This is a genomic window from Nonomuraea sp. NPDC049758 (genome assembly GCF_040674635.1).
GTDB lineage: Bacteria > Actinomycetota > Actinomycetes > Streptosporangiales > Streptosporangiaceae > Nonomuraea.
In genome coordinates this window covers 112250-169920 of record NZ_JBFAMZ010000018.1, presented here as the reverse complement: position 1 = coordinate 169920, position 57671 = coordinate 112250, and the positions used below count along the sequence as shown (strand labels likewise).

The window sequence follows — 57671 nt, the reverse complement described above, 5'->3', positions numbered from 1 at the left end:
GCCATGGCTCCGTCGGGGCAGGGGGACCTGGGTGAGGTGTCCTCACCCAGAGCCTCAGGAGGGCCGGCCTCAAGCGGAGGCGGAGCGACGGAGGTGCCGAGCATGCGGCTGCACAAGATCAGTTACACAGCGATGAGCGCCGTCATGTGCGCGAACCTCGGCTTGGGAGGAGCCGCGTTGGGTGCGGCGGTCACGCCACGTCAGCAGCCTGCGTGCACTGCGCCACCGCTTCAAGGGCATGTGGTGGATGTGTCCCTCGCGGAGATGGGATCAGGCATGGTGGGCCCTGGCCCTCACCCTGGCCCTCGTGGTCCCGGATCGTACGGGACTCCTGGTCCGGGTGGCATGATGCCCGGCACCCAAGGCCCGGACGGCTCAGGGCCGCATGGCACGCGGATGAGACTGACGGCCACGCCTTCAAGCGTTCCAGCCGGCAAGGTTTCGCTGCGTGCGTACAACGAGGGGGTCCTCGCCCACGAGGTCGTCGTGCTGCCGCTCCCGGCGGGGCACGCGCCGGGACAGCGGGTGACCGGTTCGGACGGGCGCGTCAGCGAGGCGGGTAGCCTCGGCGAGGCGTCCCGTACGTGTGGGGCGGGCGCCGGGAACGGCATAGCTCCTGGATCCACGAGCTGGACCACGTTGACACTGCGACCGGGCCGATACGAACTGCTGTGCAACTTCCCGGGCCACTATTCGGCCGGCATGTACGCCGAACTCGACGTCACTGGTTAGGCCATGGGCCTGATCAGACTGAGGTCCGGGCGGCCAGCAGCCCTACGGCGGCGACCAGCAGCCTCGCCGCCGCCATGAGTGTGTCCGGTTCGACGCGGTCGGGGGTTTCGGCGGGGGTCTGGTAGCCGGGCATGCCCATGCCGATGCCGATCGCGGCCAGGCCGGCGGTGGCGTAGCGGCGGTTGTCGGAGGCCATCGCGCCCGCTCGGAGGGGCACGCCGGTCAGGCGGGCGGCCTGGTCCAGGGTGGCCAGCAGGGCGTGGGCGGGTCCCCCGGCCTCGACCGAGGCGGCGTGGTGCAGGTGTGCGGCGCCGTCGAGGTTGATCACCAGTGTGTCGGACGGCAGCGCGGGCGCGTGGTGGGCCGAGCCCCATGCCCCGGCCTCCTCGGCGTCCAGGAAGACCACCGACAACTCGGCCCGGACGGCCGGGCCCGCCGTCAGGACGCGGGCGGCCTCCAGGACGGCGGCCACACCGGAGGCGTTGTCGGCGGCCGCGGGCAGCCGCATGCCGGGGTCGTCGCCGACGCCGTCGTAGTGCGCGGCCAGCAGGACGCGCGGCCCGCTCCCTTCTCCCCCGGCGTGGGAGAAGCGGGCGTGGACGTTGTGGCCGTCCGTGGAGATCTGCCGGAGCGGCATCGACGCGGTCACCTGCACCTTGGCGGCGGCCAGGGCGTCGGCAAGGTGGGCGTGCCGGTCGGCGCGAAGGGCGATGATCGGGACGGCGCGCGGGGCCGGTCCGGCGATCATCTTGGGCATCCACCCCTCGGCGTCGGCGCCGCGCGCGGTCAGCACTCCGGCCGCGCCGTGGGCCTCGGCTCGTTCGCACGCCTGCGCCCAGTCCCCGTCCTCGGCCAGGACCCACCGGCCGTGCAGGTCGGCCTCGGAGGCGGCGGCCAGCGGCGCGGTGTGCGGGGTCGGCAGGTCGGCGGTGGCGAGGTGCTCGACGAAGTCGCGGCGGTGCTCCAGGCGCAGCACCTCGCTGCCTGCGCTCCATTCGAGCACCGGGGTGGCATACAGCTCCCGCACGTCGGCAACGGGGAAGGAGTCGAGTTCGACCTCGGCGCCCAGCTCGCGCAGCCGCTCGGCGAGCCATGCGGCGGCGGCGCGACCTCCGGGCGTGTCCACGCGCCGCCCGGCGTAGTGGTCGCGAGCCAGCTCGCGCACCGTGGCGAGCATCCGCGCCGCCGACACCCGCTCCACGGCGGTGGCCAGGCCGGGCGCCTGAGGGAGGTCCGGCATGGTGGAGGTCATCCGCAGCAGCCGGTGGCGGCTGGGGTGGCGGCTGGGGCCTGACCGCAGCAACCGGCCTGAGCGGCCTGCTGGGCGGCGGCCGTGCTGCCACAGCAGGCGTTGGCGGCTGCTTCCGCCTGCTCGGCCGTGCCCCTGGCCGCGGAGGCGGCGGGAGCTCCGCAGCAGCCACCGGCGGCGGGCGGCGCGAAAGCCTCTGCCAGGTCGCCGATGAAGCCGCCACTGGTCTGGTCCGTCGTCATGATGGTTTCCCTTCTGCCGGTGTGAGGTCGAGACCGTCAACACTTCGACCTATGTCGAATCAGGCATGACGATCTCACGCTACTTAGATGTTCGTCAAGATAGACAGGGGTCGAAATAAAGGGTGCCTGATAGACACATGCCCATGAACGCATCCACCGCCCAGCATCTCAGCATCATGTCTCCCGCTTTCGCCGTCGAGCATCTGCCGCACGAAGGGGTGCCCGAGGACGATTGGCTGGTGCTCGTCCGCGCCCCGGAAGGGCTGACCGTGGTCCGCGAGGCCAGAGGCGTGGACGCGGCGGAGCAGTGGATCGGCTTCTACGGAGGCGCCACAGCACATGGCCTGGACATTCCCGGAATGCTGTCCGCGATCGTCAAGCCGCTGGCGGAGGCGGCGATCCCGGTATTCGTAGCCTCGACTTTCCATGCCGACCTTGTCCTGGTTCCCAAGCCGAGGAAACAACAGGCCATCAGCGTCCTCGAGGAAGCGGGGCACCAGGTGATGAGCCGGGACGGTGAAGCCGGTGAACGCTCCGGCAACAGCACGGGAGCTGGGCAGTGATTTCCGCAGCCAGTTACCGGGCGGCGCGGCCGGCGGCGGATGACCGGGTCGAACAGGGCCCGGCCGTCGATCTCGCAGGGTTCGGTGCGGAAGCCCTTAGCTGTCACCCCTGCGCCGGAGAGTCAGATAGGCTCCAATAACTCGAACATACATGTTCGAGTTATTGGGAAGGTGGTGGGGCGTGGCACCGCGAGAAGCGCTGAGAGAGGGACGAGCATCGGCAACGGCCGGTTCGCCCGGAGACCCGCAGGGGGTGCGTCTGCGCCTGCATCAGACGATCCGCCCCAAGGGCGTGGCACACCCGGCGCAGTGGTCAGCTGCCGGCCAGAAGGGGCAGCGCTTCGCCGACGCACCCTTCCCTCTCCCGGCAGAGAATGAGGAACGCCACCTGCCGGTCCGTCTCATCGGACGGTACAGAGCACGGTCGGCCAGAACGGTCACACCGGTCGCCTCAGGCGGCGGACTCGCCGTTTCTCACGACGGGTCAGAGCCGGCCTCGCCACCGAGCCTCTTCCCGGAGGCCCGTCATGCGTAGCGCCGTGCCTCTGGGGGACGACACCATCGTCGTGCTGCTGCTGGCAGGACTGATCTTCATGGCGGCCCTGGTGCTGGGCGTATGGAAATACCGGCAGATGATCCACTCGGAGCGCCACAGGGCTCACCCCTATGTGGACATCGCACATCGTGCCGCATTGCTGTATTCGTTCGCGACCCTGCTGATCGCTGTCTTCGTCGAGCTGAGCGGCTGGCCTGAGGCAGTTGATCTCGTCGCGGCGGGAGTCGTCGTGGTGTTCTTCGTCGCGGCGATCGTGAGCTATGTCCTGCACGGTTGGCGCCGGGACACCGGCAATCAGTTCCGCCATCCCGTCCGCGGCACAACGGCGTTCATGGCGGCGCTCATCGTGGGCGAAATCGGCGGCTTCGCTGTGCTGCTCGCCGGATTCGTGCAAGCACAACTGCTCTGAATCTTGCCCAGGCCACGCATGCGGTGAGTCCGCCACCTCACCCCGGAACCAGGCTCCCGCCTCAGGCGGCCAGTACCGACTGGATGGACTTCGTGACCGTGTCGGCGGCATCGTCACGGGCCAGGCGTCCTTGGCGTACCTCGTTCGCCGCGCCGTGCAGGATGTAGTGGGTGAGGCTGACCAGCCAGGCGGCGGGCAGGTCGGTACGGAAGACGCCTTGATCCTGGCCACGGTGGACGAGGTCGGCCATGCGCTGGGCGGGTTCAGCGTGCAGGTCTCGGACCCGTCCCGCGGGAAGGACTCCTTCGGCCGCGGCCAGCAGGGCCGCTGATTCGGCCACCAGTTCCCAGCTGGACGCCAGCAGGCGGCCCATGGCTTCGCGCGCGTCGCCCGTCAGGTCGACGGAGGCCAGGAGCTCGTCACCGTCTCGCAGTGCCTCGACGAGTGCCGCCTCGATGAGGTCGGCCCGGGTCCGGAAGTGCCCGTACAGGGTCATCCGCCCGACGCCGGCAGCGCGGGCGATGTCGTCGGTGGTCGCATGCGGGTCCGAGCGCATCAGTTCGCGTGCCGCGGACACGATGCGGGCGATGCTGCGCTCGGCATCGGCACGGCGCCTGGAGCGCGCAGGAGGTGCAGCCATGCCCCCAGCCTATCTCGTATGCGCGTATACGGCTTATAGTGACCAGCAGAACTCGTATATCGACATACGAGTTATCGGCTGGAGGATCTGATGACCCGTCCTGCATTGCACCAGGCAGAGCTCCGCGAGCCGCTCCCGGCCCGGTGGCGCATCCTCGGCTTCCTCGGCGTGGCCCAGCTCATGCTGATCCTTGACGTCACCGTCGTCGCCATCGCGCTGCCTCACATGGAGACGGACCTCGCCCTCGGTCGCGAGGCCCTGACCTGGACGGTCAGCGCGTACACGCTCACCTTCGGCGGCCTCATGCTGCTCGGCGGCCGCATCACGGACCTGCTGGGCGCCAAGCGGATCGTGATCACCGGCCTGTTGCTGTTCACCGTGGCATCGCTGGTCACAGGGTTGGCCGGGTCGGCGGGCATGCTGCTCGCCGGTCGGGTGGCCCAGGGCGTCGGGGCCGCGCTGCTGTCGCCCGCGGCGCTGTCGCTGGTGGTCGCCCTGTTCGACGGAGAGGAGCGGAACAAGGCCCTGGGGGTCTGGTCCGCGCTCGGCGGCGGCGGCGCCGCGCTCGGTGTGCTCCTCGGCGGCCTGCTCACCGCCGGTCCGGGATGGTCGTGGGTGTTCCACGTCAACGTGCCCATCGGCCTGGTGATCGCCGTGGTCCTCGCCGTACTCCTCCCGGCGCGTACGCCTTCGCCCGCGTCCCGGCCCCGGCTCGACGTACTTGGTGCGATCCTGGCGACGTCCGCCGGCGCGTCGTTGATCTACGCCCTCATCGCCGCCGGTGAGCGAGGGTGGCTCAGCGCCCTCACCGGGGTGCTCGTGCTCGTGGCTGCCGTGGGCTACCTGCTGTTCGCGCTGTGGCAGAGGCGGGCGCGTTCACCCCTGATGGACGTGCGACTGCTCGCCCGGCGTCCCGTGGCGGTCGGGGCCTTCCTCATCCTGATGGCCACGGCGCTGATGATCGCGGTGTTCTTCCTGGGAACCTTCTACTTCCAGCACGCCCTGGGCTACGGCGCGCTGCAGGCCGGGCTGCTGTTCCTGCCGGTCGCGCCGGCGACGATGCTCGGCGCCAACCTGACCGGGCGTCTGCTCGGCCGGTGGGGCGGGCGCGCCCTGGCCGTCGCGGGTCTGACGGTCGCGGCGATCGGCATGGCCGTACCGGCCTTCTCGACGAACGTCGTCAGCGTCGTGGCGGGCGTGGCCGTCGCGGCGGCGGGCACCGGCGCGATGTTCGTCATCGCCTCGGCGACCGCGCTCGGTCAAGTGGCGCCCCACGAGGCCGGGATCGCCTCCGGCATCGTGAGCACCTTCCACGAGTTCGGCGCGTCCATCGGAGCCGCCGTCATCTCCAGCGTCGCAGCCGCGAGCCTGGCCGGGACCACGTTGAACGGCTTCACCAGCGGATTCACCGTGGCCGCGATCGCATCGGCGGGCGGCGCGGTCGTCGCAGCGCTGGTAACGCCCGGCCGCCCGTCACCCACGGCGCAAACCGGCTCTCAGTGAGCGAGGACCGCCCGCTCGCCGGCGCTACGGCTTGTCAACACGCCGGCAACTCCCCCGCCCACGACGAAGCTCGCCCAGCAGTCGGCGAGCGGCCTGAAACACACCGCCCCGCCGCAACACCCGACCGGAAAGGATCACTGTGACGACGATCCGTCGTGCCACGCCCGAAGACGCCGCCATCGTGCACGACCTCATTCGCGGTCTGGCCGAACACCAGGGCCAGTCCTCGGCCATCACCGTAGGCGTCGAGGATCTGGAGCGGATGCTCGCCCGCCCGGAGGTCACCTACCTGCTCGCCGAGCGGAGCGGCCGGGCCGTCGGCTACGTCTCCTGGCTGGAGCGCATCAGCTTCTGGTCCGGCCAGGACTACCTCGCCCTGGACGACCTGTACGTGACCGGCGCCGAACGCGGCGACGGCGTGGGCAAACGGCTGATGCAAGCCGCGGCTGAAGCCGCCGACGGCAAGGTGATCCGCTGGGAGGTGACCGAAGCCAACGTCGCCGCGCAACGCTTCTACGCCCGCATCGGCGCGACGCTCACCTCCAAGAAGATCTGTCGCCGGCAACCGGCGCGGACTCGCCCGGAACCGTCGAACACCTGGTGAACGGCGTGGCATCCCCTTCTTTGCCCGGGCTCGCCCGCATACTGGGGATACTCCCCTCCCATCGTCAATCGCTTCACGTGCCCGTCGAGAGGGAGATCATGAGGGTTGTGGCGACATTCGGCCTGCTCGCGGCCCTTGTCGCAAGTCCCTGCACGATCGCGGCCGCCGCGCCCGTCCTGCCGATGCCCGACCCTCCGGTGGAGGAGGGCGACAGTGCCGATGACCAGACCAACCCGGAGGGAGCGGCGGGCCGGCCCGCGGCGCCGGCGGGGATCGGCAATTGGACGGGGGTCAAGATCAGGCCGCGTCGCCCGCGTCAGGACAGTTACGTTCGCGTGCTCGTACGCTGCCCCGCCGAGGCCACCGACGCGATCGTGGCCGCCAAACCGTTCAACCCGCCGGGATCGAGGACGTTCCGCACACAGCTGGGCGTCGGGATGAGGAACAACCGGGGCTTCGACAAGATGTACCTCTCCTACGACGCGCTCCTCGGCCGGCGCAGGGTCACGCTGAAATGCGTGAAGGTCACCATGCTGGAGCACCCGCGCAGAAGAGTGATAGAGCTGGTCAGCCGATCCGACACCTACGTCTTCGTCCGAAGGTTCGAGCCCGGCAAGTTCTGACCGGTCGTCCTCCCCACCGACTCGAACGCGTCCTCACCGGCAACGCCTGGAGCTACCGCAAAGCCGCCGCCCGGCGCCAGGCCCTGGCCGGCACATGCCGTAACGGCGTCCGGTGACAGCGATCAGTGTGATCGAAGGGCATCCCCGTCCCCTGCCACAGCGCATACTTGCGCACAGGCATGCGCCGCGCCCGTCATCGTGAGCGTGGCGACCGGTCAGGCCGTCCCCGAGCTGATCTCGTCGACGGGTGGCCTGGGCACGAACATCCTCAGCGCGCTGATCGTCCGCCTCGCCGACGGGACGCGCTCGCCCAGCAGGGAGCTCGCCGAGAGCGAACTGCTCGCCGAACTCCGCACGCAGCTGGAAGCCGACGACGAGCGTGCCGCCGCCCTGAGCCGCGAGCTGGCCGGGCTCCTGCGCGGCGTCGGCGCCACCGAGATCTTCGCCGAGTCGTCCGGCTGCGCCGAGGCCGCGGACACGCTGGACCTGCTCGGTTCGAGCTTCGGCCCACTTCAGCGCAAGGCCGCCCTGACCGGCGACAACGCCCTCCGGACCTCGCAACGCAGCCCTTCCACGACGTGGCCGACCTCAGCGTCCCTGGTTTGACGCGTACACTTGCACCTGTAAGACTGAACTAACAGGTGCAAGACAGACCCTCCCCGAGGACGACATGCCGACCAGCGAAGAGTTGCTCCGCCTGCTCGGCGCGGTCGGGCATCCACTCAGGTTGCAGATCCTCGCCGAGCTCGCCGGCGGCCGGATCCACGTCAGCGAGCTGGCCCGCCGGATCAAGGTGTCCCGTGCGCTGCTCTACATGCATCTGGAGCGGCTGGAGAAGGCGGGGCTGATCGAAGGGCGGCTGGAGCTGTCGGCCGACGGCAAGGCGATGAAGTACATCGAGCTGCTGCCCTTCGAGCTCACCCTGACGATCGACACCGTCCTCGCGGCTCTGCGCGCGGACGACGAGGAAGGACCCCATCAGGTGCAGGAGACCCCGCAGTGATCGACATCGGTTCCATCGTGATCCCCATCGTGGTCGTGCTGATTCTGTTCGGCGCGATCTCGGCCTGCATGGCGTTCTACTTCCGGTTCGAACGGCACCGCACCGACGTGCTGGCAGCCGAGATGGCCAGATATCGCGAGCTGGCCGAGCAGGCCGTGCAGCGGCAGGGTGAGGTGCAGGCCAGGCTGGGCGAGCTGACGGAGAAGGTCGCGGCGATGGAGAGGATCCTGCTCAGCGTCGACTGACGAGCCTGTGACACAGGTCCGGGGGCGAGCGGCAACTCACCCCCGGACGGCGGAACCGCACGACCACGCCGTGACGGCGTGCCTTTGACGCGTACGTGCTCCCACAGAAAGGAGAGCAGCTCATGCTGCTCGAACGCAAATCATCCCGCTGGCGTGCCCTCATGTGCTCGCTGATGGTCGCGGCGCCGCTGCTGGCAGTGAGCGCCCCGGCCGCCGCGACCGCGGCCGATCCGGCACGGTCGGCACGGCAGTTCGCCGACGCCTATGTGCCCCGCCAGCTCAAGGAGCACCACATCCCCGGGGCGGCGATCGCCGTCGTGGCGGGCGGCCGTCGGGTCTTCGCCCAGGGGTACGGCGTCGCCGAGGTGGAGACCGGCCGTCCCGTGGACGCCGAGCGGACCGTCTTCGCCCCCGCGTCGGTGGCCAAGCTGATCACCGCCACCGCCGTCATGCAGCTCGTCGAACGGGGCCGGATCGACCTGAACGCCGACGTCAACCAATACCTCACCACGTTCAAGATCGACGACGCCTACCCGGGCCGGCCGGTCACCATGGCGAACCTGCTGACCCACACCGCCGGGTTCGCCGGCGGTGACTTCGGCACCGGCGCGGCCACCGCCCGTGATGTGCACCCGCTCGGCGCCCACCTCGCCGACCACCAGCCGCCCCGGATCCGGCCGCCCGGCGCCAGGGCCGTCTACTCCAACTACGGGATGGGCCTGGCCGGCTACCTGGTCGAGGTGCGCTCGGGCCTGCCCTTCCACCAGTACGTGCAGGAGAACATCTTCCGCCCGCTCGGCATGACGCACTCCAGCATGGCCCAGCCCGAACCCGGCCCCGTCGCCCCGGCGCTGGCCCCCGGTTACCGCCTCCAGGACGGCCACCAGGTCCGGGCAGAAGGGGCCAAATACGGGCACATGCCGCCGCACGGAGCCGGCTTCCGCTCCACCGCCACCGACATGGCCGCGTTCATGCTGGCCCAGCTGACCGGCGGCGGGGGGATACTCAGGCCGGACAGCGTGCGGCTCATGCAGAGCCGCCACTTCGGCAACGCCGAGGGCACCGCCGGCATGGGGTACGGCTTCCAGGAGTACACCAGGAACGGCCGGCGCCTGCTGGTGCACCGGGGCAACATTCCCGGCTACTTCGCGATCATGGCGCTGATCCCCGACCGGGGCATCGGCGTCTACGCCTCCTACAACGGCATCGGCAAGCGCGGCCCCGACTCCGCCTGGTCCCTGGTCGACGCCTTCGCCGACCGCTTCGCCCCGGCCCCCGCCCCGGCGGACGGCACGCCGGGGCCGCTGCCCGACGTCGCCCAGTACACCGGCACCTACCGTACGGCCCTGGCCGCCGACATGACCGACCTGGGCAAGCTCAGCTCGCTCACCAGCACCGTGACGGTCAGCGCGGCCGGCGACGACCTCCTGACCACCACCGGCGCGGTCGCGCTCGGCCCCGCTGAGAGCCGCCAGTGGACCCAGATCGCCCCCGCCCTGTTCCGCGAGAAGAACGGCTACCGCACCATCCGGTTCCGTCCTGACGGCCTGCTGGCCACGGAGAACCCGGCGGGGCCGCTGGAGCGCCTGGCCTGGTACCAGTCGCCCACCTTTCATCTCGGCGTGCTCGGCGTGAGCCTGACCGTGCTGCTGCTGTCGGCTGTGGGCGGACCCCTCGCGCATGCCGTCCGCCTCGCGCGACGCCGCAGGTCCGGCAGGTCCGGCAGGTCCGGCGGGGCCGGCGGGGCCGGCGGCGGATCCGCACCCGCGGGTGCTTTCGGGGTTGCCGCCGGAGGCGGGCGGACGGCGCGCCGGCGGCCGGTTCGCGGGCCACGCCTGGCCGGGCTGCCCGCGTGGATCACGGCGGTGCTCGTCACGGCCTCCGCCGGATCGCTCGTGGCGATGTTCGCCGACTTCGACGCCAACCAGGCCGAGTTCTTCCTGGGCGGCAGCCCGTTGTTCACGACCATCACCACACTGCCCGTCCTGGCCGCGGCCGGGGCCGGCGTGACGCTGGTCACCGCCGGGCTGGCCTGGGTCAAGGGCTGGTGGACCCTGGCCGGGCGGGTTCACTGCACCGTCGTGGTCCTCGCCGCGCTCGCCTACCTGAGTGTGGCCGCCGCCTACAACCTGATCGGCTGAGAGCCTCCGGCGGCTCCGCCACCGAACGGTTTCGCAGGAACGCTACGCCGTGAGTGCCGCCACTACCTGCTCATCCCTGTCGAGCGGCACCTGCGCAAGGTCCTGACCGAAGAGCAGCCTGATCGCTCTACGAACGCCCAGGTCAGCAACGGTATTCGCGTCTTGGCACCGCACAGGCCCGCCGGGTCGGGTCAGTCGGCCGACCTGCGCTTGCGGTAGGCGCGTTGTTGGCAGGCCCGCGAGCAGTAGACGCGAGGGCGGCCCGAGGGGGCGGTTTGCAGGAGTGTGCCGCACTCAGGGCATCTTTCGTCACGGCTTTCGTCACGCTCTCGGATCAGCATCTCGACGCCGTCCAGGAGGCGGCGCAGGCCGAACGTGAAGGAGTCCTCCGGATCGTCCCAGCCGCCCGTCTCCCACAGGCGCGAGAGGGCGGGATAGCGGTCGAGGCGTTCGTACAGGGAGCCGCGGGCGCCCCACCACTCCTCCTCCGACACGCCGCTGCGGCGTTCCTCGCGCCGGGTCTCGGCCAGGAGCAGCGCCTCGGCGTCCACGAACCGGCCTAGCAGGCCGACCACCGCGACCACCTCGGACGGCCGCAGCGCGGTGCCGGTCAGCGCGCCGAGCATGTGGTCGTAATGGGCGACCGCGTTCGGGCCCGGCAGGTGGCGGGAGCCGCGCACCTCGGCCAGCCACGGGTGCCGCATGCGGAGCTCCCACGCCCGCCGGGCCGCCTCCTCCAGCCGCCCCCGCCAGCCACCATCGGCGTCCGAGGCGGCGTCCGGGCCGTCCGAGGCGGCGTCCGGGCCGTCCGAGGCGGCGTCCGGGCCGTCCGAGGCGGCGTCCGGGCCGTCCGAGGCGGTGACGAGGGCTTCGCCCAGCACCTCGTCGCGCATCAGGTCCACGAGCTGGTCGCGGCCGGGCACGTGGCGGTAGAGGGACATGGTCGTGAAGCCCAACCGGTCGGCGACCTTGCGCATCGACAACCCTTCCAGGCCCTCGGCGTCGGCCAGCTCGACCGCGGCCCGCACGATCCGGCCCAGGCTGAGGCCGGGCCGCGGCTCACGTTCCGCGTCCCGCCACAGCAGCTCGACCCCGTGGTCCGGGTCCCCCGCCACACCTCGCGTCATTGGCACCTCCCTCGTTTATGGTGTATTACTCCGTGTACACCATAAACAGCAAAGGGGATACCTGTGTTCCACTTCCATGTCGCACCCGGCGGGGACGACTCCTGGCCCGGCTCCCTCGAACGCCCCTTCGCCACCCTGGAACGCGCCCGGGAGGCCGCCGGGGAGTCCGGCGGGGAGTCCGTGGTCCACCTCAGGCGCGGCGTCCACGTGCTGGGCGAGCCTCTGGAGCTCACCGAGGCCGACTCGGGCACCGTCTACCAGGCGTACGGCCACGGCACCCCCGACCAGGAGGAGGCCGTCCTGAGCGGTGGCCGGACGATCACCGGCTGGCAGGTGCGCGACGGCGTCTGGCTGGCCGACGTCGGCGACCTGGAGACCCGCCAGCTCTACGTGGACGGCCGCCGCGCCGCCCGGGCCGGGATCGAGGGACTGCCCGGTTCGTCCCCGGCCGCGACCGCCACCGGCTACGTCACCGACAGCGCCGCGCCGCTGGCCTGGACCAGCCCGCGCGACGTGGAGTTCGTCCACCGCGGCGTGTACCCGTGGACCGAGGGCCGCCTGCCCGTCGCGGACGTCGCCCAGGACGGCGACCGGACCGTGATCACCATGGCGACGCCCGCCTTCGGATGGGCCGCCGAGCTGTACAACTCCACCTGGGAGGGCACCACCTCCGCGGGCCCCGGCCTGCCCACCAGGATCGAGAACGACCCGAGCTTCCTGCGCGAGCCGGGCACTTTCGTGCTCGACCGCTCACGTCCGGGCCACCACGTGCTGCGCTACCTGCCGCGTCCCGGCGAGGACCCGGCCCGTACGCGGGTGGTCGCCCCCGCGCTGGAGACCCTGGTACGCGGGTCCGGCGCGCGGCGGGTGACCTTCCGCGGGCTGACGTTCGCCGAGGCGACCTGGCTGCGCCCGAGCCGTCCCGAGGGCTTCGTGCACTATCACGGCAGCGGCTTCTACGAGGGCGGCGGCGTCGGCGTGGCGGAGCTGGGCGAGGGGGCGTCCGTGACGTATCCCACGGCTTCCGTGACGATTCCCGCCTGCGTCACGTTCGAGGACTGCTCGGACGTGGTGATCGAGGGGTGCCGGTTCACCAGGCTGGGGGCGTCCGGGCTGGGGGTGTCCGGCGGCGAGGGGCACGTCGTGCGCGGCTGTGACTTCGACACGCTCTCGGCGGGGGCCGTCGTGGTGACGGGCAGCCGGGGCACGCTGATCGAGGACAACCTGGTGCGCGGCGTCGGACTCGAATATCCGGGATCGCCGGGCATCGCGGTGATGGGGACGTCCGGGTGCGTCGTCGCGCACAACGAGGTCAGGGACGTGCCGCACTGCGGGATCACCGCCGGGCCCGGCGAGGGCACCCGGATCGTCCGCAACAGGACCGTCGACACCATGCAGGTGCTGGCCGACGGCGGCGGCGTGTACGTGTCGGGGCCGCAGGGCGGTTCCCATGACGACGGGGCGCTGGTGCTGGGCAACGTCATCGAGGACACCCGCACGCCGTACAACTTCGGGCTCTACACCGACTACGGCGCCTCCTGGGTGCGGGTGGAGGAGAACGTCGTCGCGCGCGCCGACAACACGGCGGTGCTGCACGTGGGCCCGCCGCTGGAGAACGTCGTCTACCGGGGCAACTTCTGGGACGCCGACCCGCTCGGCCACGACGCCCCGCCACCCGGGGTCACGTACGAGGAGAACCGCACCATCAAGGACGAGCAGGAACTGAACGCCGCGACCACCGCCATCCGCGCCCAGGCGGGCCCGCGCCGCGCCCTCTGACGAACGCACGCCCGAGCCGGGACCACTCGTCCCGGCCGGGCCGGTCGCGAGCGATGAGCCACTCGATCAACAGGTGGACCGGCGCCTCGGCCGGATGGCGAAACTGCCGGCGCAGTCATCGAGCACGCCATACGGGCTGCCGGGCCCCGTTCCTGATTCGAGACCGTGACGGCAAGTTCACCGCACTCATGGACGAGATCCTCGCCAAAGTCGGTATCCAGACCGTACTCACCGGCATCCAGATGCCGCGCATGAACTCCATCATGGAACGGTGGGTGCAGACACTGGACCGCGATCATCAAGCCCTCGACCGGTCCCACAGGCCGCCGCCGCTAGGCTCCGACGTGTTGGGATGCAGCCGGGAAGGGATCCGATCATCAGCAGCGACTTTGCCTCTCCGCCGGAGGACCGGCCACAGCCGGCGCGCCGCCGCGTCACCGAAGCGGCCGTCCTGAGCGCCCACGACCAGAGCCCGGCCGAGATCGCCCAATGGACTTGCCCGCATGGGCGGCATGCCGGCCATGGCTGCGTCGCCTGTTATCACGCCTGTGCCGACGCCGATCCGGCACATCCGCAATGGGAGGTCGCGGCGTGGTTCACCACCGAGCGGCCGATCCCCATCAGGGCGTTGCAGGACGTGCACCGCCACGACCGCGGGCTCACTCTGACCCAGCCGTCGACGCCGCTGGTCTACCTTCTGAGCGCACGGGTGACAGCCGCTCTGGGCGTGGAGGCGGTGGCGGGAGTGGTGGGGTTCCTGGTGCAGAACCGGCACATCGTCGACGCGTTCACCGTGACGGAGATCCGCGCCGTCCACTCCTGAACGCCCCTGCCGGGCGCGCGTGGTGTTCCTGAGCGCCACACGGGCCGGAGCCGCTCCGTGATGCTCGACCCGGCACGGGCCGGCCGCGACCTGGATCGCCATGGGCCGGGCGCCGCGGGCCGTGCGGCACCCGGCCTTGCGCACTGCGGACCTTGGAGGACTGCGGCCCGGGGTGCACGACGTCGAGGGCGGGCCGACCTGCTCGACGTCCTCGTCCCGGAAGAGCACCCAGCCGATGTGTTCGGCGTTCCGGTCGAGGCCACGGCCGAGCAGGCCGCCGTCGCCGCCTGCAGGACTTTCATGGCAATCCGCCGCCAGCCCTCGCTCGCCGCACGCCTGGCGGCGTTGGAGGAACAGGTCGCCGAGAGCCGCGACCGGCAGCAGGTGAGCTCGGCGCCGGCCAAGATCCGGCAGCTCACCGACCACACCCGCCGTGACGCCGCCGATGAGTGACGCCTGGAGCCGGGAGTACGGCCCCGACGAAGAACACGTCGCCTCCGGGCTCCCGCCGACTGTCGCTGCGGAGGTGGAACAGCTGGCCGGCGGGCTCGTCATCCTCGGCCGCAACGCCACGAGCGCAGGCCGCGGGCCGCTGCGCGGCGGCGTCCTGCACCTCCCTCGACCTGTTCGGCGGTCACGGCCCCGAAGGTAGGGGTCAGACAGAGCGTTCGGGCTCTCCATCGATTGCGGGCGGCGAGTTGACGCGCTGTTGGTCTTGCGGCCAGGGCCAGGCTTGTGGACCCTTGGACGGTGGCCGACAGCGTAGACGCGGTGTGCGATCACCCGTACCGGAGTTCCTGGATCCACCGCACGGTCAGACCGAGCCCGGTGGTCTCTCTGTCCACCGACGCGATCCCGAAGAAGGATCGCCTGGAGTGGTGGGCGCACATCGCCGCGCACGAGGTCGTCCCCACAGCGCTGTCCAGCGAGCACGCCGAGGACTTCCACGGCCGGGTGCGGTCCATCGACCTGTCGCATGTGCGGGTGGGCGACTTCACGATGTCGCCGCTGAAGGGCCGGCGCACCCCGGCCCACATCAGCCGGCACGATCCCGAAGGCTACGAGCTCTTTCTGCTGCACAACAACGCGAACCGGCTGCGACAGCACGGCAACGAATCCTTGTTGCAAGCCGGTGACATGGGCTTGTTCGACACCTCCTCCCCGTACGTGACCGAGTTCCTCGGCACGGACCGGCCGACCCGGGTGACGCTGCTGTTCCTGCCACGCGATGCGCTGCCGCTGACCAGCGGCCAGATGGAGCGGCTGCTGGCCACCAGGCTCCGGGCGGCCACCGGCTCAGGGGCGTTGCTTTCCCGCTACCTCACCGGCCTGCTGGAGCACGCCGACGGTTGCCACCCTGCCGAGTTGCCCCGTCTCGGCACCATCGGCGTGGACCTGGCCGCCGCCTTCCTGGCCGCGCGGATCGACGCCGGCCGCCAACTGCCGGTCGAGAGCCGGCAGCGGATCCTGGCCGCGCGGATCGACGCCTTCATCGACCAGCATCTTGGCGACGCCGATCTGGGGCCGTCGAGCATCGCCGCGCACCACCACATCTCCGTACGCACCCTGCACGCGCTGTTCGAGCAGCAGCGCGAAACCGTCAGCGCCACCATCCGCCGGCGCCGGCTCGAACGGTGCCACGCCGACCTCGCCGACCCGCGGCTGGGCGACCAGCCGATCGGCGAGATCGGCACCCGCTGGGGCTTCAGGAACGGGGCCGAGTTCAGCCGCGCGTTCCGCACCGCGTACGGCCTCAGCCCCAGGGACCACCGCCGCCGGTCGCTCGCCGGGCACGAGGATCAGCCGCCGCCCGCGGAGCAGGACACGCCCTGACCGCCGCGGCGGGCACGGGTCTCAGCGGGCGGCGAGGTCGCGGTAGGTGTCGCGGACGACCGTCAGCCGGTCGCGGCGGAACCGCGGCGGCTCGGCGGCGCGCACCTCCCGCCCGCGCGCGGACCAGAACGCGCCGGCCGGGACGTCTTCCTGCCCCTCGGGGATGAACTTGAGCACTTCCTCCACGGCCGCGCGGGCCATCGACAGCGCCCTGCGGCCGTCCTCCGGGTCGTCGGGGACGTTGCCGGCCGTGAGGTCGGCGAGCCACATCCACTCCCCCGCGTCGAGCAGCTCGGACGGCTCCGGCCCGCCGAACGTCGGCCAGCCGACCGGCAGGACCTCCCGCGCGGGCAGCGAGAACAGGTGCTCCCGCTCGGCGCCGCAGCCTTCGCAGACGCCCGAGTAACACGTGGCCAGCGCGCCTTGGACGCTGACCACGCCGCTGTCCCACTCGGTCTCCATCGAGCCGCACGCGCAGGGGTTCAGGTCGAGGTACACGAGAGCCTCGTCGCGGGTGCGGGCAATCGGCCGATCCGTCACACGCGCAACCTACAGGGAAGTGGATCAACCCACTAGGGTGTCGCCATGCAGGCACCGACCGCGTTCGAGGAGCGGCTCCAGGAGGCGCACGGGCGGCACGATCTCACCACCTGCCTCGCGCTGCTGCGCCACGCCGACTTCGCCTGCCCGGTCAGCGACGCCGCCGCCCGGGGCGAGGAGGCCGTGGCCTGGCCGACGTACGCGGGGGCCGACCGGGTCTGGGTGACCGTGTTCACCTCCGAGGAGGCGATGCGGGAGGCCACGGGCGGCGCGGCCCGGCATTTCCGGGTGTTGTCGCTGGTCGAGCTGGCGGCCGGCTGGCCCGACCCGCGCTGGGGGCTGGCGGTCAACCCGGGGCTCGAACCGGCGTTCCTGCTGGAGTCGGGCACGGTCGCGCGGCTGGCGGTGCCCACGCTGGAGCAGGACCTGGTGGCCGAGCCCGGCCACGGCGTCCCGATCGTGCAGAAGCTGCTGCAGGTGGCGCAGATCCAGGAGTTGCTGGACAACGAACGGCCGCGCGTGTCCGGCTACTGCCACCACGCGCTCGACGTCGAGCACATCGCGACCCCTTCGGTGCTCGCCGACGCGCTGCTCCAGGAGGACGCGCTGACCGCGGAGGGTGCGGTCAACCTGTTGCGCTGGCCGGCCGTCGGGGTGGAGCTCTACCGCACCCCGTACGGCGGCGTCGACGAGCGGGGCCGGACGGCGATGGCCGGCTGGGTGATCGAGGAGCCGCCGTTCGCCGGCATGGGCCTGGTGCCGAACGCCGCCGAGACCATCAGGGAGTACAAGATCGACGGCGTCGGCCTGCCGCACGGCGCCGAGATCGTGGAGCTGGGGTCCGACGGCGAGGAGCGCGTCCAGGCGAGGTACGACGCCGACCTGGGCCGCTGGCTGATGGTGGCGGACCGGTGAACGGGGAGTCGTACCGCGCCCGCTGGGACGGGACGGACTACGAGGCTTCGCCGGACCTCGTCGACGGCCGGCTGTTCATGCGCCTGTACGCCCCGGCCCCAGCGGACGGTTTCGAGGAGGTGGCGCCCGGCCGGTTCGTACGCGCGGTTCCCGCGGCCGGCTGCGCGGCCGTCTGGCACGTGACGACCGTCTGCGAGTGGCGCGGCGCCCCCTTCCTGGTGCACGCGGAACGGGAGGCGGAGCTGCTCGTCGAGTACACCGGCGGGAACGCGCCGCACGCGGCCGGGCTCGGCCTGGAACGGATCGAGCGCGGCGTGTACCGCGCCTGGGTGCGGCGGGAGGAGGTCTCAGCGCTCGGCGAGCAGGCTGTGATGATCGGGGCGCCCGGTGAACAACATCCTTGATGATCTCTTTCGAGCCAGATGATGTTGTTGTTATATTCACCCCAGTTAGGGGGTGGGGCCTTGACCGAAGACGCTGACATAGTAGGACTCCAGGCCTACGCCGACGAGTTACGCGAGACCTTCATGCGCATGCAGCGCGACGCGAGCGAGCTCAACGCCCGCGCCCAGGCGATCCGGGTCACGGAGAGATCCGCTGACGGGCTCGTCTCGGCCACGGTGAGCGTCCGCGGCGAGCTGATCAGGCTCGATCTCGACCCCCGGCTGTACCGTCGGCCCAACGCCAGGGGGCTGGCCGACGCGATCACCGACACCATCCGGCGGGCCACCGCCAAAGCGCTGGAGGAGCTGGTCGACCTCTTCGAGCCCGTGGTGCCGCCCGAGCAGTTACGCGCCCATCTGGAGGGCGACCTGGAGACCGTGCTCGATCAGCTCTCCGGCCCGCTGCCGGGAGAAAGACGCCGCCGATGAGCACCGACGACCGGGCGGACGTGCACATCCGCGAACCGATCAGCCACAGCCTGAATCAGTGGGACGCCATGGCGACCGACCTCGGCACCGCCTGGCCCGCCATCGCGGCGCGGATCCGGGCGTTGAACGCCGCCCGTCCCCAGGGCGACGGGCCGGACGGCGTGTCCTTCAGCAGGCAGTACCTGGCGGGCGGGGGCCCTGAGAGATTCCTGCGCGACACCGATGATCTGATCAAGGAGATCTCCGGCTCCGGGCCGCTGCTGCGCGCGACGGTCTCCAACACCCTCACCACCGAGCAGGCGATCGACCTGGGCCTGTCGAACGCCCACCGAAAGGCATGATGGCGGGCAAGGGCGACGTCACCACTGCCACCGACGAGGCGCGGAAGCCGGCCGGCGGCACCGGCGCGTTCGACGGCGGGATCGCCACCAAGGACGTGGAGCCCGTCTGGCAGACCGAGGCGTTGCCCGGCTGGGTGGTCCACCACCTGATCCCGTTGCTCACGGCGGGCCAGAGCTGGCCCGAGGGAAGCGAGAGCAAGCTCTGGGAGTTACGCGTCGAGTACGTCAAGCTGATGAACCTGCTCATCAGCACCCTCGATCCGACCGCCGCCACGGTGCAGACCCTCAACGGCAGCCTCCAGTCACCCGCCAAGCCCGCCATCTTCAAGCGCCTCGCCAAGCTCTACGACGACAAGGCCGGCGTGGTCGCCAAGGCCCAGGAGTCCTTCTCCTACGCGAAGATGGTCGACAACTTCGCCCGCGAGACGCAGTACACCAAGCTCTCGATCAACGTCGCCTTCTGGATCGCGGTGATCGCCGCGTTCATCGCCCTGATCGCCGCGGGCTTCTTCCCGCTCGCCAGCCTGATCCTGCGCAGTGTCGGCACCGCCGGAGGCACCAGGATCGCCATGATCATGCAGCGCCTGGCGCTGGTGGCGTCGAGGTCGGGCGCGGTCACCGCGAGCGGCCAGGTCAGCAAGCTCGCCGGAGCCGGCGCGGGGTCGTTCTTCAACAAGGCGCTGGCGTACGAGCTGTTCGAGGAGATCTCCGAAGAGCTCCTGATCGACCTCACCACCCAGTACCAGCAGATCAAGATGGGCACCCGCGACTCGCTGGACTGGAAGAAGGTCAAGGCGGCGGCGATCGGCGCGGGCGCCGGCGCGATCGCGGGCACCAGGCTCGGCGATCCGATGTCGCGCTTCGCCAACGACCTGCCCGGCATCTCACGGCTGAACCGGATGGCGGGCGACAACCGCGGCGTCGGCAACGCCTTCCTGCGTTTCCCCGGACGCGCGCTGAACACCGGCCTGAACAACATGGTCGCCTCGCCCGCCGGCAGCATCGTCGCCAACTACGCCGTCTACGACCAGTTCGCGCTGCCGGGCGCGGAAGGCTTCTACGGCGGCTTCCTCGGCGGCGCGGGGCGTACGAACACCCTCAGCCCGACCAATCTGGAGGTCCTGCACGCGGCCGTCACCCCCGTGACCTCGCTGAGCAACGTGTTCAACGAGGCGATGGCGGCCCAGCAGAACGGGTCCGCCGCCACGGCGGGTCCTTCTCTCGGTGACCTCTCGTCCACGGCCGGTCCCCAAGCCAGCCCGTCCGACTCCGGCGCGACCCCGATGGTGCCGCAGAACTACGGGGCACGAGGAGGCCGGGGCGCACAGACGCCCGACCTCGCCGTCCCCGACGCGCCCCAGACGCTCAAATCGCAACCGTCCCACCACACGAAAGCCCAGCAGGCCCCCCAGGCCCAGCCCGAGCCCCAGCCCCAGCCCCAGAGCCAGCCTCAGGACCAGGACCAGAGCCAGGCTCAGGACCAGCGGCCGGCTGTACAGGACCCTGCGCCCGACCAGCCCTCGGCCGTTGCCCAGGACACCCCCGCCACCGTCGAGAAGACCGGCGCCCCCGACTCCCAGCCGACCACCCCGGACCCGGCCGGCGCTCCTGACCCGACCGGCGACCCGGGAGCGGCGAACGCGTCGGACTCGACCAGCGCGCCGGTCGAGTCCGACGCCACCCCGCAGGCCCCCACCGCTGCGGCCCCCGACCACACCGCCGCCCCCCAGAACCTCGACCTCGTGAGCACGCCGGATTCCGTGAACGCGGCGGAATCGTCCACCACGCCGGAGACCGCGAGGACGTCCGAGACCGTGATCACCGGCATGGCGTCGCAGGCGGCCGGATCCCCCATGACGGGACAGCAGGGTCCTGCCCCGCAGCAGGCGGCGCCCGTGCCGGTGGTCCAGCAGGCGGTCACCGGTGAGCGGGCGCGGACGCTGGTTTCCCGGCTGATCGGGGCGGCTCGGCTGGTCAAGAGCTCGCACGCGGTCGTGGGCGGCCGTCCCCTCGGGGAGTCCTTCGTCGCCAACGGCCGCGAGAGCGGCGTGCCGCCCCTCACGGTGGAGGAGGCGCGGGCGGCGTTCCAGGCCGAGGTGCGCGCGTCGGACATCGGCGAGAACGTCACCGCCCTGCGCTGGACCGGGCCCGGCACACTGGTGGTCGAGTTCAGCGACCGCCCCGACCAGACGTTCGTCTTCGAGGTGGGCCACGTCTCCCGTAGACGGCTCGGGCGTACCGTGGCGTACGCAGGCAACGTCAACAAAGGCCGGCTCGCTCCCGGCGTGGCCCCCGGCCAGGTGGCCAGGCTGGTGCTGCACGAGATCGCCGACACGCTGCACGCCCGCGCCCACCCTCGCCAGAACCTGCTCCGCCGCCTGATCAGCCGGCCGAACGGCCGGGACGAGTGCCTGGCGGCGCGCGTACGTGAGGAGGTGTTCCTGACCCGCCGGATCGGCGCGGTGACCGGGACACAGCGGGACGTGCTCATGGCCGAGCGCGCCGTCGTACGCGACTTTCTTCAGGCTCGTGGCATGTGGCCGCCGTCCTCCTCGGCCCAGCAACCGGCTCCGGCACCCGCCACGCCGTCGATCACCGGCCTCGTGGCCAGGATGAACGAGCAGGGCCGGGCGATCGAGTACGCCGTACTCGATCTCGACCTGGCGCTGACCGCGCAGATCGACCGGCTCCTGCGCATCGAGGCGGACCTGCAGCTCCAGGCGATGGTCACGACGGCCGGGCGCGGGAACAAGCTACTGGAGGCGGTCTCCGAGGCGAGGGCCGCGTACGAGGACGCCCGGGCGCTGGTGCACCTGGCGGGCAGCTCCGAGACGCGGATCACCGAATTCGGCACGGCGCTGCACCGGGCCCGCCTGCTCCAGCAGCACTTCGAGGCGGAGGTGAACACCCTCGCCCTGGTCCCCGCACTGCCCGACGCCGCCCTGCCAGAGGAAGACGTGCTCCGCGGGCACGTCCGCGCGCTGCGCGCCGCGGCCGGCGAGCTCACCGCGGCGGCGCGGCGCTCCCCCGCGACGGCGGCGGACAGGAACGCGGCGGCGGACTCGGCCCTGCGTGCCGCCGAGTCGTACCAGTTGCTCTTCGACCGGATGGAGCAGGATCGCCGCTACCTGCTCACCCCGCCGCCCGCGCTCGTCTCGCAGCTGCTCAGGCTCGCGAGCAGCTACGAGCAGCACTACCGCCAGGTCGCCGTGCAGGAGGAGGCGGAGAGCGCGCGTGCCGCCAGGGACATCGACGCGCTGCACACCGCCCTGCGCGGGAGCGTGGCGGAACGCCAGGCCACGGTCGCGGCGCTGCGCTCGGCCGCCGATGAGGCCGTGGAGGCGGCGGGCGAGGCCGTCAAGGCCCAGCGTGACGTGGTACGGGCCTACGAGCAGGCGACGAGCAGGGCGTACGAGCAGGCGGCGAACGCCCTGGCCGGCAAGAAGGTGGAGGCCGCGCGCGCATGGCGGGCCGAGGCGGCCGACCTCGGCGCGCTCGGCGCTCGGCACGAGCGCGCCGAGGCGCTGGCGATCGAGGCCCGCGAGGCCCAACGGGAGCTCCGTGTCCTGCTGGACGAGGGGAACGCGGTCGACCACACTCTGCTGAGCGCCCGTATCGAGGCGGCGGCCGAGGCGCTGGCGAGGTACCGGGCGATGCTCGCCGAGCTGCGGGCGGAGGCGCCCTCTCCCGCGTCGCCCGCACCGCCCGGGACGGACGGCCGGCCGAACACCGAAGTGAGGCGGCTCTGGAGGCACGTCCAGGACCGGGCGCGGGCGATCGAGGCCGCCAGGGAGCACGCCCTCGCGCTCGCCCGGCGGCACCGCCGCGCGGCATGGGACGCCGAGCAGGACGCCCGGACCGCGCGGCGGAATGCGACCCGCCCCGACCACGCCGGGGCCAGGCGCACGCGTGTGGCCAGGGACGACGGCGCGGCCGAGCGCAGGCGCAAGGCCGAGCAGGACGCCAGGTCGGCGTCGGCCACCGCCGACTTCCATGCCGGCGTGGCACGCCGGTACAAAGCCGCCGCTGAGGCCGCCGCGCACGCCCTCGAAGCCGTCGACGCCGCGCTGACCGCCCTGATCGAGACGAGCGGCACGGAATCCCCCACCGCCGGACGGGTTGAGTCGGCGTTGGCGGATTTGGAGAGCCGGTGGACTGCGTACGAGGCGGCGCGGGAGGCGACCCTGCCGTCGCCGCTCGCCCTGCTGGGCGTCTTCCCGGCGGGCCCCGTCGCCGAGCTGACCAAGCTGACCAAGCTGGTCAACGATCTGCTCGCCCGTCAGGGCGTGGCCGCGCGCTTCACCGAGGAGGAGCTGGAACGCCAGATTTACCAGGCGTTCCGTGCCGCGGTCTCGCCGGACGGCATGATCCTGCGTCTGAACGCGGCGGGCGCGACGGTGCGGATCCGCCTGAAGCTGACCGACCTGGAGGAGGTGGCGAAGCCGCTCCGCCGCTCCTCCGAGACGATTCTCGGCCGCATGCGGCAGGGCGGCGGCCAGTCGAGCCGCACCGACCGCAGGACCAGTGGGTTCGACTTCAACAAGGACCTGGTGCAGCTGCTCAGATGGCTGAGGAGGCTACCGGCTGAGCACGTCCGGCAGATCCTCATGTACGCCGTGGTGCGCGCCCACTTCGGCTGGGGCGACGCGCACGCCGTCTCCACCTCCTCGCAGGAGAACTGGCAGGGCGGCAACGTCGAGGACTACCGCGGCAAATCCTCCCAGTTCGCGGCGAAGGCGAGCTGGGAGGTGGAAGTCCGCACGTCATCCGGGCCGCCGGTCGGCGACACGATGCCTGCCGGGGACACCAAGCAGCGTCAGAGCCTCTGGATCCCGCACACCTATCTCCTCGACTCACCCGCGAACCCCCTCCAGCTTCCGGAGAACGAGCGGCAGCGCATCCCCTTCCCCGAACATGTCGTCACCGCCATGACCGGGCTGGGCCAGCTGGCGGACCGGGCGGCCGAGCAGATCGACGGGCTCGACCTCAGTCCCGTCGCCCGCCAGCAGATCCTCACCACGATCACCGAGGACCTGCCCAGCTATCTGGGCCAGGCCGTCAACGATCCGTCGGGGCTGCGTCGTACCATCACGGTGGACGGCGTGGCCCGTGCCGTGGTGACGGTGCGCACCACCGTGCTCCCCGGTGCCCTGCCCGTCGGCGGCACCAGCTTCGAGCATCCTCAGGAAGCGCTGCGCAACGCGTCCTCGCACGCTGGCCGGCAACGCTCCAGCAACAAGCACCACGGCTTGGGGGGCGGCGTGGGCGCCAACCTCAATCCCAAGGACCCGGACGCGGACCACCCGATCGGGATCGACGAGGACGAGCAGTTCACGCCGCAGATCGTCCCGTATTTCGACTGGGGCCAGGCGTCCTCGGCCTCGGCCGGCGTCACCACGGTCAGCATGCGCGCGGGCGTGCACAAGTCGGTGGGCCACACCGCCGGCTTCCTGCTCGGCATGACGCACACGGTGACGATCCAGGTGGACGGCCACCCGCCGATCCGGCTCACCGAAGGCGGCACCGGGCTGTTCCGCATGGCCGAATCGGCGGCCTACCGCTACGGCCTGCCGGTCGACCCCGCCGCGGAGGTCGCACGCGACGCGGACGGGAACGTCGTCCTCAGGGACGACCCGGTCAAGATGAACCCGCCCGGCAGGGAGGGCAGGCTGCCCACCTGGCTCGGCCCCCCTCCGGACCACACCCGGGGCGCGGGTCCCGCCCTGGTCCAGCAGGTCACCGGCATGAACGAGGTCCGCGCCCAGGTCGAGGAGTACCTGCGCGGAAGGGGCGTGCTGCCCAAGCTCGTCGATGGCGTGCCCGTCTACTCCCGCATCCCCTGGGTCAGGGCGGGCCAGATGGCCAACGAGCAGCTCGTCGCCGAACAGTTCTCCGCCGAACGCCTGGAGACGGGCTACGACCAGGCGGCCCAGGAGGGCCTGTTCATCAACCTCGTCCATCACCGGCAGGGCCTCGCCGCCGAGCACTACACCCTGCGCATCACGCTGAGGCAGGACTTCGGCGCCGTCGACTACGAGGGGGTGACGAGCGCCGAACGGATGACGAACCTGGACATCGGCTCCGACACCCACTCCTCTGCCCTCACCAGGGACAGCTCCAGAAAAGGGGGAGTCCGGTTGGGGGCCGGGTTCCAGGACGACCCCGGCCTCGACGTCGGCAATGCCAGCGGCTCCGTCGGCCTCGGCCTGGCCAACACCAGCGAGTCCGGGACGAGCAGCACCGTCAACCAGGTGAAGCTCGTCGAGGGCAACGGGCTGAGCGCGGTCTTCCGCGTCCCGCACACGATCCAGGTGGACCGGATGATCGGCCCGAACCTCAGCCAGCCGGTGGTCAAGGGCCAGGCGGGCCAGGCGCGGATCGTGCTCCCCGCCGACCTGCTGCCCTTCGCGCGGGCGCAGGACGGGCACCCGCGCCCGGAGGGCCCGCGGTTCCGCACCGGGTCCGCGGTGCTCCGGCGGGCCACGGTCGCCCATCTGGACGTGGGCGACGTGGCGACGGCCGCCGCGAACGCGCTCGACACGTCGCTCCACCGCGACTCGCCGCAGTTCCAGCATTTGGCGGCGTTCTTCAACGTACGCGCCCTGATCAGCCACGGCGAGGTGTTCCCCGACGTACGCGGCAAGCCCAGAGGCGACAAGGCACTCTCCAGCGGTCACCGTACGGGGGTGGACACCCGGACGACGGAGGGGACGCGGCACGAGCCGGTCACGCTGCGCCTGGAGCCGGGGGAGTCCCGTTTCCTGTCCGTCACCGACATGGTGGTCGGTGACATCAACCTCACGCTCGCCGCCCACAACGGCGTCCAGCGGACGTCCAAGCCGCGCGAGGTGACGGGCGGCCTGGGCGTGCCGCTCTCCTGGAAGGTGGAGCCCGGCAGCGGAGGGGCCGCCGTCTCCTGGGGAGGCACGACCACCGAGGAGCAGAAGGCGATCTCGGGGCCCGAACGCCTGGGCATCGACACGGGCAAGCAGTACGTGTTCGCGATGAACGTCACCCCCCAGCTGACCGCGGGCGCGCGGGAGAGCCGGCTCCACGACGGGACCGTCGTCTACCTGCTGGCCGAACGCGACGCGCTCGAACTGTACGTCAGCGGGGAGGTGCGCCTGCCGCTGCACCAGCTGGCCGACGCGGCCGAACGCCTGATGAACGGCGACCTGGAGCTCGGGCGCCGGGTCGCGATCCCGTTCATGGCCCGATACCTCGAGGAGCTCGAGGCGGCCAGGGAGAACCACCCGTCGGGTGTCGCGGGCCTGACCACCCTGCCCGGCATCCCGCTCACCTCGGGCCACAGCGTCGGCCGGGCGCTCGCCGCGCTCCTTGAGCTGTTCGACGCCGACCGGCTGGCCGAGTTCATGCCGCCCGGCATCCCCGAGGAACGTCCGGGCGAGCCGGCCGGCGACACCATCGACCGCATGCTGAGCAGGCCGGAGCTCCATACTCAGATCCTGACGAGCCTGTTGGCCGCCGCCGCGCGGCTGGCGAACGGCGAGGTGTCCGCCCAGCTCGCGCCGACCTACCAGCACGCCGTCGGCATGAGCACGGTCAAGGGGGTGAGCCTCCACCCGACCGGCGAACCGGACACCGAGGTGGAGCTGCTGGCCGAGATCATGGCCGCGGTGGAGAAGGTGGCCCCGGGCGCGCTCGCCGAGGACACCCTGCTGTGGCGGGCGCTGACGGCCGACTTCTCCGGCGAGACGTGGCTCGGGAAGATCGACGACATGCTCGACCCGGACCACCCAGGCGGCGAGTACACCGTCCAGATCGACGGGGACACCGAGCCGCTGGAGATCGTCGTACGGGCCGAGCTGGGTGACGACGTGCAGTACCGGGGCGAGGTCTTCGACTACGGGCAGATCCTCCAGCTCTACACGATGTCCGAGGAGAACATCTCGGAATCGTCGTCGCTGACCGGGTCCCCCAGCTCCAAGGGAGCGGCAGGCGAGACGTCGCTCACGGGGACCACCGACTGGGGGCGCAGCGGCACGGGCGCGAGCAACTCGCAGCAGACCCAGCTGCGGCGGGCGGCGTCGTTCGACGGAGCCAGGGCCGAGGTGCGGCAGGGCATCACGCTCTCCATCAAGGTGCGGCGGCCCTCCCGGAACGTGCGGCCTGCCCGCACCCGGTTGTCCGGCACCATCGACCGGCTCATCCCGCCCGGCATGACCGCGGGCAAGGGAGAGGTGCCGGCGCCGGTCGCCGTCCCGGACCCGCGGCCCCTTCCCGTGCCCGTGAGCTTCACCCCCGAAAGCACGCGGGCGGACGGGCTCGCCAGGGCCGTCGAGCGGCAGCTCGAAGCCGAGCACAGCGTGAAGCTCTCCCGGGAGGACTCCAGGAAGCTCGCCCGGCTTCTGTCGGGCAGCTCCAGGAACGTCAGCTTCCCGTACATGCTGGCCAAGGACGGGCACATGGTGCTCAAGGTGCCGGGGCTGCACGGCAAGGAGGTGGCGATCCATGTCGGAGCGGTTCTGTCCGAGCCCGCGACGATCGCCGCGGGTCTCGCGGGCCTGGAGATCGGCCAGGTCGACCGACGCCAGTGGACCACCAAGGCCGACGCGAGCGACACCAGGCTGCGCCCGCTCTCGCTCTCCGGCTCCTCCAGCGAGAACGACGGGTCGTTCATCTCCGACTTGCTGAGCCGGCTCACGATGAGCCTCACGGACTGGTTCGGCGTGACCGCAGGCGTCCGGGACCAGTCCAGCGACGGCTCGTCGGTCAGCGGCGGGAACCGGGACGAGACCAGCGTCTTCGAGAAGGGCGAGAGCGGCAGCGCCGTTCGCTTCCGCGTCGACTACACCGTGCGCTTCGAGGTCACGCCGGACTCCGGCGCCGCCCCTGACGACGGGGGCGGGATGCGGCGCGTCGCGACGGGCGAGGCCGACGTGCTCGTCTCCGACGACGTGCTCGCGGCGATCATGCAGCAGGCCGAGGACCCGCCGCCGCTCCCGGCGCAGCCGGAGCCGCCCGGCGTGCCGGGCCCGCCACGGTCCCTGACCGCGATGCTGGAGGGCGGCCTCGACGCGCGGCAGCTCGCCGCCGCGCTCGCAGCCCTGCCGGAACCCGTCGTCCATCTCGACGCCGACCTTTCCCGGCCGCCGTACGGGCAGCTCAGGCAGGCGCAACTCGCCGCCCGCGCGCTCGGCGGGGAGCTGTGGGTCACCGTCCACCTTCCGGACGGCTCGACCCTGACCTACCTCGCCACGCCCGACGGCCGGCTGCGGGCCCAGGGGGCGGACGGAGGCTTCGGACGGCGCTTCTCCGGCATCCCGACGGCCCTGGTCGCGCTCGCCGAGCAGCACGGGATCGACCTGCGCGCCCTGCACGACGCGACGGCCCTCGACACGCCCCTGGCCAAGTCGCTACGGCACGAGCTGCGCAGACGCGCCGTCCTGCCGTCCACGGCCCCCGCGCCGGGCTGGCCGGTGAAGACCAAACCCGACGACACGCAGGACCGTGCGGGAGACGACGGCTACACCACCGCCGTCCCGCTCCCCGACTCCCTGTTCGTCGCCGACGGCCGTCCGGAGGGCGAGGACGACCTCACCGTCGACGAGGCCAGGGAGGCGTTCACGGACCTCCAATTCACCGATTTCGGCACCGACGACCTGTGGTTGCTCAGCTGGAGGGGCGGCGACACGATCACGGTGGAGTCCGACTCCTTCGGCACCCTCACCTTCGAGGTCCGGGTGAAGCCCGTACCGGACGGGTACCTCGGCCGTACCAAGGCCGACCCCGAACGGAAGGGCCACTACGTGATGACCCTCGCGCCCCGGGTCGCGAAGGGGCAGGTGGCCAGGCTCATCCTGCACGAGATCAGCGACGTCCTGCAGCGCCTGGCCGAGGGACACGGTCACACCCACACCGGATCGACTGAGGGGACGCGCGACGAGTGCGTCACCGCGCGCGGCAACGAGCTGCGCTACCTGCGGCGCAAACTCCAGGAGGCGTACGCGGCCGGGGACACCGATGCCCAGCTCGAACTGCTCAAGGAGATCACGGCCGTTGAGGACGATCTCGCCGCGCGCACCGGGACGCGCCCGCAGGAGGGCAGCATCGACGGCCTGATCAACTGGGGGCCGCCGCCCAGCGAGTTCGAGGCCATGGGCATCGTGGGCGATCCCCTGCCCGTCGGTGACGGTGCCTTCCAGGTCACGCTGACGGACGGCTCGTCCGCGATGCTCCTGGAGTTCCCCTCGACCGGCCAGAGGGACCTGCACCTTCGGGTGACCGAGCTCGGCAGGCTGCTCGGGGTGAATCTCCCCTCCTCCTCGCCGGCCGGTGACCGCCACATCCTGGTGCCGTGGGTCGAGGGCCTGCCGCCCACCTCGCAGGGGCTGCCGACCACACCGCAGGCCGTGCTGATCGGCTATTTCGACGCGCTGCTCGGCATCCAGAACCGGGACAACCGGCTCGTCGTCGCCGAGGACGGGTCGCTGGTCCCGCTCCACGCGCCGTTCGAGGGTTGCGAAGAGCCGGGGGACGGCCTGGCCCGGCTCTTCCACCGGGACGGCCGCTGGCGGTCCAACCCGTTGTCGCCCTCCGACGTCGCGCGGCTCGGGGAGATCCTCCAGAGCGCCGGTCGCCGCTTCACGCAGCCGGCCGAGCTGATCGTCTTCGACGAGGTCCTGGCCAGGCACGAGGAGATCGCGGCCAACGCGATCGGCACGGACAGCGTGCTGGACGCCGGTCCGGACCGGCCGCTGCGCTTCGCCGACCTGGAGGAGCTGGCCTGGGTGGACAGCGGGCGGCGCGAACTGGTGTCCAGCGCCCCGGCTCCGGCCGAGGACCCGACGCGGCTCGCGGAGAACGTCGCCCGTGGCAGCGTCTCCGGCCGGCCGCATCCCCAGGGGCGGGTCGTCACGTTCCGCGACGGCTCGGAGGCGCTCAGGCTCGCGTCCAAGCACGCGCCCAGGGCCGTGCTGGAGGCGTTGGTACGGCGGGCGCTGGGGCTGGCCGGGCCCACAGTGCACCAGGACAAGAACGGCGTCGTCCACCGCTCGGTAGGGAGCGACCTGCTGCGCACGAGCGCGGCCACGGGGATCAGGGAGACGATGAACGCGCCCGCGTTCTCCCTCACCGCCGACCTCGTGATCTTCAACGACGGCCGGTGGGCCCTGCGTCACGTGTTCGACACCGCCGAGGAGGCCGACGAGTACGAGGCGCTGCTCGACCTCCGGCACGCCGCCAGGGACGCCGAGCCCGGTTACTACCGCGCCGGCCCGACCGTCGTCTACGAGCACCGGCTCGGTGAACCGCCGGCCGGTGAGGCGGAGAAGGGGATGCTCGCCGCCCGCGCGCTCTACGTCCTGCTCGCCCACGGGACGGCCGCCGAGCAGGCGCTGGCCGTCAACCCGTTCCTGCGCACGTTCCTCGACGGCGGCTCGATGCTGCTCTCCGACGACATCGACCAGGTCAGGTCCCGGTTGGACGGGCTGCGCATGGAGTTCATGTTCGCCGACCTCGAATACGAGCTCAACAGCTTGCTGGACACGCTGGACGAGCTGAAGGGGGTCCTCGCCGACGCTCCGGTGTTCCTGCCGCGAGCCGCCGGCTCACCCAAGGCACCGGCCCCGGTCGCCCAGCCGGCGCCCCCCGCCCCCCTCACCGACGACGACCTCGCCGGCCTCCCGGTGCGGGCGGGCCACGTGTCCGCGCGGGTGCCGGCGGGCCTGATCCCGCCCGGTACCGGACCTGGGTCGGAGTTGTCCTTCGGCGAGGTGGTCGAGGGCGTCGAGGACGGCGGGATCCTGGGCGACCGGCCGTACAGCGTGCGGCTGACGGTTCTGGCCAGCGACTACGCGGCCGCCTCGGAGATGTCGCTGAAGCAGAACCACGCCGCGTTCAGGTCGGACGCCCGGTTCAGGGTGCTCGCCGTGCAGACCACCGCCGACGGCGAGCAGCACTACTTCCTGGTCCAGTCGTCCGCCGGGCCCACCACGATCCCGGTCGCGCCGCCGGCGCTCGATCCCGCGATCGCGCCTCTCATGAAGTCCGTACAGCGGACTGCGGCCGGGGTGCGGCTGCACAGCGAGGGCATGCCCCTCTCCCCCTCCACCCCGGTACGGCCCGTCGCCGGAGCGTTCGTGGTGGAGGGCCGCTTCAGCGGCGACGTGGCCCTGATCCGCCGCGACCACATCGAGCCGGGCACGCTCGCCGCGCTGCTGCTGGCCGTTCCCGGGCTGGGCCCCGACGACGCGATCCTGCTCGCCGGGAGCGACCTGGCGGACGAGACGTTCCCCCAGGAGCTGGCCGACGCCACGGGCCGGGCGGTGATCGCCTCGAACGGGACGGTGGATCTCTCCCCGCAGGGGGACCTGCGGGCGTGGGGGCCGGGACGCATGCCCGGCGAGCTCCGCGTCTTCCTCCCGGCCGGGTGACGGGAGCTACGCCGCTCCGGTCAGCCGATCCTGCCGGAGACGGCGTCGTCGCCGCCACCGCCCCAGACGTCGTCGTCCTCGTGCAGCCAGGTGCTGTTCTCCTTGTCCTCCGACTCGTTCGCGCCGGCGCCCGCCCCGCCCATCGGCAGGAACGGCATGCCGGCGCCGGTCGCGGACCTGGCGCCGAGAGGGAGGCCGCCCACGCCGGGCAGCACGCCGCCGACGCCGTTGCCCGGGCCGCCGGCCCCGAACGGGTAGGGGGAGCCGACGTTCGGGGCGGAGGTGCCGGAGGCCCAGGAGGCCGGGCGCTGGAAGTCCTCCAGGGTGGTGCCCGAGCCGGGGACGTCCGGCAGACGGCCGCTGCCCGGGGTCCCGGCGCCGGTGTACGAGCCGGCGCCGCCGGGGTAGGAGCCGGTGCCGTCGACGCCGCCCGGTGCGTCGGCGCCCGATCCGGTGGTGCCGTCGGAGGCTCCGTCCGGGTGGCGGCCGTCGGCGGACGTGTCGGTCCCGGTGTCCGGGTAGCCGCCATAGGTGCCGAGGGTGTCGCCGGGCAGCCGGGACCCGCCCGTGTCGTCTGACGTGACGTCGTCGATGTCGATGTCGTCGATGTCGTCGGCCCGCGGGTCGCCGCCTGGATCCTTGTACAAGGTCGGGTCGATCTGGTATTCGTCCTTCTCGCCGCTCGGGCCCGTGTCGGCAACGGGGGTGGCGGAAGGCTTGAGATCGGGCACGACCTTGGTAACGCTGGCGGGCAGCTTCTCGAAGACCGTGCGCAGGTCGTTGTTGAGCAGCCGGAGATGCTGACCGGCGAGGTGGTTCTGGGAGCCCGGTTCGAGCCCCTTGTCCATCGTCATGTACACGCCGGGGAAGTCGTCGTCCCACGTCCTTCCGTCAGACTGGCTCCAGGCGAAAGACTTGTGCTGCACGAAGTCCTGGTGGTCCTCGAGCCTCTTGACGAGCCCCTCCAGCGGCCCGCTCATCGCCGTGAACTTCGCCGCCAGTTCCCGGATCGTGGCGTGCAGGGTGCGCAGCGCCTGCTGAGCCTCCACCGACGAGGCACCGTCCCAGTACTTGGCCATCTGGGCCGCCCCCGACTCCAGGGCCTGGTTCATCGAGGTGAGCCGCGTGGCGGCCGTCTTGTAGCCCGCCACCACGGTTTCGAGAGTCTGCGGGGTGAGCTGCATGATCAGGTCCTTGACCGCAGCCACGCTCTGGTGGGTGTCGACGGCGAAGGACACCTGCCCCGGGGGGCGAATCGGGTGTTCGGCCCTCAGATCTCTTGCCATCCCGCGTCCTTCTTAGGGGCGATGGACAGGTTCAGGGCTTCCGCCCGCTTGTAGTTGCCCGCGCCCGTGTAGATGAGCCCGATCGCGAGCACCAGCTTCTCGTTGACCTCGTTGTACACCTTGGTCAGCTCCTGGTGGCCCTGCATCAGCGTTGCCGCGAAGTTGACGCCGCCGTCCCAGTTCTTGATCGTCTTCAGCGGCTGGGTGAACGCCTCCAGCGAACTGCCGAACGCAACCATCTCAGGGCTGGGTGTCTGGCCGGCAGCGAGGAGCTCCGTCAGCTTCTCCATAAAGGCGTTGGCGACCTCTTCGATTTTCGAGGGACTGGATTCAACGCCGTCCCTGTCGGCCACCAGACCCGGCCAGCTCTGCTCCAAATGCCAACCATTGTCGGTTGATGCCATGACAGCCTCCCACATGTGGTTGATCAAGGAGCCTACTAGGCAGCCATGCCGTATAAAAGCGTGATATCCATCATCATTAAATTTCTTTCGCAACCTGCGTAACATTGTCCGTCATGCAGACCCGAAAGGATCTTTACCAGGCGCACAAACTGATGGCCCAGCGCCTGGGTCTGGCGCTGCTGCAGGGCGAGCCCGATCTGCCCGAGTCCCCCATGCGGCGGTACAACGTGGCGACCTTCGCCGGCATCATCCTGCTGGTGCTGATCACGGCCGGGTTCGGGATCTGGGGCATGCTCAGCCCCGGAGGGGCCACCAAGCTCAAGGAGGCGGGCCAGTTGCTCGTGGAGGAGGAGACCGGCGCCTCCTACGTCTACAACCAGAGCGACGGCAAGCTCCAGCCGGTGGAGAACTACGTCTCCGCCAGGCTCCTGCTGGACAGCCAGGAGATCAAGGTCCGTACGGTGTCGGCCGAGTCGCTGGCCGGCTTCGCACGGGGGCAGAAGGTCGGCATCTCAGGCGCGCCCGACTCGCTGCCGAAGCCCCAGAAGCTGGTCAGATCTCCGTGGACGGTCTGCGTGGTCGAACAGCAGGACGCGACCGGGGTCCGCCGTCCGTACGTCACGTTGCTGGGCGGGATCGACGTCGGCGGCACACCGGTGGGCAGCGACGCGCTGCTCGTCGACGACGGCCAGCAGAACTGGGTGTTGTGGAACAACTACCGCATGCTGGTCAGGAGTCCGCGCCGGCTCACCGACCAGGCGCCGCGCCGCGTGCCGATCTCCTGGGTGAACTCCATCCCCGCGGGTCCGGACTTCGCCGCACCGGCGATCGCGCAGCGCGGCAAGCGGGTGCCGGGCCCCGGCGGCCGGCCCGCGCGGGTGGGGCAGGTCTTCACGCCGGCCGCCGTGCCCGGGGTGCCGGAACGCTGGTACGTGCTGCTCGCCGACGGCCTCGCGCCCGTCACCCACACGCAGGCGACGCTGCTGCTCCAGGACCCGGACACCAAGATCGCCTACGGCGGCGGCCGGGTGCGCCCGATCGCCGTGGACGCCGCCACCGTCAACGCCGCCAAGATGTCGGCCCTTCGCCTCCTGGGCGGCGGGCTGCCGGTCACCATGCCGCGCTTCCGCGCCCCCGCGGCAGACGCCCCCTTGTGCGCGGTGTACGCCGACACGGTCAGGGGCTCGGTCCGGGCACGGCTGACGACCGGGGCGACGCTGGCCATCCCGAAGCCGCCGAGCAGCGGCAACCCCGACCGCGTCGACCAGGTGCTGCTGCCGCCCGGCGGCGCGGCGCTGGCCGGCCAGCTCTCGGGCGAAGGCCGGACCGACGCCATCCACGAGTACTCCCTCATCACCGACGAGGGCAGACGGTTCCGGCTGGCCTCGCCCGACCTCGTCGGCACGCTGGGCTACGACGCCGCCCAGGTGGCGCCGGTGCCCGCGCATCTGCTGCGGCTCATCCCGGAGGGCCCGCTCCTGGACCCCGCCGCCGCGCGGAATCCCGTCGTGGAGACGTCGTCCGAACGCCTCCCCCGCCGCCCCTGAAGCCCGTCCGCTCAGGTGCGGGGGAGACCGCCCTTCGTGTCCAGCTTGGGCATCAGCGAGTGGTTCTCCACGCTGTACTCGAGCGCGGTGTTGCTGAACTCCGGCAGGTCGCCGGACTTCAGGGTGTCGAGCTCGTTCGGTATGCCCTTCATCGTGGGGAACAACTTCCCGCTGGCCTCGGACTGCTGGACGGCCTGGTAGAACAGGGTGCCGAGGACGGTGACCGCGATGCCGTGCTTGATCAGCACCTTCTTCATCGACGTGGTCGTGGTCCTGCTGACTTTGAGGTCGAGCGCGTACGCGATGAAGTTGCCGTAGACGCTGTGGCGAAGCGCCAACAGCGTCATGGCGTAGAGCGCCAGGTATCCGGCGACGCAGACGCAGGTGAGCGCCCCCACGTGGTACAACTTCGCGCTCTGGTCGACCGCCTCGCCGGTGGCGTTCCGTGTCGACCTGAGCGTGGCCAGGGATTTGGTGAACTCCGCGTAGGCCTCGTCGAACTTCTCGCGTGCCGTGCCCTCCCAGGTGGTCCCCGTGCCCGTGACCGTGGCCTGCAGTTGCTTGAGCTGTTCCTCCAGCGCGGCCAGTTCGGAGGTCGTCCCGCCGTTGTCGGTGGTGCGCCAGGTCTTGGACGACCCCGACATGCGCCCCGGATCGGAGATCATGAGCCCGATCATGAGCACGATGTAGAAGGCCCAGGGACGCCTGATCAGGACCGCCGCGCCCGAGGCGGTGGCGAAGGCCGTGTAGTACAGGCCCTTGCCCTCCTCGTAACTCATCTACGTCTCCTTGCCGATGATCTCGGGGGCGATGTCCTCGTCGTCCTCCCAGACGCCCTCGTCCTCCGACAGCAGCGAGCCTTCCTTCCGGTCGCGTTCGTCGAGGCCGTTGCCCGAGCCGGCCATCGGCATCATGGGCATCATCGGCATGCCGCTGCCCATCCCCCCGGACGTGCCCATGCCGGGAACCTTCGGACCGGCAGCGGCGCCACCGCCCGAGCCCGCGCCGTTGCCGGTCGGCGACCCCCATGTGGTCCCCGGCCGGGTGCTCAGGTCGGTCAGGTTCGGGTTCGGCGTCCCGTTCAGGGCCCTGGGGTCGTACGACGACAGGCCGGTCGTGTCCCGCGGCGAGTTGATCGCCGAGTCGATGTCGGGGACCTTCATGTTCGGGTCGCCGGCGCCGGACAGGCCGGAGTCCGGCCGGTCGATCCCCGGCAGGTCGCTGCCGGGAAGGTCGCTCCCGGGCCGGTCGGCGCCCGGCAGGTCGCCCTTCGGCGGGGCCGTGCCGGGCAGGTCGGTATCCGGCCGGTCCATGTCGGGCAGGTCGGCGTCCGGGAGGTCGGCGCCGGGCGGGTCGGCGTCCGGCATGTCGAGCTCCGGCGAGTCGGGCATCTTCGGGGTCGGCACTCCGCCGCCGGTCGGGTCGTAGTCCTGGTCCTTGCGGTACAGGCCGGCGTTCTCCTCCTCGGCCTTGTGGTAGTTGGCGTCGGCCGCCTTCAGCGCGGCCTGCCAGCTCTGCAGCGCCTTCTTGCCCCGCTCCAGGGCGGTGGACTGGGCCGCGATCGCCCTGTCATGGGCATGGGTGAGCCCGTAGCCGATCACGCCGAAGGCGGGGAAGGGCACCCCCATGTGGCCGGACTTGGCGCGCAGCGCGTCGATGATCGCCGTCTGTCCGTTGATCTGGCCGCTCGCCGCGCTGAGCGCGCCGTCGGTGAAGGAGATGCCCGACGACGGCACCGGCAGCTGGGTGCTCATCGGGATGCCGTACTGGCCGTAGGGCTGCTGCCCGGTCGGCTGCCCGTTCGGCTGCCCGCCGGCGCCGTTCTTCTGCTGGTCGCTCACCTGATCACCGGATCCGTCACGTCATGGTTGCCGTTCCAGGCCGACCTGTCCTCCGACAGGTAGGTGGTGCGCTCCAGGTCTCCGCCCGCGTCCCCGATCGGGCCCGCGCCGCCCGTTATCGGGAGGAATGGTGTGCCGGACAGGGCCGCCGCGCTGCCGCCGCGCATCGTCCCGAGTCGCCCGCCGGGTGTGTACGCGCTGTTCGGCGTACCGATCACCGACGGTACGGGCTGGTTCGTGGCGACCGGCGCCGCAGTCCTACCGGGGGTCGCCACGAGGGGTGGACGGTCGCCGATCGTGGGCTGGTAGAACGAGCTCTCGGTCCGGCCCGGGTCGGCCTCGGGGGTGGCGTCGTCGAGCTCGGTCCTGTCCTGGGCGCCGATCACCGGCGGGGTGGTGCCGTCCTCCGTGCCCGCGCCCGCGCCCGTGCCCGTGTCGCCGGCCTGGTCGCCGGGTTGTCGTCCGGGTGTGGGACCGCCGGCTGGCTGGTCAGAGCCGGCCGGCTGGTCGTCCGGGGGCGTACCCGGAGCGGCGTCGTCCGCGCCGTCCCGGGAGGTCTGGTCCTGCGTGCCCGGGTCGCCGGCGCCGGTCGTGCGCCCGTCGCCCGTGCCCGTGCCGGCCGGGTCGCCCGCGCCGGTCGTGGGATCGTCGCTCCTACCCGTCCCGCCGTAGACGACGCTCGTCGTGGCGAGCGGGCCGCCCGGGACCCTGACGGCCGGCAACTCGTAGGTGATGTCGTACGGGACCGAGCCGAGATGCAGGTCGCGGATCTTCTCGTTGAGCTTCCGCAGCGCCGCCTGCGCCCGCATGTTCTCCAGCAGGGCGACGGCGTTGGCCTCGTCGTCGCCCTGCCGGTCGAGCCCGTACAGCGCCCGGTGGACCCGTACGACCTCCTGGACGTCCGGGTCGTTCTTGTCCAGTTTGATGCCTTCGACCTCGGCGATGGCCACGGGGATGGAGGCGGCGTAGCCCTCCAGGCTGCGGCCCATCTCCGCGAGCTTGCGCGCCAGCTCGTTGCCGGTGGCGTACAGGAGCTCGAGCGCGATGCGGGCCCGGTCGGCGTCCGGCCCCTTCCAGATGGTGAGGATCCGGCCCGCGTCGTCCTCGAGCCCGACGACCGCGTTGAGGACCGCCTCGGCCGTGCTGATGTAGGTGGATCCGGCGAGTTTGACCAGGTCCGGCTGTGACGTCGCCAGCAGGCGCTGGATCTCCGCCTTCGGATGGACCTCCGTCTCACCGGAGGGGACCTGGTCGCCCCGGATGACGAGCGTCTCACGCCTGGAGCCGGCGCCGGCCACGGTCACCCGCCCTCGTTCCGGGTATCCGCCTCGGCGTGGTTGGCGGCGCTCGCCTCGATCGCGGCGATGACGCTCTTGTACGCCCTCACGAACTCGGCGTAGACCTGACCGAACTTCTGCCCCGCGCCGTCCCTGCCCGCGGTCGAGCCGAACACCTTGGCGTCGATCCACTCGCCGAACTGGGCGGCGCCGGGCTGGACGTCGGCCAGGGCGCGCCCGCTGACGCCCGGCTTCTCCATGGCCTGCAGATTCTTCGACATGGCCGCGGCGATCGACCTCATCACGGAGGGTTCGTGCACCCTGCCGTCGCCCTGGAACTTGCCGGCCGTGTGCGGCGGGATGCCCAGCGGGTCGGTTCGTGGTTCGGGTTCCTGGTTGCCCATCGGCTCACCCCTGCTGATACGAGACCCCGGTCACCACGTCGACGCGGCGACCGGGAGGCGGAGGCGCGTCAGTCCGTCCAGATGGCGATGTTGCGCCGCTCGGCGGCCTCGTAGTTGCCCTTGGCGATGTTGACCGCGGTGGCGGCCTCGAAGAGCTGCCTGCCCATGGCCCGTTCGTGGGCGTCCCACTGGTCCTTCTTGGTGTTGAAGAACTGCTCGGCCTCGCCCTCCCAGCTGGCGGCGAGCTCCTTCTTGATGTCGGCGAACAGGTCGTCGGTGACCTTGTCGAGCTCGGTCACGACCTTCTTGAGCTCCTCGTAGGCCTGCTCCATGCTGCCGAACTTGACGTATGTGTGATCATCGGGAACGGTCACTGGGATCTCCGTGGCGTCGGCCGGCTAGTTGCTGTTGATGACGTTGTCGATCCGGCCCGTGAAGCCGTCCCTGGCCAGGGACCCCGACAGCTCCATGTTCTGGTCTGCGGCGTTCCGGTAGACCCCGGCGCCCATGTTGAGCCGGTCGTGGATGTCCTCAAGGATCTTGATCACGGCCTTGAACTCGACGTCCCACTCGTCGAGGGCGTGGCTGAACTTCTGGGCCGCGCCGCCCCGCCACCCCTGGGTGGTCAGGTCGCCCTTGATCGTCTGAACACGCTGGCGCATGCCTTCGATGTACTGCGCGGTGTCCTCGCAGTACCCGGCGGCGTTGGTCAGCTGCGTCGGACTTGCTCCGTACAGTGCCACTGGACCTCCAAGTGGACATTTCCGTGTCTCGCATACCGGTTGGCCGACATGAATAGGGCGAACCCTTGCGAAACAACATCGACTCGCATGTTAACCACCACCCGTCCCAGCGATCACAACCGTCCGGCCGACGAGAAGAATTCTGCGCTCAATGCCAAAACATTCTGCGCTCTGTGCTAAAGACGCACAGAACCCGGCATCACAGGATTGCTCCTCGAACAAATCGCCTTTCGCTCTTTTGGGGATGAAAACGTGAGAATCACGAAGAGGACGGCCGGTGCGGTCCTCGCGACCGTGCTCGGCACGACGGCGGTCCTCACCGCCACCACCGCCTCGGCGTCCCGCCAGGCGGCCGAGACGCCCGCCGTCGTCTGCGGCCCGGGTTACACCGTCCAGCGCCAGGCCGCGTTCGCCGGCGGCGTCGCCTACCTGCTCTACAACCCCGGCAAGCAGAACGCCTGCGCGGTGACGTTCAAGACCAAGGACGTGGGCACGCGCAGCATGGTCTGGTCCGCGGTGGACGTGAAGGGCGCGGGCGTGGTGAAGAACGAGGAGATCACCCCTCTGCACACCGTGCCGGTCTACCACGCCGCGCCGACCGGGTCCTGGGTGAAGTTCTCCGGCGGCGTCAGGACCGCCGACTCCGGCGGCGTGTACGAACGCATCGGCTGAGACCCGCGGGCGGGCCCGCGACGGCCGACCTGTACGGCTGACCGTTCACGCGGTTAGTGTTTCTGATCGTTTGGGCGGGTCGCAGGCTCTGGGGGCGCGGATGGCCGAGTTCGGAAGCATCGACAGCCTTGTCAACTGGACCACGGCCGAGGACTCGGCGGTGACCGGACGCATGTCCGCCACGGTCGTCATGAGCGACGGCGACACGGGTGAGGCCGGACCGGCCGCTCCTGCGACGGCCGTCGCCGGCCTCGGACAGGAGCCGTACGTCCAGGAGGTCGCGGACGACGGCGAACACCGGCCGGACGACGGCGCCGTGGAGCCGGGGAACCCGGGCGCTCTCGTCGAGATCTCCGGCGACGACCCCCCACCCGAGCCACACGACCCGCCCCCCACCGCCCCCACGGCCCCCGCCCGCGAGGACACCCCGGCCGCCGAGCACGACCCGGCCCCCCAGAGCCCGCGCACCCTGGAAACCGGCCCTTCCGACTCCACCCCCTCGGATCCCCCCGCCGACCCCGAGACGCCCGCGCCCACCGCCCCACCCGCCGACTCCGAGGGCACCGGCACCCCCGACGCCGAGCGCCCCCCGTCGCCCACGACCCCCGACCGTCCCCAGGAGACCCCGTCGTCCGGGGAGCCGACGCCCGGCCGACCGGCCGCGACCACCCCCGAGAACACCACCAAGGCGCCCGACGCCGCGAAACCCCCCACGGCCACCACCCCCAAGGCGAACGACACCGAGGAATCTCCCAAGGGAGCCGCCCCGGCGGGCAGCGGCGGCGGCGGGACGCCGAGCGGCGGCCTCCCCACCGGCGCAACCCCGGACCCCACCGCCGCCACCCCCACCACCCCCGCCGCCGCGAACAGGGACGGCTCAGGCAAGGAACGCCCCCAGGATCCGAAGGCGACCGCGCTGAGCAACGGCGGCGTGTCCGGCGACTGGCGCAAGGCCAGCCCGGAGGCCATGGAACGGCTGGGCCAGAACCTCGCCCCGACGCAGGCGGGCGGTACGCAGACGCCGGGAGACCGGTTCAGGGCGGTGGAACGCACGGTCAGAGGCGCCACCCCCGGTTTCCCGGGCTTCGGCCTGGTCGGCAAGTTCGCCTTCGACGGCGCCTACGACGCGGCCCGCAACTCCGCCGCCGACTACCTCAAGCACGCCAAGAACCAGCTCGGCCGCTGGCAGACCCAGCTCAACGAGGGCGCCAAGGTCATCAGGGACGCCAACGACAAGAGCACGCTGAAGAAGTAGGGACCATGGATCATTACCGCGACGGCACGGCCCTTTACACGATGGCCGTGGCCTCCTGCAACGCGGGCGCCATGCTGAAGAGCAACGTGGTGCTCTCCGTCGTCTGCAAGATGTGCGCCGCGCTGATCGGCACGATGCTCTCCAGCCCCGAGGACATCCACGGCACGGCCCGCGAGGTGCGCGCCGCGACGCACGAGGTCGAGCAGGCGAAGGAGAGCGTGCGGCAGCTTCTGGCCGGGGTCTCCAGCCAGGACTGGGAGCAGATGGCCCGGCCCGAGATGGAGAAGGCGGCCGAGAAGTTCACCCTGGAGGTGGCCAAGACCGGCGGCGTGTACAAGGAGCTGGCCCACACCCTCGACCAGCTCGCCAAGATGTCCCACACGGGTGCGGTGTCGTCCGTCTCCCTGAGCGGGTTGTTGCTGGGTCTCTCGGCCCTAGGGCACTTCCTCCCGGGCAGTCCGCTGGCGGCCTCGGCGGCCGTGCAGGCGCAGGGGGCGTTCAGGCGGTTCTTCTCCAAGATGCTCGTGGTGTACGGCTCGGCCGCCGCCCTGGCCTGGCTCGCGAGCGGGCTGATGTCCGCCTTCAAGGACACGGGCATGTCGGAGGCGGTCACGCTCACCGGCAAGGACGCACCCGCCTTCGAGCAGGTCGTCATCGCCGACCTGCCCACGCAGCGCCCGGCCTAGCTCACAACTCCAGCCGCCGCCGGATGCGGTCGAGTTCGCCCATCACGTCCTCGAACGTGCGGTTGTAAGCGGACTCCGCCTCCTTGATCTGGTTCAGCGCGGCGTCCGGGTCCCTGAGGTACGTCATGGGGTTGTCCTCGGAGTCGCCGAACGTCTCGCTCATGCCCTCGGCGACCTGCCGCTGCAGGTCGGCCGTGGCGTCGTTCAGCGCCGTCTTGATGAGGTCGGCCAGCTCGCCGGACGACAACCGCAGGCCCTTGGGGTGCAGTTGCAGCTCACGGACGCCCTCCTGGCCGCACTCGACGGTGACCAGCCCCTGCTCGTCCTGGGCCCGTCCGACGAAGGAGTCCATCTTCTTCTGGAACTCCTCCATGCGGGCGAACTGCTGGTCGGCCCCCTTGAGCAGCTTCTCGACGTCGATGTTCGCGAAGTCTCCGAATTCCTGCACAGCCTCACTCCTCCGCTCGAAACGGCCAGCAAAGTATCAGCCCGACAACCCGCGCACCCAGGTGTAGAGCTCCAGCACGCCGGCCGCGAGCGGGAAGAGCTCGACGATCAGCAGCAGGTCCAGGATGTCCCCGGCCCGTCCCCAGAACGGCGACGGCTTGCCCGAGGCCAGCCCCCTCCCGACGCCCACCATCAGCAGGGACGCCCACAACACGCAGACCGCCACCGCCAGCGCGCCGATGACCCCGCCCTTGGAGCTGAGCGCGAAGGCCGTCATGGCGAGCCCCGCCATGCCCGGCCCGAGCAGCCAGAGCCGCTGGCCGACGCCGGAGAACACGCGGGCGCGCATGATGACCGTCAGCGAGATCGCTCCGGTCATGATGTACGCGATCAGGCCGTCGTGCAGCACCAGCAGCGCCTGGGCGACCAGTGCGGCCAGCCCGACGGCGACGATCTGCGCCGTGGCGTAACGCTGGGCGACCAGGGTGCGCTCCTGGATCGCCGCCGCGTCGAGCCGCTGGTTGTCGGCGCGCAGTTCCTCGGCCGTCGTGGGCATGGCCGGCAGCGGCACCCGGGCCAGCCGGAACGACAACGTCGGCACCAGCGGGCTCAGCGCCAGCAGCACGGCGATGGCCACGGCCGCCACCCCCGCGGGGACGGTTCCGGTCAACATGACCACCGCCGCACAGACCGCGCCACAGGCCGCGGCGATGGACGTACCCAGAAAGCCGGGAATGCCGTGCGAGATCGTCATCCCGGCGACGGCGGCGGCGAGCGCGGTGCAGGCGAACGCGGCGAGCAGGTGAGGAGCGCCGGCACCGGCCAGGCCGCCGGTCCCGGCGGGCGTGAACAACCCGGCCAGGAAGGCGTACGGCAGCGCCGCGTGACCGATCAGCGCGCTCGCCGTGGAGTCGCCCATGGCCCGCGACAACACGGTTCCGGCGGCGATGAGCAGCAGCGCGAGCGTTCCGAAGACGACCGGCCCGACCAGCGGGGGCAGGCCCGCCAGGGCCAGGCCGACGGCGCCGAGGACCAGCAGCCCCGTGGCTCCGGCCGCGCCGACAGCCGTGGTGTGGGCCGCCGTCCACTTGCCCGGCCCCTCGCGCACGCCGGTGGCCACGACGTCGGCGACGTCGTCGAAGATCGCGGCCGGCAGGATCGACTCACGGGGGCGCAGGTAGAGGATCTCGGCGTCGAGCACGCCGAGCGCGCTGAGGCTCTGCTCCAGGTCGAGGGGGGAGCCGCCGAGCCGCTGCAGCGTCCATCCCGGCGACGACGTCGCGTCGCCGCCCACCTCGCCGAGCATGCGCAGCAGCCCCGGCAGCACGTGCGGCAGGGGGATGTCGGCCGGCAGCGTCAGGTCGGCCTTGCGGCCCGGCCCCACGATCGTGACGTTGCACAACGTCGGCAGCGGCAACGGCAGTTGCGCGAGCGCGCCCTGCTGAACCGGCCCCGACGGCGCCTGAGCGGGCTCGGCGGCTTCCCCGGCGGGGGGCCGGGACTCGGGCGGCGGCGGCTTCTGAACCATCGATCCCACGGTCCACTCCGTCCCAAAAGGATCACGGACAGCACAGACCATAGCGGGTCGATTCTGGTAAGAACGTCGCGTGAGCAAAGTGGTTGTCCGGCGCCCGGAGCGTCGTCCCGGCCCGAAGCCACCTCGCGGAGAAGTCATGCTGGAGTCTCCGCCGGAGATCCCGGAGGTTCAGGGCCAGGGTTTCATGGCGGTACTCACCTACCTGCCCATGGTGGCCGGGGCCGCGGCGATGGCGCTGATGTTCACCGCGGGGGGCGCCAACACCAGCCCGGTCATGTACGTGGCCAGCGGCCTGTTCGCCGTCTCGATGCTCGGCATGAGCATCGGCCAGATGGGACGCCAGTCCGGCGAGCGCAAGCACCGGCTGAACGGCGCCCGCCGCGACTACTTCCGCTACCTCGGCCAGATCCGCAGGAAGGCCAGGCGCGCCGCCAAGCAGCAGCGCGAGGCCCTGGAGTGGAGCGGGCCCGAGCCGGACTCCCTGTGGTGGATCGCGATGGGCCCGCGCCTGTGGGAGCGCCGCCCCCGCGACGAGGACTTCAGCACGATCCGCCTCGGCACCGGCGTGCAGAAGCTGGCCATCCAGCTCTTCCCGCCCGACTCCAAGCCCGTCGAGGACCTGGACGCGCTCTCCTCCGGCGCGCTGCGCAGGTTCATGCGCGCGCACTCCACCCTCGCCCGGCTGCCCGTCGCCGTCGCCCTGGCCTCCTTCGCGCGCATCCGGCTCACCGGCGACCTCGCGGCGACGCGGGACCTCGTCCGTGCCGTGATCGGGCAGGTCATCACCTTCCACTCCCCCGACGACATGCGGATCATGGTCTGCGCCGACCACGAGCGCATGCCCCACTGGGAATGGGTCAAGTGGCTCCCGCACGCCCACCATCCCGACCTGGCCGACGCGTCCGGGCCCGTCCGCCTGATGGCCGAGGACCTGGGCGATCTCGATCGCCTCGTCGGCGGGGACCTCAAGGAGCGTCCCAGGTTCCAGCCGGGCTCTCCGGCCGACGAGCTGCCGTACCACCTGGTGATCGTGGACGGCGGGCACATGCCGCACGACTCCCAGCTCGGCAGCGACGCCATCCAGGGCGTGACCGTCATCGACCTGACCGGCTCCACCGGAGCCGTCGAGGAGGGCAACACGCTGCGGCTGGAGGTCCAGCGGGACGACCTGCACATGGTGAAGATCGACCACGCGGGCAAGGAGCGCAGGACGCGCCTGGGCGCTCCGGACAGGCTGTCCTTCGTGTGGGCGGAAGGGCTGGCCAGGCAGCTGTCACCGCTGCGGGCCTCGTCCAGGAGCGGCGGCGACGGCGAGGACATGCTGTCGATCAACACCACGCTCACCGACCTGCTCGGCATCAGCGACCCCCGCGGCCTGGACCCGGCCGTCACGTGGCGTCCGCGCGCCGGGCGCAACAGGCTGCGCGTGCCGATCGGGCTCGGCGCGGACGGCCGCATGGTCGAGCTCGACATCAAGGAGTCGGCGCAGGGCGGCATGGGCCCGCACGGGCTGCTGATCGGAGCCACCGGCTCCGGAAAGTCGGAGCTGCTGCGCACCCTGGTGCTCGGGCTGGCCGTCACGCATTCGTCGGAGATCCTCAACTTCGTCCTGGTCGACTTCAAAGGCGGCGCGACCTTCCTCGGCCTCGACTCGCTCCCCCACGTCTCGGCCGTCATCACCAACCTGGAGGACGAGCTTCCGCTGGTCGACCGCATGCACGACGCGCTGCACGGCGAGATGGTGCGCAGGCAGGAGCTGCTGCGGGCGTCGGGCAACCACGCCTCGCTGCGCGACTACGAGCGGGCCCGCGAGCAGGGCGCCAACCTGTCGCCGCTGCCCACGCTCTTCGTCGTGCTCGACGAGTTCAGCGAGCTGCTGTCCACCAAGCCGGAGTTCATCGACCTGTTCGTGATGATCGGCCGGCTCGGCCGCTCGCTCGGCGTGCACCTGCTGCTGGCCTCCCAGCGGCTGGACGAGGGCCGGTTACGCGGGCTCGACACGCACCTGTCGTACCGGATCGGGCTGCGGACGTTCTCGGCGATGGAGAGCCGGGCCGTGCTGGGCGTGGCCGACGCCTACGAGTTGCCCTCGGCGCCGGGCAACGGCTACCTCAAGTTCGAGACGACCGGCATGACCAGGTTCAAGGCCGCGTACGTCTCCGCCGCCTACCAGCCCGACCCCCGGCACGTGACCGACAGCGGGCAGCCCGCGGCGCGCGAGGTCATCGAGTACGGCCACGCCTATGCGCCGCTGCCCGCCGCCGAGACGCCGGCGGAGCAGACGCCGGCGGAGCCGGAGGAGAGCGGCGCCCAGTCGAGCCTGCTCGACATCGTGGTCGGCCGGCTGAGGGGACGCGGCCCCGCGGCGCACCGCATCTGGCTGCCGCCGCTGGCCGAGCCACCGACGCTGGCTCACCTGCTGCCCGCGCTGTCGGTGACCCCGGAGCTCGGGCTGTCCACGCCCGGCTGGGACGGCCGAGGGCGGCTGCACGCCGTCATCGGCATCATCGACCGGCCCTTCGACCAGCGGCGCGATCCGTACTGGCTGAACCTGTCCGGCGCGGCCGGGCACGTCGGCATCGCGGGCGGCACGCAGAGCGGAAAGAGCACGGTGCTGCGCTCGCTGATCGCCAGCATGGCGCTCACGCACACGCCTCGGGAGGTGCAGTTCTACTGCCTGGACTTCGGCGGCGGCACGCTGTCGGCCCTGGAGGGGCTGCCGCACGTGGGCGGCGTGGCCAACCGGCAGAACGCCGACCGGGTCCGCCGTACGGTCGCCGAGATCTCGGGCATCCTCCAGCAGCGCGAGCGGGACTTCGCCGACCAGGGCATCGACTCGATCGCGACGTACCGCAAGCGGGTGGCCGACGGCAGCGTCGAGGACGACGGCTGGGGCGACGTGTTCCTGGTCGTGGACGGTTGGCTGACGGTCCGGCAGGAGTACGAGAGCCTGGAGTCGGTGATCACTGACCTCGCGGCGCGCGGGCTCGGCTACGGCGTGCACGTCATGGCGACCACGAACAAGTGGTCGGAGTTCCGGCCGGGCATCCGCGACCTGTTCGGCACCAGGATCGAGCTGAAGCTCGGCGACGCCTACGAGTCGGAGGTCAGCCGCAGCGCCTCGCTCGCGGTGCCCGAAGGCACGCCGGGACGCGGGCTCACCAAGGACGGCATGCACTTCCTGTCCGCCCTGCCCAGGATCGACGGGGTTCGCGGTGCCGACGACCTCGCCGACGGGCTGCGTTCGCTCGTGGAGGTCGTCGCCGAGTCCTGGCAGGGGCCGGCGGCCAGGCCGGTCCGGCTGCTGCCGTCCCTGCTGCCCGCGGCCGCCCTGCCCGGCCCGCAGGAGACCGGCGGGAACCGGATCGCGATCGGCATTGACGAGGCGACGCTCTCGCCCGTCGCGGTCGACTTCGAGGCCGATCCGCACTTCGTCGTCTTCGGCGACACCGGGTGCGGCAAGTCGAACGTGCTGAAGCTGATCATGGAGGGCCTGGTCGCGCGCAAGACACCCAGGCAGGCCCGGCTGGTCGTGATCGACTACCGCCGGTCGCTGCTCGACACCGCCGCGACCGAGCACCGCATCGGGTACGCCGTCTCCAGCGCGGCGGCCGCGGAGCTGGTGCAGGAGGTCCGCTTCGCCCTGCTCAAGCGGCTACCGCCCGCCGACCTGACCCCCGACCAGCTCCGCGAGCGCAGCTGGTGGCAGGGGTCGGACCTGTACGTCGTGGTCGACGACTACGACCTGGTCGCCACCTCCAGCAACCCGCTGCAACCGCTGGCCGAGCTGCTGCCGCAGGCGCGGGACATCGGGCTGCACCTCATCCTGGCCCGGCAGATGGGCGGCGCCAACCGCGCCATGTACGACCAGGCGGTGCAGCGGCTCAAGGAGATGGCCAGCCCTGCGCTGATCATGTCGGGCAACCGGGAGGAGGGCGTGCTGTTCGGCAAGGTGCGACCGCAACCGCTCCCGCCCGGACGTGCCTTCTTCGTGGACCGCAGGGCCGGGGACCGGCTGATCCAGACCGCGTCGCTGGAAGAGGAGGAAATCGGGCCTGATCTTTCGTGATGATCTCCACTATGCTCGATCTTCATGAGCAAAGGCTTGGTTGACGTCTCCTACAAGGCGCTCGACGAGTGCCGGACACAGATCAACATCGCGGCCAAGAAGATGTTCCTCGACGACCTCCTCCGGCTGAGCCCGTCGAAGCCGCCCGCCCAGACGGATGCCTCCCTGTTCGGCAAGCTGAACGGCGCGCCCGAGCTGGCCGCGCTGATGGACGCTGCCTGGACCGCGATCCGGGTCGAGATCGAGAGCTGCCGGCTGAAGCTGGAGAGCGCGGAGCGGGCGCTGGACGACGTGGAGAACAACCTCCGCACGGCGGGGACGGCCTCGGGCGCATGAGCGACGACCCCCGGTTCACCATCACCGCGCCGGACATCACGGAGCTGCCTCGCGGAGCGGAGTTGCAGGCGCTGCTCGACAAGGTGACCGGGAACGCCGAGGGCATCAAGGCCATCACCATGACCTGGAAGGCGAGCTCGTTCCATGTCGCCGCCGAGACCGCCGCGCTGGCCGAGAAGATCACCGACGTCGACAAGAAGTGGGAGGGCGAGTCCGCGGACGCCTTCAACCGCTACATGCTTCTCTTCCCGAAGGCGGGCACCGACTTCAACTCCGCCGTCCACGACTGCTCGGCAGCGGTCGACAAAGTGGCGGCGGCGCTGCAGAGGGGCTCGGCAGAGATCCGGACACTCTGCGACAACGCTGTTGGAAGGGCGCAGAGGTACATCCGGGACTACATGGCCGCGAACCCCACGAAGGAGCAGGCCGACGCGAGGGGCGCGCTGGCCGCGGACGCGTCCTTCGCCGGCGACATGAACCGCGACATCGATCGCGCCAAGACGCTCGTCAAGGACGCCGAGGACTCCATCGGCACCGCCAGGTCCATGTTGACCAGCCGTGTCCGGACCGTCGCGCCCCAGGCGAAGGCCGGGATGGGCTTCTTCTTCGACCTCCCCTTCCCCGGGGGCACGGACTTCGATCCGGGCGAGAAGAAGGTCATCTGGAACCGGACCCCGCAGCAGAAGACGCAACTGTCGGGCGAGAACGGCTCGGGCGGCGGGCCGGGCTCCGGCGGGCCGGGGGCGGGCGGTGTGGACGCGTCAGCGAAGTCCACGCCCGCGCCGAAGGCCGAGGTCGTCGAGTGGATCAAGCAGGCGCTGACCGTCATCAGATCCCCCGAGATGGCGGACACGATGCGCGAGCGCGGCATCGACGTCACCGACCTCGACCCCAACGACCCCCAGGACGTCCAGCGCATCTGGACGATCATCTACCACGAGTCCGGCGGCAACCCCAACGCCGTCAACACCTGGGACATCAACGCCAAGAACGGCATACCGTCCCAGGGCCTGATGCAGACCATCCCGCCCACGTTCAACGCGCACGCCCTGCCGGGCCACGAGAAGATCCTCGACCCGGTCGACAACATCATCGCGGGCGTGCTGTACACCTACAGCAGGTACGGCAATCTCGCCGGCCACCCCGGCATCGAGTCCCTGGAGCGGGGCGGCGGCTACCAGCCCTACTGACCGGCGGCGCCCGTCGGGGAACGGCGACGCACCCTGCCCGGAGCCGTCCGAGCAGGGTGTGCACCGGACCGGTCAGCCGCAGTTGGCCCAGCCCGCGGCGGTGCTCCCGGCACCGACGCTGCCGGAGAACTTCACGCAACTGCCCGGGGCGGCCAGCTTCACCGGCCCGGCGTAGTACTTGTAGTCGCCGCTGTCGGTCGCGCTGTCCCCGTCCTGGACGTCGAGCGTCGCGCTCACCGGGCTCTCCTTGCCCACTCCCGCGTACTTCATCGTCACCACGCAGTTCTGCTTGGTGCCGCTGTTGTACAGCTGGAAGGTCTCGCCGCCGTTGAACGACTGGGAACGCTGCACGTAGAAGCCGGACCCGCACACCTGGGTGGGCGTGTAGGGGTTCTTCGGCTCCGGCTGCGCCGCCGGCGGCGCCTCGCTCTCGGGCGGCTCCGGCGCGGGGGCCTCGGTCGTGGGCGGCGGAGCGGGCGCCTGCTGGGTGCTCTTGGTGGGGGCCGGAGCCTCCGTGCTCTTCTTGGGGGCCGGGGTGGGGGCCTCGGTGCTCTTCTGAGGGGCCGGCGTCGGGGGTTCGGTGCTCTTCTTGGGGGTCGGGGTCGGCTCCTGGGACTGCTCCGGCGTCCTGGTGTCCCTGGCCGTCGGCGTCGCCGTGACCGTCTTGGTCGCCTGCGGGCTCTTCGGCTGTGAGGCCGTCGGCTGCGGGGTGGTCGGCTGGGGGGTGCTGACCGGCTGGGTGGACAGCAGCGAAGGCGTCGGCACCGTGCTGTACACGGGGGCGGTCGGCACGCCGGACGGCTCCTCGGTGGGCAGGATGAGCGGGCCCACCCCGTACGGGTCGGCGTCGGACGGCGTGGCCCAGGGCACGGCCACGTCGGCCTGGTCGGTGCCGGGCTCGCCCGGCTGCGGAACCGTCCCGTCACCGGGGCCGGGCGTCCCGTTCCCGGCCGCGTCGGCGGACCCGGTGGCCCCGTCGGTGGACTTGCCCTCGGCCGCGACGCCGACCGAGTCGATCCGGTTCGTGTCCGTGTAGCGGCTGGCGCCCCACAGGCCCACCCCTGACAACACCATGAGCGCGGCGACCGACGCCGTCAGGCCGACCGGAAACTTCCGGCGCGGGGCGGCCGGATCCACGACCGACGCCTGCCACACCTTGGGCCGATGCGGCGCCTCCCGCATGGGCTGCTGCACCCTTGGCGGCTCCCAGGTCTGCTGGGGCTGCTGCGGCTGCTGGAGCTGGGGCTGGGGCGGCTGCACCGGCACGCCTTCGAGCGGTTCGGCGGCCTCCGCCGCCGCCAGAGCCGGAGGAACGAAGGCCGGGGTGTTGGCCGAGGCGTCCGGCGACGGCAGCTTCGCCGTGACCTCCTGATCCGCCGGCGGGCCGCCGAGCAGGCGCAACAGCGCCGCGTCCGTGGCAGGCCGCCGCTTGGCGTCCTTCGACAGCGCCGCGGACACCACGTTCCGCAGCGGCTCCGCGAGTGTGCCCAGCTCGGGCGTGCCGGTCAGCACCTCGTCGGCGTCCTGACCGAACGGCGCCTTCCCGGTGGCCGCGAAGACCACCGTGGCGGCCCAGGCGAACAAGTCGGCGGAGGGGCCGTACGGCTCGCCCCTCAGCTGTTCGGGCGAGCGGTAGCCGATCTCGCCGGCGGCCTCGCCGAGGTCCAGGTCGGTCACCCGGACGCCGTCGGCGCCCATGATGACGTTGCCGGGGGTCAGTCCCCGGTGCGTGACGCCCGCCAGGTGCGCGGCGGTCAACGCGGTCAGCGTCCCGACGGCCACCCGCTCCACCCCGTCGGGGTCGAGCGGCCCGTCGGCGGCGACGGTCTCGGCCAGGCTGCGCCCCTCGACGTGCTCACGTACGACGTAGAGGTGGCCCTCGCGCAGGCCGGCGTCCAGCGTCCGCGCGATGGACGAGCTGGAAAGGCGCCGGACCTTGGCGAAGCGCGCGACGCCTTCCGCATCGGCGTCCGGCTTCGCGGCCAGCACTTTGATCACCCGGAGGGGTGCGTCCTCTGACTCGCGGCCGAGGAAGGCCACCCCGCGCGGCCCCTCCGGCAGGCGTTCCAACAGGTCGTGGTCGCCCAGCCTCGGTGGATCGTCTGGCTGTAACGGGTGCATCGTAGGTTCCCTTCGTATCCAGGCGCTGCGCTGCGGGCAGCGCCTGCATCAGCGGTCAACTGACGTCATGGGGCGGTGGGCCCGTGCGCCATCCACGGCTTCTGCCGAGCGGCAGCACCAGCGCGAGGGCGCCGGCCACGGCGGTGAGGAGCAGCGCTCCCGCTGTCACGGCCAGCGCGGTGTTCCGGGCCGCGAGGTTCTCCGGAGGGACCTGGGCGATCGCGTCCGCCGCGATGGGATCGGGCGGCGGCGCGGCCACCAGGGGGCGGCCCGCGGGCTCGAAGGGCAGCACGGCGCTGACCGCCTGCACCGGGTTCACCATGCCCGCACCCGTGCCCTCGCCGATGGAGCCGTCGGCCGTGGCGATGATGCGCCGCCGTACCTGCTCCTGGTCCAGGTGCGGGAAGCGGGCGCGCACCAGTGCGGCGGTCCCGGACACGTAGGCGGCGCCGAAGCTGGAACCCTCGAGGTCCAGCTTGTACGACCTCCCCGGCCAAGGGGCGATGATGCCGACCCCCGGCCCCAGGACGCCGACGGGCGTGGCCGTGTTGGAGGAGTCGGCGCGTCGCCCGTCGGGAGTGGCCGAGCCCACGGCCAGCACACCCTCGTAGGAGCCCGGATAGGCGGGCACGTCCTCCTTCTTGTCGGTGATGTTGCCCGCGGCGGCGACGATCACGACGTCCCTCGCCAGGGCGTTCCGGACGGCCGCCTTGAGTGCGGGATTGTCGGCCGCCTTGATCGAGATGTTGATGACGTCGGCCTTGAGCTGGACCGCCTTGTCGATGGCCGCCACCAGGGTGGCGACGTGGCCCTCGGCCTGGCTGCTCTGCTTGAGCACCATGACGGTCGCCCGCGGGGCCACGCCGTGGAAGGCGACGCCCGGATAGACGCGCCCGGCGATGATCCCCGTGACGGCGGTGCCGTGACCGACGCAGTCGGTGTAGCCGGTCCCGGTGAAGTCGACGTAGTCGGAGAGCCAGGGCAGTTGCGGGTGCTTGACGTCGAGGCCGCTGTCGATGATCGCCACCCGGACGCCGGCGCCGGTGCTCAGCCGCCATGCCGTCTTGATGTCGAGCCGCGTCTGTGCCCAGGGCTCTCCGCCGGGCAGCTTCACCACGCCCGGTTCAGGGCTGCACTCGACGTCCGCCGTCGTGGCGGCCGCCGGAGCAGCGGCGGCGCCGAGTCCCAGCACGGCGGACAGCAGCACCCGGCCGATCATCCGCGCGCGTCCCGGTCCCCCCTTCCAGGTCGTCACAGTGGCGTCGCCCGCTTTCATACGGCGACGGTCACTCCACCGCTCTGCCAGGGTCATCTCAGCCATCCGGGTCCAACCGCGTCTAACCGCCGAACGCAGCGATCGACACGACCAGCAGGGCGGCGGGGAACGCGGGCGTCCTGGCTCTGGCATCAGCGCCCACGTGCACACCTGTCCCGATCATGTCGATTCGTCGAAAGGCAGTCTTGCGACGCCGGGTGACCCGTGTCGTTAGCGGAGAGTGCGAGATATCTTGGCGAGGAGTGCATGCCGTCCAGCACCGAGGGACGCGTGAAGGCGAACCACTCCGGCTCTTTCGGAGGCCCTGAAGCCAGCATGATCGTGCCGGCGGAAGGGCGAATCACACGCGATGCCGGCCCCCAGGAAGTACCCCGACCACCTCCGCGGGCGCGGTGCGGACGGTCTTCGAGGTCCGCGAGCAGAGCGGCGATGCGCCCGGCGCGATCGCGCGGGTGCCCCAGCAGCTCGGCGCGCACCGGGAAGCGCTGCGCAGCCGGGTCCGCCAGGCCGAGATCGACGGCGGGCAGCGACCGGACACCTCCACGGCGGCCGCGGGTGGGCGGCTCGTACACACCGACGATCGAGGCTCGTTCCATGGCGGGGATCTTCGCAGCCTTGGTCAGCCAGTACGCCCGCCGGGCTCAGGGCCTTGGTGAGGCGGTGCCGGGCTCTGCAACCCCCCGGTCGTTGGCGTTGGCCAGCGGGATACCGGCGGTCATCCCCTTCGGCTCAGCGACCTGGGCCGTCTCGGACATCCGGGGTCACGGGATTGCTCCCCGTTCAGGTTGGAGCCGCGCAGGGACGATGGGGCTGCTCCGGTGTCGTCCCCGCGCGGCCGGTCTACAGGACGAGCCGAGCTGCTCCAGCACGAACTCGGCCGCCGTCTCCAGGACGTACCGGAAGCGCTGACGACCGGCGCAGCGCACCGGCTCCTCCAGGCGGCCAGCGATGGACGAGTGGCTCAGCCGTTGAGGTCGCCGACGACGTGCCGCGAGCTCTTTCGGAAAGACGCGTACCCGACAGCACGCCGAGCCTATGAATGGGTCGGCCCGCCGCCACCAGCAATGCCCTGTCATCCCCAGCCGGCACGTCCGGCACCGATACCGGTGTCCGTGTCACAGGAGCCATAACGGCAGTCCTCATGTCGAGGGAATCGCTGCGCGATCCACGCACATTGGGCCAGAATGACCGGCATGGAAACAACACTTCAGTAGGTGTCTCGTCTGGCGGCCGGAAGTAGAGCACCTACCGGCTGAACCTCATGGACCAGGCCGCGGCCGCCATGACTGTACGACGTACGCCGCCTGTTGCGCAACGCACCTCGCAACGGAACACTTCGTGGCTCGATCAATGACAAACGGGAGTGGGCGAATGGCGGATGACACCGAAAACCATTCAAGCGACGTCCTGCTTTGGATTTGGGCGATCCTGGGGCTTATCGTCGGACTTGTTCTGTCGGTGAAATATGCGCAATCCGCGGGAATTACTCGCGAGGAGAAACTACCAACCACGCAGGGTCTATTCCTCGTAGGCCTGATGTTCGGCCCCGCGATTCTTTCCTTTTCGATCGGAGATCATTTTCACAAGGAAGTGCATCGAGGGAGAATGTCCTGGGAAGTATACTGGACCGTGCTGTCCGGCCTCGCGGCTTCCACATTCGCATTCTTGGGCATTACAGGTGTCGATGAGCTGCTTGAAGTATGGAAGTATCTCTCCTCTTGACCGAAGGAATCTACTCCTTCAGGGCGCCCCGAATCGATCACGTTGGTGGATGTCGAGCGCATCGGCATGCAGCTTGACCTGGCCGGATGATTGATCCGCCCGGCAAGCCCCGAGGCGGGGCTGCGTCAGGGGCGCGCCGATGCGGTTTTTCACAGGACAGGCCAAGGCCTTACGGCGGAGAGCTGCGTCCGCCGACTTCCCGGGCTGCCCTTCAGCCCACCTGCGGTCGTGACGTTCGATGAGGTTTGGATTCGGGTCGGTCACGTATTTCCGCCGTCGGCCAGGACCTGGTTGAGCCTCAGGTGCCGGGCAGATGTTGGTCAGCTCGCGGCCGACCGTGTTGCGTCTGCGGTCCCGATGGTCAGGGGGGCGATGATGCCTGCGGCGACGAAGAGCAGCGCCAGGACGCCCCAGGTCCAACCGCCCGCCAGCTGGAGCATGCCGGTGATCAAGATGGGACCGATGACGTAGCGACTGACCGAGCGCCCCATGCCGAACGCCGCCAGGTACTCGCCTTTCTGGTCATCCGGAGAGAAGGCGTACGACAACGTCCAGGCCGCGGGGACAGCGATCAATTCCGCCGCGGTCAGCATCACCAGCGCAGCACAGAAGAGCGCAAGAGGCATCGACTCGGCCGCATGCCAGAACAACAGACAGGCAGCGGCAGCGAACGCCGCTGCGACGGGCTGACATCGCCGGGCAGCTCTGAGGCTTGTGATGTGGCGTGCTATGAGAGCTTGGAAGACGAGCGCGAGGACGGTGTTGACGGCGTACAGGACCCCGAGTAAGCCGTCCGGCAGTGTGGTCGCCTGGGCGAGCCACAGCGGAAAGGCGAGGTTGAGGATCGGTTGCCAGAGCTGCAGTACGCCGTCCACACCAGCCAGCGAGAGTAGCCGCAGGTCGCGTAGCACGCCCAAGCCTCGCCGGACCGGGGCGGGCGCTTCGGCCCGAACCGGTTGGGGCAGGGTGGCGAAGGCCGCAGTGACCAGAAGATAGGCCGCCGCGTTGGCCAGGATGATGGTCCGGAAGAGTCCGGTGCCGGCCAGCAGCCCGCCGAGTGGACCGCCGATGCTGATCGCCAGATTGATCACCGTCCGATACGAGGCCAGCACCTTTACCCGGCTGCTCCCTTCGACGATCTCTGCCACGTACGCCTGGGTCAGCGCAGTCGCGATCTGGTCGGCGACCGTGATGATCGTGACGACCACGAGGTACCCCCACCAGTCTCCGACGAAGGCGTAGGCGGCGGTTCCGGCAGCACGTAGGGCATGCACCAGCACCAGCGCTCGCCGGACACCGTAGCGGTCGGCCGCCCGGCCCAGCGGTATCGCGGCGGCTATGGCCGCGGCACCCGCGATGCTCATGCCCAGCCCGACTTGGCCTGCGGCTAGCCCCACCACGCCGGTGAAGTAGACGGCCGAGAAGGCCAAGAAGAGCCCCGAGCCAAGGAAGTCCACGAAGCTGGCGCCGAGCAGCCGCCGCACCGCTCGACGCTCGGCACGACCAGTATCTTGTGTCATAGTCGCACTATTTTGCACCCTAGGGCAGCATTGCGCCATGAACGATCCCGCCGAGGCCGTAGGCCACACCCTCGCCGCGAACCTGCGCGCTGCACGTCAAGACCGGGGCTGGCGGCTGGAAGAGCTGGCCACACGGTCCGGCGTCAGCCGCGGCATGCTCCAGCAGATCGAGACCATGCGCACCAACCCCAGCATCGCGACGCTCGCCCGGATCAGCGCCACGCTCGGTGTTTCGATCGGCGAGTTGGTGGAGCCCCCGGAGGAGCTTGGCCGCGTTTCCCGTGCCGCCGACGCCGTGGTTCGCTCCGAAGGCCGCGCCAGGCTCCTGATCAACGACAGCCAGCCGCCTTTCACCGAGCTTTGGGAGTTCCGGCTGCCTGCCGGCGACAAGATCTCCACGCCCGCGCATCCGGCCGGCACCCGGGAACTGCTGCAGCTCCACTCGGGCAGCGTCGCGGTCACCGTCGGCGGGGCACTCTTCCAACTCGCCGCGGGAGACGCGCTCCGTATGCGAGGCGACCGCCCGCACGCCTACAGCAGCCAAGGCCCGGAGCCGGCCCACTTCACGATGGTCGTTGTCTATGCCGGCGCCCGAGACCCTCGCTACGCCAGCCTTGTCCCCGGCTGATTCGACGGTCTGTCGTGAGGCTCCACCCTACGGCGCTCTTCGTTCGGCATTGCTGGGTACGCGTGAATTCACGAGCGGTCAGCAGCGCTGTACTCGTCCGGTGACTTCATCGTCTCGCCGATGCGGGTGTCCGGTCCCAGTCGAGGGGGACGCCGAAGGTGTCGTGGAGACCGATGCGGCCCTCGTCCGTGAGGTGCACGGCGCGCCGGACGCGTCCCCTGCGCAACCACTCCAGCGCGAACAGCCGCTGGGCCAGGGCGGCGCCCAGCGCGCCCGCCAGGTGATGACGCTGGTCGCGCCGCTGGTGCTCGCCGGTTCGGGACCGGCCTCACGATGCCCGCCGCCACCTCGGCGGTCATGGAGGCCGCGCCGGCGGCGCTCAGCGGGGCGGCGTCCGCCGTGCTCAACGCCGCCCCGCCAGACGGGACGCTTCCCTGCCGGGCGGCGCGGCGGCCTCATTCGCCGGGTGCCCGCGCCGGGCTGGGCGCTGCCCGACGGGATCCGGCCCGGCCGATCAGGCGCCTGCCCAGCGACTGCGCCGGCGACTCCACCCATCGCCAGGTCAGCGCGCACAGTCCGAGCAGCGCCGCGTACACCGCCGCCAGCAGCGTCAGGCGCACTGCCACCGGTACGGTCGACGGGTCCGGCAGGAAGAACTCCACGCTCTCCAGCAGCAGCGGATGCAACAGGTAGATGGAGTAGGACACCAGCCCCAGCCAGGTCAGCCACGACGGCATCCTGCGGTGGCGCAGCGTCATCCCGGCGGCGAACGTCAGCCAGGCCGCGGCGATCGCCAGCTGTGATCCCAGCTCGGCGCGCGCCGGCCACAATCCCGCCAGTGGTACCAGCGCCACCCAGGCGAGGTGCCGGTGGCCGATCTGGCCGGTCTCGACACGGTACAGCGCGGTGCCGGCGAACATGGTCGCCAGGATGAACAGTCCCTGCCACGGCCCGGGATAACTCTGGTTGACCGCCAGCAGCAGGAGGATCGTGCCGGCGACGGCCACGGCGCCCGCCTGCCGTACCCGCCTGCCGCCGCGCAGCACCATGGCCAGCCCGGCCGCCAGCACGGCGGTCACCACGACCACGACCGTCAGCATGCGGCCCGCCCCGCCGGCCGACAGGAGCGTCACCGGCAGCACCCCGGCGCCGAGCACCGCGGCCGCCGCGAACGTGAGCGCGGCCGCGGTGCTGCGCCGGTGCACCCCGAGGGTGAACATGGCCGTCAGCAGAAGGTAGAAGGCCATCTCGTAGGACAGCGTCCACAGCACATTGACCAGGTTCGGGACGTACAGCAGGTTCTGCAGCATGCCGGCGTGCGCCAGGGCCAGTGCCACCGGCCGGCTGCGCCACCAGATGTGCATGTCGTCCCAGCCGGCCACCGTCAGCAGCGCCATGCCGGCCATGCACACCGAGAACAGCGGCCACAACCGGAAGAACCGCGAGACCCAAAAGGCCCCCACGCTGCCCCGGCGTTCCAGCGACGCCGGCACGATATAGCCGCTGACCAGGAAGAACACCAGCACTCCGTACCAGCCAGGCTCGAAGACGGCCTTGATCGGCAGCCGCGCCTCC

At 71.1% G+C, this 57671-nt stretch carries 47 protein-coding genes (1 of these 47 cut by a window edge); 28 read left to right on the top strand and 19 right to left on the bottom strand.

From position 1 onward, the window contains the following. Positions 1-3: 3 nt before the first annotated feature. Positions 4-732 carry a sulfocyanin-like copper-binding protein gene (locus tag AB0J46_RS37760; RefSeq protein ID WP_364339140.1) on the top strand — a complete coding sequence of 243 codons (729 nt, stop codon included), beginning with the start codon at positions 4-6 and terminating at the stop codon, positions 730-732. 13 nt (positions 733-745) lie between these two features. Here AB0J46_RS37760 and AB0J46_RS37755 read toward each other — a convergent pair whose 3' ends face one another. Continuing rightward, the gene (locus AB0J46_RS37755) at positions 746-1972 is read right to left on the bottom strand and encodes a M28 family peptidase (protein WP_364339138.1); all 1227 of its coding nucleotides are present in this window, start codon (positions 1970-1972) and stop codon (positions 746-748) included. 8 nt (positions 1973-1980) lie between these two features. Beyond that, positions 1981-2223 carry a hypothetical protein gene (locus AB0J46_RS37750; RefSeq protein ID WP_364339136.1) on the bottom strand — a complete coding sequence of 81 codons (243 nt, stop codon included), beginning with the start codon at positions 2221-2223 and terminating at the stop codon, positions 1981-1983. Between the two features lie 143 nt (positions 2224-2366). Between AB0J46_RS37750 and AB0J46_RS37745 the strand changes: the two genes are divergently transcribed. Beyond that, positions 2367-2786 carry an ACT domain-containing protein gene (locus AB0J46_RS37745; protein WP_364339134.1) on the top strand — a complete coding sequence of 140 codons (420 nt, stop codon included), beginning with the start codon at positions 2367-2369 and terminating at the stop codon, positions 2784-2786. Positions 2787-3313: 527 nt separating this feature from the next. Next, positions 3314-3751, top strand: a complete 438-nt coding sequence (locus AB0J46_RS37740) for a hypothetical protein (RefSeq protein ID WP_364339132.1) — start codon at positions 3314-3316, stop codon at positions 3749-3751. 61 nt (positions 3752-3812) lie between these two features. Here the strand turns inward: AB0J46_RS37740 and AB0J46_RS37735 are convergent, their stop codons facing one another. Continuing rightward, positions 3813-4391, bottom strand: coding sequence for a helix-turn-helix domain-containing protein (locus tag AB0J46_RS37735; protein WP_364339130.1), 579 nt, complete (start codon positions 4389-4391; stop codon positions 3813-3815). 90 nt (positions 4392-4481) lie between these two features. Here AB0J46_RS37735 and AB0J46_RS37730 point away from each other — a divergent pair, with 90 nt between their 5' ends. The 7 genes from AB0J46_RS37730 to AB0J46_RS37700 all read left to right on the top strand — a co-directional run bounded on the left by AB0J46_RS37730 (position 4482) and on the right by AB0J46_RS37700 (position 10510). Then, positions 4482-5894, top strand: a complete 1413-nt coding sequence (locus AB0J46_RS37730) for an MFS transporter (protein WP_364339128.1) — start codon at positions 4482-4484, stop codon at positions 5892-5894. Positions 5895-6033: 139 nt separating this feature from the next. Continuing rightward, entirely contained in the window at positions 6034-6498 is a 465-nt protein-coding gene (locus tag AB0J46_RS37725; protein WP_364339126.1) for a GNAT family N-acetyltransferase, read from the top strand. Between the two features lie 77 nt (positions 6499-6575). After that, complete coding sequence (locus AB0J46_RS37720) at positions 6576-7121, top strand: hypothetical protein (protein ID WP_364339125.1); 546 nt, start codon at positions 6576-6578, stop codon at positions 7119-7121. Positions 7122-7325: 204 nt separating this feature from the next. Continuing rightward, positions 7326-7727 carry a hypothetical protein gene (locus AB0J46_RS37715; protein ID WP_364339123.1) on the top strand — a complete coding sequence of 134 codons (402 nt, stop codon included), beginning with the start codon at positions 7326-7328 and terminating at the stop codon, positions 7725-7727. Between the two features lie 64 nt (positions 7728-7791). Beyond that, positions 7792-8124: a winged helix-turn-helix domain-containing protein gene (locus tag AB0J46_RS37710; RefSeq protein WP_364339121.1), complete on the top strand. Its 333-nt coding sequence runs from the start codon at positions 7792-7794 to the stop codon at positions 8122-8124. Then, positions 8121-8369, top strand: a complete 249-nt coding sequence (locus AB0J46_RS37705; RefSeq protein WP_364339119.1) for a hypothetical protein — start codon at positions 8121-8123, stop codon at positions 8367-8369. Before AB0J46_RS37710 ends, AB0J46_RS37705 begins: the two co-directional genes overlap by 4 nt. A gap of 122 nt (positions 8370-8491) precedes the next feature. Beyond that, positions 8492-10510: a serine hydrolase domain-containing protein gene (locus AB0J46_RS37700; RefSeq protein ID WP_364339117.1), complete on the top strand. Its 2019-nt coding sequence runs from the start codon at positions 8492-8494 to the stop codon at positions 10508-10510. 191 nt (positions 10511-10701) lie between these two features. Here AB0J46_RS37700 and AB0J46_RS37695 read toward each other — a convergent pair whose 3' ends face one another. After that, positions 10702-11637, bottom strand: coding sequence for a TetR/AcrR family transcriptional regulator (locus AB0J46_RS37695; RefSeq protein WP_364339115.1), 936 nt, complete (start codon positions 11635-11637; stop codon positions 10702-10704). Positions 11638-11700: 63 nt separating this feature from the next. Between AB0J46_RS37695 and AB0J46_RS37690 the strand changes: the two genes are divergently transcribed. The 4 genes from AB0J46_RS37690 to AB0J46_RS37675 all read left to right on the top strand — a co-directional run bounded on the left by AB0J46_RS37690 (position 11701) and on the right by AB0J46_RS37675 (position 16072). Further along, positions 11701-13416, top strand: a complete 1716-nt coding sequence (locus AB0J46_RS37690) for a right-handed parallel beta-helix repeat-containing protein (RefSeq protein ID WP_364339113.1) — start codon at positions 11701-11703, stop codon at positions 13414-13416. 352 nt (positions 13417-13768) lie between these two features. Continuing rightward, positions 13769-14239 (top strand): hypothetical protein, encoded by a 471-nt coding sequence (locus AB0J46_RS37685; RefSeq protein ID WP_364339111.1) that lies wholly within the window; start codon positions 13769-13771, stop codon positions 14237-14239. Positions 14240-14476: 237 nt separating this feature from the next. Beyond that, positions 14477-14692 (top strand): hypothetical protein, encoded by a 216-nt coding sequence (locus AB0J46_RS37680; RefSeq protein WP_364339109.1) that lies wholly within the window; start codon positions 14477-14479, stop codon positions 14690-14692. 297 nt (positions 14693-14989) lie between these two features. Then, positions 14990-16072: a helix-turn-helix domain-containing protein gene (locus tag AB0J46_RS37675; RefSeq protein WP_364339108.1), complete on the top strand. Its 1083-nt coding sequence runs from the start codon at positions 14990-14992 to the stop codon at positions 16070-16072. Between the two features lie 21 nt (positions 16073-16093). Here the strand turns inward: AB0J46_RS37675 and AB0J46_RS37670 are convergent, their stop codons facing one another. After that, a complete protein-coding gene (locus tag AB0J46_RS37670; protein WP_364339106.1) occupies positions 16094-16612 on the bottom strand; it encodes a hypothetical protein in 519 nt (172 codons plus the stop codon). Between the two features lie 45 nt (positions 16613-16657). Here AB0J46_RS37670 and AB0J46_RS37665 point away from each other — a divergent pair, with 45 nt between their 5' ends. The 5 genes from AB0J46_RS37665 to AB0J46_RS37645 are packed head-to-tail and all read left to right on the top strand — an operon-like array spanning position 16658 to position 31135. Next, positions 16658-17527, top strand: coding sequence for an SseB family protein (locus tag AB0J46_RS37665; RefSeq protein WP_364339104.1), 870 nt, complete (start codon positions 16658-16660; stop codon positions 17525-17527). Further along, positions 17524-17931 carry a hypothetical protein gene (locus AB0J46_RS37660; protein WP_364339101.1) on the top strand — a complete coding sequence of 136 codons (408 nt, stop codon included), beginning with the start codon at positions 17524-17526 and terminating at the stop codon, positions 17929-17931. Before AB0J46_RS37665 ends, AB0J46_RS37660 begins: the two co-directional genes overlap by 4 nt. Before the next feature lie 60 nt (positions 17932-17991). Beyond that, positions 17992-18399, top strand: a complete 408-nt coding sequence (locus AB0J46_RS37655; RefSeq protein WP_364339099.1) for a YbaB/EbfC family nucleoid-associated protein — start codon at positions 17992-17994, stop codon at positions 18397-18399. Beyond that, positions 18396-18740 (top strand): hypothetical protein, encoded by a 345-nt coding sequence (locus AB0J46_RS37650; protein WP_364339097.1) that lies wholly within the window; start codon positions 18396-18398, stop codon positions 18738-18740. Before AB0J46_RS37655 ends, AB0J46_RS37650 begins: the two co-directional genes overlap by 4 nt. Then, positions 18737-31135: a hypothetical protein gene (locus AB0J46_RS37645; protein ID WP_364339095.1), complete on the top strand. Its 12399-nt coding sequence runs from the start codon at positions 18737-18739 to the stop codon at positions 31133-31135. Before AB0J46_RS37650 ends, AB0J46_RS37645 begins: the two co-directional genes overlap by 4 nt. Positions 31136-31155: 20 nt before the next feature. On the opposite strand, the gene AB0J46_RS37640 is transcribed toward AB0J46_RS37645, so the two are convergent. Together AB0J46_RS37640 and AB0J46_RS37635 are read right to left on the bottom strand one after the other, a co-directional pair. After that, complete coding sequence (locus AB0J46_RS37640; protein WP_364339093.1) at positions 31156-32421, bottom strand: WXG100 family type VII secretion target; 1266 nt, start codon at positions 32419-32421, stop codon at positions 31156-31158. Next, positions 32406-32825 carry a hypothetical protein gene (locus AB0J46_RS37635; protein WP_364339092.1) on the bottom strand — a complete coding sequence of 140 codons (420 nt, stop codon included), beginning with the start codon at positions 32823-32825 and terminating at the stop codon, positions 32406-32408. Before AB0J46_RS37635 ends, AB0J46_RS37640 begins: the two co-directional genes overlap by 16 nt. Positions 32826-32938: 113 nt before the next feature. Here AB0J46_RS37635 and eccB point away from each other — a divergent pair, with 113 nt between their 5' ends. Beyond that, positions 32939-34372, top strand: a complete 1434-nt coding sequence (eccB, locus tag AB0J46_RS37630; RefSeq protein WP_364339089.1) for a type VII secretion protein EccB — start codon at positions 32939-32941, stop codon at positions 34370-34372. Positions 34373-34383: 11 nt separating this feature from the next. Here the strand turns inward: eccB and AB0J46_RS37625 are convergent, their stop codons facing one another. The 6 genes from AB0J46_RS37625 to AB0J46_RS37600 form a co-directional block, all read right to left on the bottom strand. Then, positions 34384-35151 carry a WXG100 family type VII secretion target gene (locus AB0J46_RS37625; protein ID WP_364339087.1) on the bottom strand — a complete coding sequence of 256 codons (768 nt, stop codon included), beginning with the start codon at positions 35149-35151 and terminating at the stop codon, positions 34384-34386. Beyond that, complete coding sequence (locus AB0J46_RS37620) at positions 35152-36213, bottom strand: hypothetical protein (protein ID WP_364339085.1); 1062 nt, start codon at positions 36211-36213, stop codon at positions 35152-35154. It lies immediately after the preceding gene. After that, positions 36210-37517 (bottom strand): hypothetical protein, encoded by a 1308-nt coding sequence (locus tag AB0J46_RS37615; protein WP_364339083.1) that lies wholly within the window; start codon positions 37515-37517, stop codon positions 36210-36212. Before AB0J46_RS37615 ends, AB0J46_RS37620 begins: the two co-directional genes overlap by 4 nt. Then, positions 37514-37894, bottom strand: coding sequence for a hypothetical protein (locus AB0J46_RS37610; RefSeq protein WP_364339081.1), 381 nt, complete (start codon positions 37892-37894; stop codon positions 37514-37516). Before AB0J46_RS37610 ends, AB0J46_RS37615 begins: the two co-directional genes overlap by 4 nt. Positions 37895-37962: 68 nt before the next feature. Next, positions 37963-38268 carry a WXG100 family type VII secretion target gene (locus AB0J46_RS37605; protein ID WP_357701773.1) on the bottom strand — a complete coding sequence of 102 codons (306 nt, stop codon included), beginning with the start codon at positions 38266-38268 and terminating at the stop codon, positions 37963-37965. 24 nt (positions 38269-38292) lie between these two features. Then, positions 38293-38637 (bottom strand): WXG100 family type VII secretion target, encoded by a 345-nt coding sequence (locus tag AB0J46_RS37600; protein WP_364339079.1) that lies wholly within the window; start codon positions 38635-38637, stop codon positions 38293-38295. Positions 38638-38889: 252 nt separating this feature from the next. Here AB0J46_RS37600 and AB0J46_RS37595 point away from each other — a divergent pair, with 252 nt between their 5' ends. The 3 genes from AB0J46_RS37595 (at position 38890) to AB0J46_RS37585 (ending at position 41250) form a co-directional block, all read left to right on the top strand. Further along, entirely contained in the window at positions 38890-39309 is a 420-nt protein-coding gene (locus AB0J46_RS37595; protein WP_364339077.1) for a hypothetical protein, read from the top strand. Positions 39310-39409: 100 nt separating this feature from the next. Then, on the top strand, positions 39410-40564 hold the full coding sequence (locus tag AB0J46_RS37590; protein WP_364339075.1) for a hypothetical protein: 1155 nt from the start codon (positions 39410-39412) through the stop codon (positions 40562-40564). A gap of 5 nt (positions 40565-40569) precedes the next feature. Next, positions 40570-41250 carry a hypothetical protein gene (locus AB0J46_RS37585; protein ID WP_364339072.1) on the top strand — a complete coding sequence of 227 codons (681 nt, stop codon included), beginning with the start codon at positions 40570-40572 and terminating at the stop codon, positions 41248-41250. 1 nt (position 41251) lies between these two features. Here AB0J46_RS37585 and AB0J46_RS37580 read toward each other — a convergent pair whose 3' ends face one another. After that, on the bottom strand, positions 41252-41698 hold the full coding sequence (locus tag AB0J46_RS37580; protein WP_364339070.1) for a YbaB/EbfC family nucleoid-associated protein: 447 nt from the start codon (positions 41696-41698) through the stop codon (positions 41252-41254). A gap of 36 nt (positions 41699-41734) precedes the next feature. Next, on the bottom strand, positions 41735-43225 hold the full coding sequence (gene eccD, locus AB0J46_RS37575; protein WP_364339311.1) for a type VII secretion integral membrane protein EccD: 1491 nt from the start codon (positions 43223-43225) through the stop codon (positions 41735-41737). Positions 43226-43370: 145 nt separating this feature from the next. On the opposite strand from eccD, the gene eccCa reads away from it, so the two are divergent. Genes eccCa through AB0J46_RS37560 form a run of 3 tightly spaced genes read left to right on the top strand, consistent with a single transcriptional unit; the run spans position 43371 to position 48829 of the window. Next, complete coding sequence (gene eccCa / locus AB0J46_RS37570; RefSeq protein WP_364339067.1) at positions 43371-47303, top strand: type VII secretion protein EccCa; 3933 nt, start codon at positions 43371-43373, stop codon at positions 47301-47303. A 24-nt stretch (positions 47304-47327) separates the two neighbouring features. Then, positions 47328-47639: a hypothetical protein gene (locus tag AB0J46_RS37565; RefSeq protein WP_364339064.1), complete on the top strand. Its 312-nt coding sequence runs from the start codon at positions 47328-47330 to the stop codon at positions 47637-47639. Then, positions 47636-48829, top strand: a complete 1194-nt coding sequence (locus AB0J46_RS37560; RefSeq protein WP_364339062.1) for a transglycosylase SLT domain-containing protein — start codon at positions 47636-47638, stop codon at positions 48827-48829. Before AB0J46_RS37565 ends, AB0J46_RS37560 begins: the two co-directional genes overlap by 4 nt. Before the next feature lie 72 nt (positions 48830-48901). Here the strand turns inward: AB0J46_RS37560 and AB0J46_RS37555 are convergent, their stop codons facing one another. Together AB0J46_RS37555 and AB0J46_RS37550 are read right to left on the bottom strand one after the other, a co-directional pair. Beyond that, a complete protein-coding gene (locus AB0J46_RS37555; RefSeq protein WP_364339060.1) occupies positions 48902-50950 on the bottom strand; it encodes a hypothetical protein in 2049 nt (682 codons plus the stop codon). Between the two features lie 55 nt (positions 50951-51005). Beyond that, on the bottom strand, positions 51006-52226 hold the full coding sequence (locus AB0J46_RS37550) for a S8 family serine peptidase (protein WP_364339059.1): 1221 nt from the start codon (positions 52224-52226) through the stop codon (positions 51006-51008). 1371 nt (positions 52227-53597) lie between these two features. On the opposite strand from AB0J46_RS37550, the gene AB0J46_RS37545 reads away from it, so the two are divergent. Further along, the gene (locus AB0J46_RS37545; protein WP_364339057.1) at positions 53598-53948 is read left to right on the top strand and encodes a hypothetical protein; all 351 of its coding nucleotides are present in this window, start codon (positions 53598-53600) and stop codon (positions 53946-53948) included. Positions 53949-54268: 320 nt separating this feature from the next. On the opposite strand, the gene AB0J46_RS37540 is transcribed toward AB0J46_RS37545, so the two are convergent. Further along, the gene (locus tag AB0J46_RS37540; RefSeq protein WP_364339055.1) at positions 54269-55432 is read right to left on the bottom strand and encodes an MFS transporter; all 1164 of its coding nucleotides are present in this window, start codon (positions 55430-55432) and stop codon (positions 54269-54271) included. A gap of 73 nt (positions 55433-55505) precedes the next feature. Here AB0J46_RS37540 and AB0J46_RS37535 point away from each other — a divergent pair, with 73 nt between their 5' ends. Continuing rightward, positions 55506-56096 (top strand): XRE family transcriptional regulator, encoded by a 591-nt coding sequence (locus AB0J46_RS37535; RefSeq protein ID WP_364339053.1) that lies wholly within the window; start codon positions 55506-55508, stop codon positions 56094-56096. Positions 56097-56551: 455 nt separating this feature from the next. Here AB0J46_RS37535 and AB0J46_RS37530 read toward each other — a convergent pair whose 3' ends face one another. Then, positions 56552-57671 carry the 3' portion of an acyltransferase gene (locus AB0J46_RS37530; protein WP_364339050.1) on the bottom strand. 179 nt of this gene lie beyond the right edge of the window, so the window shows 1120 of its 1299 coding nt (coding positions 180-1299); the start codon falls outside the window, past its right edge; its stop codon occupies positions 56552-56554.

Bases quoted from the DNA above. Each gene is read 5' to 3' on its own strand.
- AB0J46_RS37750 (WP_364339136.1), bottom strand. From the start codon at position 2,223: ATGACGACGGACCAGACCAGTGGCGGCTTCATCGGCGACCTGGCAGAG.
- eccD (WP_364339311.1), bottom strand. From the start codon at position 43,225: ATGGTTCAGAAGCCGCCGCCGCCCGAGTCCCGGCCCCCCGCCGGGGAA.
- AB0J46_RS37635 (WP_364339092.1), bottom strand. From the start codon at position 32,825: ATGGCATCAACCGACAATGGTTGGCATTTGGAGCAGAGCTGGCCGGGT.
- AB0J46_RS37735 (WP_364339130.1), bottom strand. From the start codon at position 4,391: ATGGCTGCACCTCCTGCGCGCTCCAGGCGCCGTGCCGATGCCGAGCGC.
- AB0J46_RS37555 (WP_364339060.1), bottom strand. From the start codon at position 50,950: ATGCACCCGTTACAGCCAGACGATCCACCGAGGCTGGGCGACCACGAC.
- AB0J46_RS37650 (WP_364339097.1), top strand. From the start codon at position 18,396: ATGAGCACCGACGACCGGGCGGACGTGCACATCCGCGAACCGATCAGC.
- AB0J46_RS37550 (WP_364339059.1), bottom strand. From the start codon at position 52,226: ATGAAAGCGGGCGACGCCACTGTGACGACCTGGAAGGGGGGACCGGGA.
- AB0J46_RS37710 (WP_364339121.1), top strand. From the start codon at position 7,792: ATGCCGACCAGCGAAGAGTTGCTCCGCCTGCTCGGCGCGGTCGGGCAT.
- AB0J46_RS37745 (WP_364339134.1), top strand. From the start codon at position 2,367: ATGAACGCATCCACCGCCCAGCATCTCAGCATCATGTCTCCCGCTTTC.
- AB0J46_RS37730 (WP_364339128.1), top strand. From the start codon at position 4,482: ATGACCCGTCCTGCATTGCACCAGGCAGAGCTCCGCGAGCCGCTCCCG.
- AB0J46_RS37610 (WP_364339081.1), bottom strand. From the start codon at position 37,894: ATGGGCAACCAGGAACCCGAACCACGAACCGACCCGCTGGGCATCCCG.
- AB0J46_RS37645 (WP_364339095.1), top strand. From the start codon at position 18,737: ATGATGGCGGGCAAGGGCGACGTCACCACTGCCACCGACGAGGCGCGG.
- AB0J46_RS37585 (WP_364339072.1), top strand. From the start codon at position 40,570: ATGGATCATTACCGCGACGGCACGGCCCTTTACACGATGGCCGTGGCC.
- AB0J46_RS37625 (WP_364339087.1), bottom strand. From the start codon at position 35,151: ATGAGTTACGAGGAGGGCAAGGGCCTGTACTACACGGCCTTCGCCACC.
- eccCa (WP_364339067.1), top strand. From the start codon at position 43,371: ATGCTGGAGTCTCCGCCGGAGATCCCGGAGGTTCAGGGCCAGGGTTTC.
- AB0J46_RS37545 (WP_364339057.1), top strand. From the start codon at position 53,598: ATGGCGGATGACACCGAAAACCATTCAAGCGACGTCCTGCTTTGGATT.
- AB0J46_RS37740 (WP_364339132.1), top strand. From the start codon at position 3,314: ATGCGTAGCGCCGTGCCTCTGGGGGACGACACCATCGTCGTGCTGCTG.
- AB0J46_RS37640 (WP_364339093.1), bottom strand. From the start codon at position 32,421: ATGGCAAGAGATCTGAGGGCCGAACACCCGATTCGCCCCCCGGGGCAG.
- AB0J46_RS37560 (WP_364339062.1), top strand. From the start codon at position 47,636: ATGAGCGACGACCCCCGGTTCACCATCACCGCGCCGGACATCACGGAG.
- AB0J46_RS37590 (WP_364339075.1), top strand. From the start codon at position 39,410: ATGGCCGAGTTCGGAAGCATCGACAGCCTTGTCAACTGGACCACGGCC.
- AB0J46_RS37695 (WP_364339115.1), bottom strand. From the start codon at position 11,637: ATGACGCGAGGTGTGGCGGGGGACCCGGACCACGGGGTCGAGCTGCTG.
- AB0J46_RS37535 (WP_364339053.1), top strand. From the start codon at position 55,506: ATGAACGATCCCGCCGAGGCCGTAGGCCACACCCTCGCCGCGAACCTG.
- AB0J46_RS37665 (WP_364339104.1), top strand. From the start codon at position 16,658: ATGCAGGCACCGACCGCGTTCGAGGAGCGGCTCCAGGAGGCGCACGGG.
- AB0J46_RS37565 (WP_364339064.1), top strand. From the start codon at position 47,328: ATGAGCAAAGGCTTGGTTGACGTCTCCTACAAGGCGCTCGACGAGTGC.
- AB0J46_RS37760 (WP_364339140.1), top strand. From the start codon at position 4: ATGGCTCCGTCGGGGCAGGGGGACCTGGGTGAGGTGTCCTCACCCAGA.
- eccB (WP_364339089.1), top strand. From the start codon at position 32,939: ATGCAGACCCGAAAGGATCTTTACCAGGCGCACAAACTGATGGCCCAG.
- AB0J46_RS37700 (WP_364339117.1), top strand. From the start codon at position 8,492: ATGCTGCTCGAACGCAAATCATCCCGCTGGCGTGCCCTCATGTGCTCG.
- AB0J46_RS37685 (WP_364339111.1), top strand. From the start codon at position 13,769: ATGCAGCCGGGAAGGGATCCGATCATCAGCAGCGACTTTGCCTCTCCG.
- AB0J46_RS37755 (WP_364339138.1), bottom strand. From the start codon at position 1,972: ATGCCGGACCTCCCTCAGGCGCCCGGCCTGGCCACCGCCGTGGAGCGG.